54 protein-coding genes and 1 tRNA gene (2 of these 55 cut by a window edge) are annotated in these 57,671 nt (G+C 55.6%); 41 read left to right on the plus strand and 14 right to left on the minus strand.

What is annotated here, in order from left to right; genetic code table 11:
* A protein-coding gene (locus GOV85_RS13290; RefSeq protein WP_170486472.1) for a helix-turn-helix domain-containing protein crosses the window boundary here: on the minus strand, positions 1–501 show its 5' portion. It extends 453 nt beyond the left edge of the window; only the first 501 of its 954 coding nucleotides appear in the window; its start codon is at positions 499–501; its stop codon lies off the left edge, out of view.
* Positions 502–747: 246 nt separating this feature from the next.
* On the opposite strand from GOV85_RS13290, the gene GOV85_RS13295 reads away from it, so the two are divergent.
* The 5 genes from GOV85_RS13295 to GOV85_RS13315 all read left to right on the plus strand — a co-directional run bounded on the left by GOV85_RS13295 (position 748) and on the right by GOV85_RS13315 (position 9,249).
* Positions 748–3,105: an arylsulfatase gene (locus GOV85_RS13295; protein WP_170469315.1), complete on the plus strand. Its 2,358-nt coding sequence runs from the start codon at positions 748–750 to the stop codon at positions 3,103–3,105.
* A 100-nt stretch (positions 3,106–3,205) separates the two neighbouring features.
* Entirely contained in the window at positions 3,206–4,777 is a 1,572-nt protein-coding gene (locus GOV85_RS13300) for a DUF1214 domain-containing protein (RefSeq protein WP_170469318.1), read from the plus strand.
* Positions 4,778–4,889: 112 nt separating this feature from the next.
* Positions 4,890–6,815, plus strand: coding sequence for a DUF3604 domain-containing protein (locus tag GOV85_RS13305; protein WP_170469321.1), 1,926 nt, complete (start codon positions 4,890–4,892; stop codon positions 6,813–6,815).
* Positions 6,816–6,920: 105 nt separating this feature from the next.
* Positions 6,921–8,384, plus strand: coding sequence for a sulfatase-like hydrolase/transferase (locus GOV85_RS13310; RefSeq protein ID WP_170469324.1), 1,464 nt, complete (start codon positions 6,921–6,923; stop codon positions 8,382–8,384).
* Between the two features lie 58 nt (positions 8,385–8,442).
* Positions 8,443–9,249 carry a hypothetical protein gene (locus GOV85_RS13315; RefSeq protein ID WP_170469327.1) on the plus strand — a complete coding sequence of 269 codons (807 nt, stop codon included), beginning with the start codon at positions 8,443–8,445 and terminating at the stop codon, positions 9,247–9,249.
* A 235-nt stretch (positions 9,250–9,484) separates the two neighbouring features.
* Here GOV85_RS13315 and GOV85_RS13320 read toward each other — a convergent pair whose 3' ends face one another.
* A complete protein-coding gene (locus tag GOV85_RS13320) occupies positions 9,485–10,312 on the minus strand; it encodes a YihY/virulence factor BrkB family protein (RefSeq protein WP_170486473.1) in 828 nt (275 codons plus the stop codon).
* A gap of 534 nt (positions 10,313–10,846) precedes the next feature.
* Here GOV85_RS13320 and GOV85_RS13325 point away from each other — a divergent pair.
* Genes GOV85_RS13325 through GOV85_RS13335 form a run of 3 tightly spaced genes read left to right on the plus strand, consistent with a single transcriptional unit; the run spans position 10,847 to position 12,486 of the window.
* On the plus strand, positions 10,847–11,101 hold the full coding sequence (locus GOV85_RS13325) for a hypothetical protein (RefSeq protein WP_170486474.1): 255 nt from the start codon (positions 10,847–10,849) through the stop codon (positions 11,099–11,101).
* Positions 11,102–11,111: 10 nt separating this feature from the next.
* The gene (locus GOV85_RS13330; protein WP_170486475.1) at positions 11,112–11,573 is read left to right on the plus strand and encodes a phage holin family protein; all 462 of its coding nucleotides are present in this window, start codon (positions 11,112–11,114) and stop codon (positions 11,571–11,573) included.
* A gap of 16 nt (positions 11,574–11,589) precedes the next feature.
* The gene (locus tag GOV85_RS13335) at positions 11,590–12,486 is read left to right on the plus strand and encodes a YegS/Rv2252/BmrU family lipid kinase (protein WP_170486476.1); all 897 of its coding nucleotides are present in this window, start codon (positions 11,590–11,592) and stop codon (positions 12,484–12,486) included.
* Positions 12,487–12,489: 3 nt separating this feature from the next.
* On the opposite strand, the gene cls is transcribed toward GOV85_RS13335, so the two are convergent.
* Complete coding sequence (gene cls / locus GOV85_RS13340; protein WP_170486477.1) at positions 12,490–13,896, minus strand: cardiolipin synthase; 1,407 nt, start codon at positions 13,894–13,896, stop codon at positions 12,490–12,492.
* Positions 13,897–14,222: 326 nt separating this feature from the next.
* On the opposite strand from cls, the gene GOV85_RS13345 reads away from it, so the two are divergent.
* Positions 14,223–15,317, plus strand: a complete 1,095-nt coding sequence (locus tag GOV85_RS13345) for a mechanosensitive ion channel family protein (RefSeq protein ID WP_171178939.1) — start codon at positions 14,223–14,225, stop codon at positions 15,315–15,317.
* A 352-nt stretch (positions 15,318–15,669) separates the two neighbouring features.
* Here the strand turns inward: GOV85_RS13345 and GOV85_RS13350 are convergent, their stop codons facing one another.
* Positions 15,670–15,822 (minus strand): hypothetical protein, encoded by a 153-nt coding sequence (locus tag GOV85_RS13350; protein ID WP_171178941.1) that lies wholly within the window; start codon positions 15,820–15,822, stop codon positions 15,670–15,672.
* Positions 15,823–15,888: 66 nt separating this feature from the next.
* Here GOV85_RS13350 and GOV85_RS13355 point away from each other — a divergent pair.
* The 7 genes from GOV85_RS13355 (at position 15,889) to GOV85_RS13385 (ending at position 23,772) form a co-directional block, all read left to right on the plus strand.
* Positions 15,889–17,240 (plus strand): IS3 family transposase gene (locus tag GOV85_RS13355; RefSeq protein ID WP_170486480.1). Its coding sequence is split into 2 segments (ribosomal slippage): positions 15,889–16,225 and positions 16,225–17,240, totalling 1,353 coding nucleotides; the frame shifts between segments, so codons are not numbered across the junction.
* A 153-nt stretch (positions 17,241–17,393) separates the two neighbouring features.
* Entirely contained in the window at positions 17,394–18,386 is a 993-nt protein-coding gene (locus GOV85_RS13360) for a helix-turn-helix domain-containing protein (RefSeq protein WP_170623830.1), read from the plus strand.
* Between the two features lie 169 nt (positions 18,387–18,555).
* Positions 18,556–20,064 (plus strand): DUF1254 domain-containing protein, encoded by a 1,509-nt coding sequence (locus GOV85_RS13365; RefSeq protein WP_170352520.1) that lies wholly within the window; start codon positions 18,556–18,558, stop codon positions 20,062–20,064.
* Between the two features lie 581 nt (positions 20,065–20,645).
* On the plus strand, positions 20,646–21,602 hold the full coding sequence (locus GOV85_RS13370; RefSeq protein WP_171178943.1) for a hypothetical protein: 957 nt from the start codon (positions 20,646–20,648) through the stop codon (positions 21,600–21,602).
* The gene (locus GOV85_RS13375) at positions 21,577–22,869 is read left to right on the plus strand and encodes a hypothetical protein (protein ID WP_171178945.1); all 1,293 of its coding nucleotides are present in this window, start codon (positions 21,577–21,579) and stop codon (positions 22,867–22,869) included. Before GOV85_RS13370 ends, GOV85_RS13375 begins: the two co-directional genes overlap by 26 nt.
* A gap of 70 nt (positions 22,870–22,939) precedes the next feature.
* A complete protein-coding gene (locus tag GOV85_RS13380) occupies positions 22,940–23,311 on the plus strand; it encodes a cupin domain-containing protein (protein ID WP_170467182.1) in 372 nt (123 codons plus the stop codon).
* A 137-nt stretch (positions 23,312–23,448) separates the two neighbouring features.
* A complete protein-coding gene (locus tag GOV85_RS13385) occupies positions 23,449–23,772 on the plus strand; it encodes a hypothetical protein (protein WP_170467184.1) in 324 nt (107 codons plus the stop codon).
* Here GOV85_RS13385 and GOV85_RS13390 read toward each other — a convergent pair.
* The 3 genes from GOV85_RS13390 to GOV85_RS13400 all read right to left on the minus strand — a co-directional run bounded on the left by GOV85_RS13390 (position 23,751) and on the right by GOV85_RS13400 (position 26,404).
* Positions 23,751–25,022, minus strand: coding sequence for a DUF6538 domain-containing protein (locus GOV85_RS13390; RefSeq protein ID WP_170467186.1), 1,272 nt, complete (start codon positions 25,020–25,022; stop codon positions 23,751–23,753). The two genes, GOV85_RS13385 and GOV85_RS13390, sit on opposite strands and share 22 nt — an antisense overlap.
* A 140-nt stretch (positions 25,023–25,162) precedes the next feature.
* Positions 25,163–25,252 (minus strand) — tRNA-Ser (locus tag GOV85_RS13395).
* A 264-nt stretch (positions 25,253–25,516) separates the two neighbouring features.
* Positions 25,517–26,404 (minus strand): MurR/RpiR family transcriptional regulator, encoded by an 888-nt coding sequence (locus GOV85_RS13400; RefSeq protein WP_171178948.1) that lies wholly within the window; start codon positions 26,402–26,404, stop codon positions 25,517–25,519.
* Between the two features lie 292 nt (positions 26,405–26,696).
* On the opposite strand from GOV85_RS13400, the gene GOV85_RS13405 reads away from it, so the two are divergent.
* The 5 genes from GOV85_RS13405 to GOV85_RS13425 are packed head-to-tail and all read left to right on the plus strand — an operon-like array spanning position 26,697 to position 31,866.
* Positions 26,697–27,779, plus strand: a complete 1,083-nt coding sequence (locus GOV85_RS13405) for an alcohol dehydrogenase family protein (protein ID WP_245223239.1) — start codon at positions 26,697–26,699, stop codon at positions 27,777–27,779.
* Positions 27,776–28,354 carry a dimethylsulfonioproprionate lyase family protein gene (locus tag GOV85_RS13410; protein WP_171178950.1) on the plus strand — a complete coding sequence of 193 codons (579 nt, stop codon included), beginning with the start codon at positions 27,776–27,778 and terminating at the stop codon, positions 28,352–28,354. The genes GOV85_RS13405 and GOV85_RS13410 overlap by 4 nt, the downstream gene beginning before the upstream one ends.
* Positions 28,351–29,457, plus strand: coding sequence for a mandelate racemase/muconate lactonizing enzyme family protein (locus GOV85_RS13415; RefSeq protein WP_171178952.1), 1,107 nt, complete (start codon positions 28,351–28,353; stop codon positions 29,455–29,457). The genes GOV85_RS13410 and GOV85_RS13415 overlap by 4 nt, the downstream gene beginning before the upstream one ends.
* Complete coding sequence (locus tag GOV85_RS13420) at positions 29,454–30,560, plus strand: mandelate racemase/muconate lactonizing enzyme family protein (RefSeq protein WP_171178954.1); 1,107 nt, start codon at positions 29,454–29,456, stop codon at positions 30,558–30,560. The genes GOV85_RS13415 and GOV85_RS13420 overlap by 4 nt, the downstream gene beginning before the upstream one ends.
* Positions 30,561–30,594: 34 nt before the next feature.
* Positions 30,595–31,866 (plus strand): aspartate aminotransferase family protein, encoded by a 1,272-nt coding sequence (locus GOV85_RS13425; RefSeq protein ID WP_171178956.1) that lies wholly within the window; start codon positions 30,595–30,597, stop codon positions 31,864–31,866.
* A 213-nt stretch (positions 31,867–32,079) separates the two neighbouring features.
* On the opposite strand, the gene hemC is transcribed toward GOV85_RS13425, so the two are convergent.
* Positions 32,080–33,045: a hydroxymethylbilane synthase gene (gene hemC / locus GOV85_RS13430; protein WP_171178959.1), complete on the minus strand. Its 966-nt coding sequence runs from the start codon at positions 33,043–33,045 to the stop codon at positions 32,080–32,082.
* A gap of 106 nt (positions 33,046–33,151) precedes the next feature.
* Here hemC and hemE point away from each other — a divergent pair, with 106 nt between their 5' ends.
* Complete coding sequence (gene hemE / locus GOV85_RS13435) at positions 33,152–34,186, plus strand: uroporphyrinogen decarboxylase (protein ID WP_171178961.1); 1,035 nt, start codon at positions 33,152–33,154, stop codon at positions 34,184–34,186.
* A gap of 81 nt (positions 34,187–34,267) precedes the next feature.
* On the opposite strand, the gene GOV85_RS13440 is transcribed toward hemE, so the two are convergent.
* A complete protein-coding gene (locus GOV85_RS13440; protein ID WP_171178963.1) occupies positions 34,268–35,356 on the minus strand; it encodes a CaiB/BaiF CoA-transferase family protein in 1,089 nt (362 codons plus the stop codon).
* A gap of 168 nt (positions 35,357–35,524) precedes the next feature.
* On the opposite strand from GOV85_RS13440, the gene GOV85_RS13445 reads away from it, so the two are divergent.
* From GOV85_RS13445 to uvrC, 7 genes are all read left to right on the plus strand, one after another.
* On the plus strand, positions 35,525–36,454 hold the full coding sequence (locus tag GOV85_RS13445; protein WP_171178965.1) for an ABC transporter ATP-binding protein: 930 nt from the start codon (positions 35,525–35,527) through the stop codon (positions 36,452–36,454).
* On the plus strand, positions 36,451–37,212 hold the full coding sequence (locus GOV85_RS13450) for an ABC transporter permease (protein ID WP_171178967.1): 762 nt from the start codon (positions 36,451–36,453) through the stop codon (positions 37,210–37,212). Before GOV85_RS13445 ends, GOV85_RS13450 begins: the two co-directional genes overlap by 4 nt.
* 113 nt (positions 37,213–37,325) lie before the next feature.
* A complete protein-coding gene (locus tag GOV85_RS13455) occupies positions 37,326–38,123 on the plus strand; it encodes a S49 family peptidase (protein ID WP_171178969.1) in 798 nt (265 codons plus the stop codon).
* Between the two features lies 1 nt (position 38,124).
* Positions 38,125–38,295 carry a hypothetical protein gene (locus GOV85_RS13460; protein ID WP_171178971.1) on the plus strand — a complete coding sequence of 57 codons (171 nt, stop codon included), beginning with the start codon at positions 38,125–38,127 and terminating at the stop codon, positions 38,293–38,295.
* The gene (locus GOV85_RS13465; RefSeq protein ID WP_171179426.1) at positions 38,295–39,254 is read left to right on the plus strand and encodes a calcium/sodium antiporter; all 960 of its coding nucleotides are present in this window, start codon (positions 38,295–38,297) and stop codon (positions 39,252–39,254) included. Before GOV85_RS13460 ends, GOV85_RS13465 begins: the two co-directional genes overlap by 1 nt.
* A gap of 21 nt (positions 39,255–39,275) precedes the next feature.
* Positions 39,276–40,055: an SDR family oxidoreductase gene (locus GOV85_RS13470; RefSeq protein ID WP_171178973.1), complete on the plus strand. Its 780-nt coding sequence runs from the start codon at positions 39,276–39,278 to the stop codon at positions 40,053–40,055.
* Positions 40,056–40,345: 290 nt separating this feature from the next.
* Positions 40,346–42,208 carry an excinuclease ABC subunit UvrC gene (uvrC, locus tag GOV85_RS13475; RefSeq protein WP_171178975.1) on the plus strand — a complete coding sequence of 621 codons (1,863 nt, stop codon included), beginning with the start codon at positions 40,346–40,348 and terminating at the stop codon, positions 42,206–42,208.
* Here uvrC and GOV85_RS13480 read toward each other — a convergent pair.
* A complete protein-coding gene (locus GOV85_RS13480) occupies positions 42,205–43,089 on the minus strand; it encodes a DMT family transporter (protein WP_171178977.1) in 885 nt (294 codons plus the stop codon). The two genes, uvrC and GOV85_RS13480, sit on opposite strands and share 4 nt — an antisense overlap.
* A gap of 167 nt (positions 43,090–43,256) precedes the next feature.
* Between GOV85_RS13480 and pgsA the strand changes: the two genes are divergently transcribed.
* Genes pgsA through GOV85_RS13495 form a run of 3 tightly spaced genes read left to right on the plus strand, consistent with a single transcriptional unit; the run spans position 43,257 to position 44,621 of the window.
* Positions 43,257–43,925, plus strand: coding sequence for a CDP-diacylglycerol--glycerol-3-phosphate 3-phosphatidyltransferase (pgsA, locus tag GOV85_RS13485; RefSeq protein ID WP_171093855.1), 669 nt, complete (start codon positions 43,257–43,259; stop codon positions 43,923–43,925).
* Positions 43,926–43,928: 3 nt separating this feature from the next.
* Positions 43,929–44,174: a molybdopterin converting factor subunit 1 gene (moaD, locus tag GOV85_RS13490; protein ID WP_171178980.1), complete on the plus strand. Its 246-nt coding sequence runs from the start codon at positions 43,929–43,931 to the stop codon at positions 44,172–44,174.
* 3 nt (positions 44,175–44,177) lie between these two features.
* Complete coding sequence (locus GOV85_RS13495) at positions 44,178–44,621, plus strand: molybdenum cofactor biosynthesis protein MoaE (RefSeq protein WP_171178982.1); 444 nt, start codon at positions 44,178–44,180, stop codon at positions 44,619–44,621.
* A gap of 46 nt (positions 44,622–44,667) precedes the next feature.
* Here the strand turns inward: GOV85_RS13495 and GOV85_RS13500 are convergent, their stop codons facing one another.
* Positions 44,668–45,198 (minus strand): hypothetical protein, encoded by a 531-nt coding sequence (locus tag GOV85_RS13500; protein WP_171178984.1) that lies wholly within the window; start codon positions 45,196–45,198, stop codon positions 44,668–44,670.
* 362 nt (positions 45,199–45,560) lie between these two features.
* Between GOV85_RS13500 and GOV85_RS13505 the strand changes: the two genes are divergently transcribed.
* Entirely contained in the window at positions 45,561–46,769 is a 1,209-nt protein-coding gene (locus GOV85_RS13505) for a PLP-dependent aspartate aminotransferase family protein (protein WP_171178986.1), read from the plus strand.
* A gap of 21 nt (positions 46,770–46,790) precedes the next feature.
* On the opposite strand, the gene GOV85_RS13510 is transcribed toward GOV85_RS13505, so the two are convergent.
* The 3 genes from GOV85_RS13510 to ubiA all read right to left on the minus strand — a co-directional run bounded on the left by GOV85_RS13510 (position 46,791) and on the right by ubiA (position 50,065).
* On the minus strand, positions 46,791–47,111 hold the full coding sequence (locus GOV85_RS13510) for a hypothetical protein (protein ID WP_050603973.1): 321 nt from the start codon (positions 47,109–47,111) through the stop codon (positions 46,791–46,793).
* A gap of 1 nt (position 47,112) precedes the next feature.
* Positions 47,113–49,038 (minus strand): OmpA family protein, encoded by a 1,926-nt coding sequence (locus GOV85_RS13515; RefSeq protein ID WP_171178988.1) that lies wholly within the window; start codon positions 49,036–49,038, stop codon positions 47,113–47,115.
* A gap of 64 nt (positions 49,039–49,102) precedes the next feature.
* Positions 49,103–50,065, minus strand: a complete 963-nt coding sequence (gene ubiA, locus GOV85_RS13520) for a 4-hydroxybenzoate octaprenyltransferase (protein WP_171178990.1) — start codon at positions 50,063–50,065, stop codon at positions 49,103–49,105.
* Between the two features lie 12 nt (positions 50,066–50,077).
* Here ubiA and GOV85_RS13525 point away from each other — a divergent pair, with 12 nt between their 5' ends.
* The 8 genes from GOV85_RS13525 to pheT form a co-directional block, all read left to right on the plus strand.
* A complete protein-coding gene (locus tag GOV85_RS13525) occupies positions 50,078–50,803 on the plus strand; it encodes a 16S rRNA (uracil(1498)-N(3))-methyltransferase (protein WP_171178992.1) in 726 nt (241 codons plus the stop codon).
* The gene (locus tag GOV85_RS13530; protein WP_171178994.1) at positions 50,800–51,609 is read left to right on the plus strand and encodes a hypothetical protein; all 810 of its coding nucleotides are present in this window, start codon (positions 50,800–50,802) and stop codon (positions 51,607–51,609) included. Before GOV85_RS13525 ends, GOV85_RS13530 begins: the two co-directional genes overlap by 4 nt.
* Complete coding sequence (locus GOV85_RS13535) at positions 51,606–52,133, plus strand: hypothetical protein (protein WP_171178996.1); 528 nt, start codon at positions 51,606–51,608, stop codon at positions 52,131–52,133. The genes GOV85_RS13530 and GOV85_RS13535 overlap by 4 nt, the downstream gene beginning before the upstream one ends.
* 65 nt (positions 52,134–52,198) lie before the next feature.
* The gene (locus GOV85_RS13540; protein ID WP_171178998.1) at positions 52,199–53,569 is read left to right on the plus strand and encodes a glutamate--cysteine ligase; all 1,371 of its coding nucleotides are present in this window, start codon (positions 52,199–52,201) and stop codon (positions 53,567–53,569) included.
* A 71-nt stretch (positions 53,570–53,640) separates the two neighbouring features.
* On the plus strand, positions 53,641–54,714 hold the full coding sequence (gene pheS / locus GOV85_RS13545; RefSeq protein WP_171179000.1) for a phenylalanine--tRNA ligase subunit alpha: 1,074 nt from the start codon (positions 53,641–53,643) through the stop codon (positions 54,712–54,714).
* The gene (locus tag GOV85_RS13550; RefSeq protein WP_171179002.1) at positions 54,711–55,118 is read left to right on the plus strand and encodes a hypothetical protein; all 408 of its coding nucleotides are present in this window, start codon (positions 54,711–54,713) and stop codon (positions 55,116–55,118) included. Before pheS ends, GOV85_RS13550 begins: the two co-directional genes overlap by 4 nt.
* Positions 55,119–55,404: 286 nt before the next feature.
* Positions 55,405–56,211, plus strand: coding sequence for a PHB depolymerase family esterase (locus tag GOV85_RS13555; protein ID WP_171179003.1), 807 nt, complete (start codon positions 55,405–55,407; stop codon positions 56,209–56,211).
* Between the two features lie 78 nt (positions 56,212–56,289).
* A protein-coding gene (gene pheT, locus GOV85_RS13560) for a phenylalanine--tRNA ligase subunit beta (RefSeq protein ID WP_171179005.1) crosses the window boundary here: on the plus strand, positions 56,290–57,671 show its 5' portion. Its footprint extends 1,015 nt past the window's final position; only the first 1,382 of its 2,397 coding nucleotides appear in the window; it begins with the start codon at positions 56,290–56,292; its stop codon lies off the right edge, out of view.

The following is a 57,671-nucleotide window of genomic DNA, read 5'->3' on the forward strand; positions in this document are numbered from 1 at the left end:
TTTTTGCAGAAGGCTTAGGCCCCCGCGTTTGATCCTATCGGCCTTCGCCTGATTCAATACAAGGTTTCCATGGAGTCGGTGAGATAAGTCAATTCCCCCGGAAAGCGCGATCAAAATCGCCTGAACCTCTTCCATGGGGAATGATAATACTAAGCTGTCCCAAGTGTCGTCGGAAACGAGTTGAGCCTCTAGATAAGGCGACTGCATTACAACTGAGGTTTGCTCAACACTGCTGCCGAGCCAATTCACAGAGTTCGTAGACCCCAGCGGCAGTGCAAAGCCATACCCACCCGGAATGCCAACACCTCTGTACCTCATTTTGCGCCCCCACTTCTCGCGCATCACCTGAGTGGTGCCAACTTCCGTCAGTTCCATGCTCCCGAAAAACTGTCCCGGTGATAGCTGAGTGTACTCCTGGTCCCACGCCGATGCAGCCTCTTGCAGGTCCTCGAAATCGGTCGTTTCGTAGGTCGAGTGCTGCATGAAAGGCAGAGTCTTCAATGGTCTCGCTCCTTTTCTCAACTATTTCGAAACCGAAATAAATTTGCATAAGAGAATACTCGAAAGGGTGAATTTCTGAAGCCCGATTGCACTTTTGGGATAGTAAAAGCTGCTGCGTGCCCGGTTCGGTCTGTGCATCATAGGGGGATTACGGATCCGCTGATGTTCCCTGAAGGAGTCAATTTCTCCGACCCAGATAGCCTCGGCGACCAGAACCGACAGATCAAGAAATTAGGAGGCAATCTAATGAAAGCTGGGTTCATTTGTTTGTTAGCTGGGTTACTCACGTTGGGTGGTCTGCCTGCTGCTGTGCAAGCAGACGACAAAGACCATTGGGACCGTTCCGTTTTACCGATACCCATGACCGAGTTCCGTGGTCATGCCGGGTTGCGAACCAACGAGTCGACGTTGGATTTTCCAAGACAGGTTACGGCCCCCAAAGGCGCTCCGAACATTCTCCTGATCATGCCGGATGATGTGGGCTTTGGGGCCAGTGTGCCATTCGGCGGGCCGGTTCCGACGGAGGCGTATGAGCGTCTGGCACAGGATGGGCTGCTGTTCACGCAGATGCACACCACGGCACTGTGTTCCCCAACTCGTTCTGCGCTGATCACCGGTCGCAACCACCATTCCAACGCCACCGGTGTGATCATGGAACTGGGAACCGGATTCCCGGGTTACAACTCGCTGATGCCGAAGGAGAACGGCTCCGTTGCCGAAATCCTAAAAGGCAACGGCTACAATACGGCTTGGTACGGTAAGAACCATAATGTGCCGGATTGGCAATCCAGCCAGGCCGGTCCGTTCGATCTGTGGCCAACAGGGCTGGGCTTTGAACAATTCTTCGGCTTCATCGGCGGCGACACCAGCCAGTTCACGCCGGCAATCTTTGAGGGCACCAAACCGGTCGAACCACCGAACACCGAGGACTATCACCTCGACGAGGATATGGCCGACCGTGCGATCAACTATATCCGCGAACAACACGCGCTGGCGCCCGACAAACCCTTCTTTGTCTATTATGCTCCGGGAACGAGCCACGCGCCGCACCATGCGCCGAAAGCATGGATCGACAAGTTCAAAGGTCAGTTTGACATGGGCTGGGATTCCGTCCGCGAGCAGACCCATGCCAACATGCTGGAAATGGGGATCATTCCCCCAGGCACAAAACTGACTGAACGCCCAGCGGATATTCGCGCCTGGGATTCACTGACGACCCAGCAGCAAGAGCTCTACGCCCGTATGATGGAAGTCTACGCAGCCGCGCTGGCGCATATGGATCACCAGATCAACCGGATCCTGGATGCGGTCGAGGATACAGGCGAATTGGACAACACGCTGGTCATCTACCTAATGGGCGACAATGGAGCGAGCGCCGAGGGCAGCCCAGACGGTCTGTTGAACGAGATGACCATGTTCAACGCCATCGAAGTGCCTTTCGAGGACACCTATGCACGGATGGACGAGCTGGGTGGGCCGAATACCTTTGGTCACTTCCCGGTCGGATGGGCGCACGCTATGGATACGCCGTTCCAGTGGACCAAGCAGATCGCCAGCCACTTTGGCGGCACACGCAATAGCATGATCATTCGCTGGCCTGCCAAGATCGAAGGCAAAAGAGAAGTGCGTGACCAGTTCCACCACGTGATCGATATCATGCCGACCATTCTGGAGGCCGCTGGCCTGCCGGCACCGCATTCGATCAATGGTGTGGCGCAATCTCCCATCGAAGGCACCAGCATGATGTATGCATTCAACGATGCCGAAGCCCCATCGACCCGTCGCACGCAGTACTTCGAGATGTTCGGCAACCGTGCCATATACAATGATGGTTGGGTCGCGGCGACTACACCGTTCGACGTTCCTTGGGCCAGTCTGAACAGACCTAGCGATGTAATTAATGACTGGGAGTGGGAACTCTACCACGTGGCCGAGGACTTTTCCCAGTCCAACAACGTGGTGGATCAGTACCCGGAAAAGCTGAAAGAACTACAGATCCTGTTCTACGGCGAGGCGCGAAAATATGATGCCTTCCCGATTGATAGCCAACGCAAGCCGCGACTAGACGTGGCCCTTCGCCCCAGCCTGACTTTGGGTCGCGATACGTTCACGTACTACGACAACATGAAGCGTATACCTGAAGGCACCGCGCCTGATTTCAAAAACAAGTCGCACACGATCACGGCGCATGTCGAGATTGGCGAAGGGGACACTGACGGCATGCTGGTGACTCAAGGCGGTCGTTTTGGTGGATGGGCGCTCTATGTGCTCGACGGCAAGCCGGTCTACACATACAACGTTGCCAATCTCGAGCGGTACAACATCGAAGGCGATGTGCTGGCACCGGGCAAACATGTCATTCGCTACGATTTCGAATACGACGGCGGCGGGCCTGGCAAGGGTGGCACCGGCAAGTTGTTCGTAAATGACACTCTCGTTGGTGAAGGCCGGATCGACCGCACCATGGGTTTCCGCATTTCGCTGGACGAGACCTTTGATGTTGGCTCGGACGCGGGTGAGCCTGTGAGCGAAAGTTACCATGTGCCGTTCGACTTCCCGGGTGGGATCGAAAAGGTTGTGGTCAACCTTGATTTGGGCGGCTGATTGATCAGGCACCCGCCCGAAAGAAATGCATCTCTTGGGCGGGATCTTATTCCTTGGCCAGTCAAACTGGCCAGTTGCCCCTTTGTTGGAGGTTTAGATTATGAAAGCTAAAATCTTATTGCTGGTGTCGGCTCTCACGAGCTTTGCCTTTTTGGGCACACATGCAGTAGCCGAAGAGATGCGGCTGTCTGACATTCAAAGCGATGACGAGTTCTCCGCAGCGATGCCGGTCACGGGATCTGTCGAAACCTTCTTTGGTGATTTTGATCTCGAACACAGTTTTCCAACGGAAGAATCTGCTGCTCGGATTTATGAGTTGATCGACCACCAACGAGCCGCACAGCTGTATCTGTGGGCCTTGCCAATCGTAGCGCAGGAACGGCTTGCCCAGAATTACTTCAACAACTTCGACTTTGACTACGGTGATTTCGTACGGATCGAGTCGTTTAACGAGCGTCGCGGATACCTGACTGCGAACGAAACTACAAACTACGCCTTGGGTCTGCTCAACACTAAGGGTGCCGCGACTGTGCTGGATGTCCCGCCGGGGATCGTCATCGGCATGGTCATCGACATGTGGCAGGAATCTCCGACGGATATTGGCATCTTCGGACCGTTTGAAGGCAAAGGCGGCAAGCACGTCATTGTAGGCCCGAACACGCCACAACACATGCGACCCGACCAGAAAAAGCTTGGCGATGACTTCCAGGTTCACGAGATCGGAACAGACCGGGCCGTCGTTCTGGCTAGAGTGGCCGGAGCGGATGTGGATACAGTGCAGAAAACCTGGAACCAGATTCAGATGTATCGCTACGGTTCCGAACCGGCCACGACGGTTCACCCCGGCGGGGACAAGTTCCTTCCGACGATTCAGCCTCGTGGCATGGCATTCTGGAAAGTCCTGCACGCCGCTATCAACAATGAGCATCTTGCCGAACGAGACCGCCTGTTCATGTATTGGCTGCGGTCTCTTGGCATCGAGAGAGGGAAGCCGTTCGAACCGAACGAACGTCAAACAGCGGCGCTGCTGGACGGGGCCAAGGTGGGCGAGATGATGGCCAAGTCCTTCGTGTTCAGCGAACGTCTGGATGGCGTTTTGCGAGAGTTCGACTGGCGCTACGTGCTCGGCGGGGAATGGGGTGACGGAATCAAGTACGATCAAAGCACTCAGAACTTTGACATTTTTGATCCCCGGGCCCGGTATACCTACGAGGCGCAATTGACCTCACCTTCGATGACCGTACCCCGGCCCGGGAAAGCGCAGGGATATGTCGCCAAGTTCGAAGACTCGAATGGAGAGCGGCTCAAGGGCGAACAGCGATATGTTATGCTGTTTGACCGAGAACCAAAGACAGACTTGTTCTGGTCGCTAACGATCTATGATCCTGACACACGTGTTCTTTTGGACAATCGCGGGCTTGAGTCTGGAGATGATGTGACCATCGACAGTCTCGAGCACAAACCGAGAAAGAACGAGGACGGGTCCTTTGCCGTGATGTTGGGGCCGGACGCCGCTCCGAAGGGGTGGGAAACCAACTATGTCCGTACACTACCAGGCCGGGGCTGGTTCCCGTATATCCGGGCGTACGGGGCACATGCCGAGTTCTTTGACGGCACCTACCAATTGCCAAACATCCACCGGGTCGAGAATTTCGACGAATACACGAAGTGATACAAAACTGCCGCCTGCGATAAGGCATCCGCCCGTCGTGGCACCGAAACTCGCGTACTTGAGCAAGAGACGCCACAGGAGAAATGTCACTAAGAAGTCCGAGGAGAATGCTATGAACAGACTGACTTCGAGCCTAGTTTCCTTAGGCCTTGTAGCAGGTTTAGGAACCGCAACTGCCGCACAGGACCGGGAAGAAGGTCTTGGCTACGGTACACTTGATCCCGCTGACGTCGGTGTGAACACCCCAGACTATTCACCTTTTGTCGACCAGCACATGCCTAATCAGGTGTTCTGGGGAGACACCCACCTCCACACGTCGTATTCTATTGATGGCGGTTTTTTTGGAAATACTTTGGATCCAGGCGATGCCTATCGATTTGCCCGTGGTGAAGAAATGGTATCTAGCACTGGTAGCCGCGTTAGGCTTCATCGGCCTCTGGATTGGTTGGTTGTGGCTGACCATGCCGAGTATTTCGGGCTGGCGGACATGCTGGCCAAAGGCGATCCGGTCATTCAAGAAGATCCGGTAACCGCGCGCTGGTACAAGATGCGCCAAAGCGGCGATCCGGATCAGGGAATGCAAGCTTTCTATGAGGTTGTGGACTCCGCTGCCCGACTAGAAAATCTGGTCGAAAACCCTTCGATTCAGCGTACGGCTTGGGATAAATCAACAGCCTACGCTGAACAGTATTATGACCCCGGTGTGTTTACGTCGATCATTGGGTTTGAGTGGTCGTCCTCCTCTAACGGCAACAATCTGCACCGAGTGGTTATGTTCCGCGATGGTGCGGATCGCGCTGGCCAGATTATTCCCTTTGCAACCTTTGATTCGGACGATCCTGAAGACCTTTGGGATTGGATGGAAGCCTACGAGAACAACACAGGAGGGCGTACTCTTGCGGCCGCGCACAATGGCAATTGGGGCACCGGGTTGATGTTTTCTGACAACCGCAACAATGGCGAACCGCTAGATGAATCCTATGCTAGGAAGCGGATGCGCTTTGAACCGATCTACGAGATGACGCAGATCAAGGGGGATGGTGAAACTCATCCGGCCCTCTCGCCAGATGATCGCTGGGCCGATTTTGGCACTTGGGACAAAGGGGACCTTGGTGGGCGCAATCGGATCACGGAAGAGATGTTGCCGCATCAATACGCACGATCTGCCTTACGACTTGGTCTGAGACATGAGGCAACCTTAGGCACCAACCCGTTTAAGTTCGGCATGATTGGTTCGACTGATGCGCATACCTCTTTGGTCACTACCCGCGAGGACAACTTCTTTGGCAAAAACCCTCCGGCTGAACCGGATCCGGGTCGCTGGAGCCATGTCTTCATGAAGGGCGAACTGGAGGGAACCGATTACTACAACTGGGAAACTCTGGCTTCCGGCCTGACCGGTGTCTGGGCTCGCGAGAATACCCGGGAAGCGCTGTTTGACGCGATCAACCGCAAAGAAGTTTACGCCACTACAGGGTCGCGCATAACCGTGCGGGTCTTCGGTGGTTGGGACTTCAAAGTAGACGAGGTGGAACGGCCCGATTTCGCTGAGCGTGGCTATGCCGCAGGTGTGCCGATGGGGGGAGACCTGACAAATGCGCCAGCCGACGAGGCACCAACCTTCATGGTACGCGCCCTGCGTGATCCAGATAATGCGAACCTAGACCGGCTACAGATGGTCAAAGGCTGGCTTAATGCAGATGGGACAACCTCGGAAAAGGTTTACGACATGGCCTGTTCTGACGGTCGTACGATTAGCAATCATGCCTGCGACAGCGATGTTGGCAACACGGTGGATATCGCCAACGCCAGCTATACCAATACCGTTGGTGATCCGATGCTGGCTGTGGTTTGGACCGATCCGGACTTCGATCCTTCCCAGCGCGCCTTTTACTATGTTCGCGTTTTGGAGATCCCCAAGCCGACCTGGCAAGCTCATGACGCGAAGTATTATGGCATCGAAATGGCGCCAGAGGTTCCTATGATCTTGCAGGACAGGGCCTACACCTCGCCGATCTGGTACACCCCTGAAGGTTGAGCGCAAATGGAAGCGTGGGACAGGACCCGCGTTTCCGCCAGGATAGTGATGACAACTCTGTCGAGCCAGCGGCATCAACTTTTCAAACCTCAAAAGGGGAACACTATGAAACTGCGCTATGCGGCTATATTTGTCGGGATTTTCTTTGCATTTGCCTCGACTGCTGCCATCGCTCAGCAACGTCTCAATGTTGTGTTGATGCTGGCCGACAATCTCGGGTTCGGTGATCTCAGTGTTTACAACGGTGGCACCCGGGGCGGGATGCGCACCCCACATATCGACCAGCTTGCCTCCGAGGGCCTGCGACTGACGCAATTCATGGTGGAACCGGGCTGTACTCCGTCGCGGGCGGCATTGCAGACCGGGCAGTATTCCATCCGCAACGGCATGTCCCTGGTGATCGCGCCCGGGGCCGGTGGCGGGTTGCAGGAAGATGACGTCACCTTGGGTGAGTTGTTCAAATCAGTCGGCTATGACACGACCTATGTCGGCAAATGGCACTTGGGTCCGCAGGCTGTCAGCCAGCCACAGAACCAGGGTTTTGATCAATGGCTGGTGGGATTTTCCGGCACGAGCGACAGTTCCGCCTACAGCACAAATATCAAGGCGCTTGGTATGTCGGATGCCGAAGCAGAGGCATACGGTGCGAAGATCATCGAGGCCAGGGGGCCGGGCGAAACCTCCTTTGTGCGGCCCTATGATTTCGAATACCGCAAACAGATCGAAGGTGACATTGCCACTACGGCTGCCGCCTACATCACGGAGCAAGCCAAGGCGGAGGCCCCATTCTTCCTGATGATCGGGTGGACCCGGCCACACTTCCCTAATGACACAACCGACGAATTCATGGGCATGTCTGGCGCTGGCAAATACGGCGACTCGGTTATGGAATTGGACATTCGCACCGGCGAGGTTCTGGCTGCTATCGATCAGGCGGGCATCCGCGACAACACAATGGTAATCTGGATTTCGGACAATGGTGCGACGGTGACCGCAACGTCTTTGGACGAAGTGCATCAGGGCGACAACGGGCCATTCAGAGGGGAATTGGGGGACGCCTACGAAGGCTCAATCCGCACGGCGGGCATGATCCGGTGGCCGGGAGCAGTCGAACCAAGGGTCAGCAACGAGATGTTTGCCATTCACGACTTTTTCCCGACACTTGCCAACTTGATTGGCGCAGATATCCCAACCGACCGCCCCATTGACGGAGTGGACCAATCTGATTTCTTGCTTGGTAACTCGGACACATCGGCCCGCGAAAGTCTTATCACCTTCATCGGCGACCGCATCGCCGCCGTTCGCTGGAGGCAATTCCGTTTTTATCCGTTCGAAGTCGGGGTTACCGAAACCAACCCGGCTGTAGGCGGCTACATGGGTGCGATCACCGATACCGCCGGCTTCCCGCAGATTTTTAACATCGAAGCGGACCCAAAGGAACGAGTGAACTTAGCTCATGCCGGCGCAGGCTGGGCGATGGCGCCTTATCTGCAAATCATCAACACCTATCTCGCCACGCTGAAGGATCACCCCAATCCGTCGCCGCCGAATATGACGGACTTTAGGTAAATCAAACCCACAGCACTAAAACGGCGGCGTTTGTACCCTGTTGGAAAGGAATTGGTATATGACTTCTTCTAGGTATTTTTCAATTTTCAGGGTGTTGGTTCTTGCCACTCTGACTGCATTAGCTCTGCACTCGGAAGAAGCCGCTGCGCAGAACGCAGAAGCACAGGCAAACAACCCGCTGGCCGACATAACGGCGTTCAACATTCAGAACTACTACATCGACGAGTTCACCGGGCCGGGAAACCAATCGGGAAACCAGTTTGTATTGCGCTATGCCAAACCCGTGCAATGGGGGAATTCCAAATGGCTGATCCGCGCCTCGCTGCCGTACAACAGCTTCCCGGTCGGCACCGGGGGATCGACCGTCAATGGGATCGGTGATTTTGACATTTTTGCCGCCTACCAGATAGATACCGGCAACCCGGCAATCAGTTTTGCGGTAGGACCGCAGGTTGTCGCGCCAACGGCGACCGACAATCGGCTGGGATCGGATCAATGGCAGCTGGGCATCGCCAATGTCTATTTCAATGCCACATCGCCCAAGTTCCAGTACGGATACCTGCTGACCTGGCGTGGAGGGGTTGGCGATACAAAAGGCGGGCCCCGTGTCAGCTTGGGCGCCTTCCAGCCTTTTGCCTTCTACCAGTTGGGCAACGGCTGGTACACGGGCGGTGCGCCTATCTGGACATACAACTTCCGCAACAACAACTACTCTGTTCCCCTGGGCATTCGCTTGGGCAAAGTCGTCAAGCGTGACAAGACCGTCTTCAACCTGTTTGTAGAACCGCAATGGTCGGTTCGCGACAAGGGCGCTGGCCAACCAAAGATGCAGGTCTATTTCGCCCTAAACATGCAGTTTCTTTGATCCTCCAAACTTAAAAAAGAGAACTGCTTTGAACCGTCATAAGTGGTCTGTGAAAATCAGACGGCTGGCGAAATTGTATCGGACCACATTGGAAAGATACGAAATTGACGAAGCCCCGGAGTTTGACGGATCAGTTCAAAGCTAAAGTGACGATAGAAACGCTGCGTGGCGTGAAAAACGTGCTAGAGATCACTGCAAGCGTGTTGTCCAGGCGGGACTCGAATAGGTCGAAATGTCAGATGGAGCTTTCCGTTTCGGCATTCTGGGCATTAAATTCAGCGCCCAAAATGAACACGGCCGCCATAAGATACAAAAACACGATAGTCGCCATGATGCCGGAAAGCCCCGCATATGTTGCGCTGTAAGTTGATATATCACGAATGTAGATTGAGAACCCCCAGCCACAATTCCCCCACAATACGAGGGTCACAAAGACCCCAGGGAACACGCGTCTCAAAGGTCTGTGAGTTTGCGGAAGCCAAATGTGGCTAGCCGTGACTAGCAAGGTTAGAAACATAACTGCGATTGTTCCTCTGAGGATTTCGCTCGAAAACAACGCCGAATACAGTTCGGGTGCTGACTCTTCTACAAAGCTGAAAGAAGCTGGTAGTGCGACGGTCAAAAGACCCCCAAGGCTAAGAACGAAAGCTGCAAAAAGTACAAATAGGATGCAGATCAGGCGTGTGTACCACATCGGTCTGGTATCTGTTTCGTAGTATGCGCCTGAGACCGCTTTACGAATGGCGTCAATACCGTTCGAAGCAAAGAAAACGGCGAGGACAGCGCCAAAGGTAATTTTGGTCGTATCGCTTGCTTCCAGAACGGCCAAAATCTCGCGCTCAATTGGTTCCGCCAGGTCGTCAGGCCAAGCTCCAAGTACGAAATCTGCCAATTCCTGCGTGCTGATGTCGGCGTGGAGCTGCCCTGCGAGCGAAAGTGCAAAAATACAGAATGGGAACAAGGCCAGCAGCATTGACAGAGCAATATGACTGCTGTGCGCCCACCCATCGTTGCGGTCAAAGCGAACGGCTGTCGAAACCATCAGATGCAGAATGCGTTTCATGGGATCTATTCGGCCTATCCCTGTGCTGGATCACGCTGTCTCGTCGGGCACCCTTAGGTCCGTATCAACGAAAAAATTTCAGATGCTGTGTCTACGTTGATCGTCTGACCGGACAAAGCAAAGCTTTTTTCTGCGTCTTCAACAAGTTCAGAATAGTCCAGAGCAGCGCGATGGAGGAGCCCCAGACAAGGTGGTTTTTACATCTCCGTGTTGCGCCAATTTTCAGAAATTTCGACTGAACATCCTCAACAGGTTTGTGATTGGCAGACCATGGGTCTGGCTCAGGAGCTTTCCAAAGGACAATATGGACCCAGTGGACAGGATACCAACCAAGTTTTCCATTACACGAACCGAATAGCCATCTCACTTGATCCGGGACACTATTTGGCGTTGCATATTCAGCGTGTCCGCGGGGACAATTTTTGCGCAAGAAGACTTTTTTGCCTTTCTGGGTGGTTCGAACAATTTGGACCTGGCGGGTTGTGGAATGTGTCCTTAGTCAATCGTTAAGTCAGCGTTGGAGGATAAGTCATAATGGCTACTAAAGCCGAGCTTGAGATGGAACTTGCAGCATTGCGTCAGCAACTGGCTGAGCGACCAGAGTTGGTTGCGGCCCCTGAATCGGAAGCCGTGGCAACCGAAGCCAAGGAAGAAGCGGCCGAACCCCCAAACTTGGAAAAGGACATCGCCGATCTCTTGGCCGAGTTCGACGACGTTCCGCACAAAAAGACGATACTGCTTGCGCTTGGAGTGTTTGCTCTGGGTTATTTGATCGGTCGCTCAAGATAGGAGACGGGATATGAACCGAATTTCAAGAAACATCTCAATCGTCCTGCGCTCCGAGCGCCTTATTGCACAGCGTCATCTTGCGGTGCTCCGACGGCAGACCGGCTTGATGGCAGCGGCGGGCATTGCCGCCGGGGTGGGTTTGATCATGCTCAATGTTGCAGCGTTCTTTGCCTTGTCTGACATGATTTCTCGGCCAGCGGCAGCACTGATAGTCGCACTAGTTAACTTGGCGCTTGCCGTTCTTTTGGTAGCGCTTGCCAACAACTCGAAGGTTGCTGAGGAGACCGCCCCTGTGGCCGAGGTTCGCGACATGGCGCTGGAGGACATCGAAGCCGAATTGCGCGTTGCAGCAGAAGAAGCCAGGTCTGCCGCGGATGCGCTCAAGAAGATGGCGCGGGACCCACTCGGGACATTTGCTCCGGGGCTGGCGGGATCGGTTGCCAAAGCTGTGATCAAGAACCTCAAGACTTAAGCGGAGATTGGATAAAATGGTTTGTAGCTCGCTGCTCATTCTTAACCGGAAATCTGCCGCCCGCCCTGACGTCAGAGCGGCGGTCCGGCCTCTGGAAAAGGAACTCGGCATCGAGGTCACTATCCCATGGTCAGGCAAACAGTTGCGCAAGTTGATCCGCAAGCGATTGGCTAAAGGGGCGACTCACTTTGTTGCAGGAGGGGGAGACGGGACGCTCAACGCTGTGACTAGTGCCCTGCTGCGGTGTGATGCGGGGCCGGACGTAACGATGGGGCTTATCCCCCTTGGCACCGCCAACGACTTTGCCAGATCTTACGGTGATGATGGATTGGATCTCACTACATCGCTAAAGCGAGCGACAACGGGTGAGGCAAGGCCGATTGATGTCGGGCTGATCAACGGTCGCCCTTTCGTGAACGTCGCCAGTGGCGGCTTTGGGGCGATGATCACCGCGACGACCCCTAAGGAGGTCAAGAAACATCTGGGCGGTTTGGCCTATACTTTGACTGGTCTGGCGCGGCTTTCGGAACTGAAGCCCACGCAGGCCCGGATTTCTCTAGATGGGTCAGAGCCGCATTCGGCGTCCATTTCCGCCCTCGTCATAGGCAACAACCGTTACGCCGGAGGCGGGTTTGAGGTCACACCTGAAGCTGACATGTTCGACGGGTTGCTCGATCTGGGGGTTTTGACAACCGATGGGCTGCTTCCGGAAAAACTGCCTTTCGGACGCTTGCCGGACTTGACCGACCCGATTGCAGGACTTGTTCAGCGCAGTCGTTTCAAGCAGGCGGTTCTGGAAACCGAAAAGCCGTTTCATTTGAATCTTGATGGGGAACCGATGGTGGATACAACATTCGAAATCTCGGTTCTGCCTCGAAGGCTGAAATTCGCGCTACCTGACGCCTTTTACTGACCGTCAAAGCACCGGTGAGAACAACCTTGCAATCGGGGCACCGACGCGGATGTGCCGGGGTTGTTCCGCCAGTGTTTTGTTCAGAACCAACGACCTTTCAAAGTCCTTTTCCAACATGGAGGCGGTCGCATTGGCAGCACGGCTGTCGAAGAAAACGGCCATCGCCTCGAAATTCAAGCGGAAAGAGCGGTTATCCATATTCGTGGTGCCAATCGCGGCAAGGGTGTCATCCACGACCAGAGCCTTCTGATGCATGAAGCCTGATTGGTATCTCCAGACTTGCACACCAGCCTGCCGAATTTCGTCGAAATAGGCGAAGGCCGTTAGCCAAGGGATTTTGTGGTCGATGACCTCCGGAACCAGAATGCGTACATCAACCCCTTGCAGAGCGGCGTGCTTCAAGACTGTGAGCACATCGGCATCGGGTACAAAATACGGCGAGGCGATCCAGATCCGTTTCTTTGCATTTGCGATGGCCGTGAAAAAGAAAAGGGCGCCGGTTTCCATTTCGTCCCCGGGGCCGGTTGGCACGATCAAGCCGGACATGTTTTCATCCATGTGACCTGCCTCCCAGTTCATGTCCGGAATCAGGATTTCTTCGGTTGCCCAGTGCCAGTCTTCCACAAAAACAAGTTGTAACTGCGAAACGACCGGACCGCGAAGTTCCACATGCGTATCGCGCCAGTCACCGAACTTCGGGTCTCGCCCCATGTATTCGTCTCCAACATTCAACCCACCAGTAAATCCGACCGTTCCGTCCACGACCACAGTCTTGCGGTGATTGCGGAAATTGAGTTGAAACCGGTTTTTCGGCCCCCGCATCTGACTGGGATCCACCACGCGAACGCCGCCCGCACGAAGCTCGTTGAGATAGGTGTTAGGCAATTTGATGCTGCCGACCGGATCGCACATGAACAGAACCGTGACCGAGCGTTTTGCAGCGGCGATCAGGCGGTCCCGCAAAACCCGCCCCAGTTCGTCATCGTGCACGATGTAGAATTGAACCAGAATATAGTTCTGCGCAGCGTCAATGGCCTCAAAGATCGCATCGAATGTCTCGTTCCCGTCAATCAGAATGCGCATGTTGTTGCCACGCACTACAGGGAGTTCCGAAATTCTTTCCAATGCCTCGGAAGGAAACTCGGTGGGAACCTCAGGTGCATGGGCTTCGCGAAAAGTCTTGATGCCCTCGATCACCTCTTCGCTGTTTCGGCGCCCGGTCAGGTATTTACTGAACTTGTGATGACCCAGAAACAGATACAGCGGAACGCCCAGATATGGGGCGGTAACTAGGAAAACAACCCAACCTACGGCGCCTTGAGACGTTCGGGCCGATGAGATCGCCCGCCAAGCGAACCAGATGGCAGTGGCCTCCAGGAGGATCAGCAACAGGATCAGAATTGTAGACACAATTGGGCCCTCTTCAGCTTGCGCCAACTGACCGCAAGGTTTGAGGGTTGGACGTTCGGCGCGGAAAAATCAATTGAGTTTGAGTATGCAACAGTGAGGGAATTCTGCCAATTCTCGGAGCTTTTGCGAGGACATTTTTTTGGTCCGTGTACCCATTTCGGTTTTACCGAAAGTGTTAATCAGGTTCTCCGGAAAGAACTGTAGTATTCGTAAAGAGTTTTGGATGCTATTTTTGAGAACGAAACAAGCTCTGGTTTGGGCTTACTTACTGCCCAGGTCAATGAAGGAAGGTGGTTTCCCAGGTGGAAGAAAGTGATATCCCGTCAATGGACACTTTTGTCGAAGTGCGCGACCGGTTTGATCACTGGCTGGACGGCTTGGACCTGAGCGTTGTCGTTGCCTTGGTGGTCTTCCTTGTGGTTGTCGTCCTCTGTCGGAAGTCTTTGTCCCGCTGGATCATGGCGCTGATTTCGGCCTTACTAAAGCGGTTGTCCATCGATATCTCGGACAGTGTTGTGCAGGAATTGACACGAACGACATCGGTTCTCCTTGTGACCTTTGCCGTCTTTGGGGTTATGGAGGTTTTGAACTTTCCCAGAATGCCCGTCGATCTGTTCAGGCGAATTCTGGCTTCGGTGGCCGTGATTGCTGTGTTTTCCGGTTGGTACAACCTAAGTGGACCTTTTGTATCCCTGCTTCAAAGCGACCGCTTTTCGGACGTCCGAATGGAAACCGGGTGGATGGAGCGCGTTGCCCGTTTTGGCATCCTTCTGTTTGGTATCACCTCCCTTCTGGAAGTCTGGCAGGTCGACATCAGTGCCGCGTTGACCGGGGTTGGTGTGTTGGGGGCCGGGCTGGCCATTGCGACGCAGGACCTGATCCGCAACCTTGTCGCAGGTATGAACAACATGAGCGAGAAGCGCTTTGCAGTCGGGGACGCAATCCAGATCGACGGATCTTTCGTCGGCACGGTCGAGGCCATCGACCTGCGTTCCACCCTTATCCGGGGGTTCGATCAGATTCCCCGCTATGTCCCGAATTCCGAGTTGTCCAATGCGGTTGTTCTCAATTTCTCGCATCGCCACCATCGGCGGGTCATGCTTTCCATACCTTTGGTATTGAGCAGCACCGAGGCTCAGGTCGTGCAAGTTCGGAATGCGTTGCGGGAGCACCTGACGACCAGTGGAGATTTTGAGTTGTCAGAGGATGCTCCGCAACATGTCTATGTCGAAGGACTATCGGACAGCGCCGTAACGCTGATTTTCTATGCTTGGACAATCAACCCTGATTATGACAATTTCCTTCAGGTGAATGAGCGTCTGTCGCTCAAGATCCTTGAGGCAGTACAGGCGGCAAATACAGAGCTTGCCTATCCGACGCAGACGATAAACCTGCACAGCCACGACGCTCTGACAGGTTAGTTTGGAGTTTACCGAACGATCAGTTTTCGTTTTCTGATTTCTGTTCAAACTACCGCTGAACTTCTTTGGTTTCAGTTTCTAGTTCGGATCTGGATATCGTCAGCTTGGCTTTTCGAGCAGCTTCATTGTACGCCTCCGGTTACTACGGTTGCATAAGGTTCGGTAATTGGTTTTTCTTTGTAGCTGAGACAGTCCGCTTTCGTTGTGAGTCGCCTAGTTTGGGTTTGAAATGGACCAGTAAGCCAATTTTATTGTCAGGCTACGCCCCGCGCGTTGGGACAAGTATTGCTGTGCGATTTCGCTTTGCACCCGATTGGTAGCGTGATCAGAATAGAATTGGCATGACCTCGTTTCACAGGGACATGGAAATGTCGTTCTTAAGGCCATATGCGTATCTCACGTAGCCCGCGCCTTCACTGACCAATAGCACACCAGCAACGATGCCGATCAGAAAGACACTGACTTCGGGGTACAGGGCCAGCAAATTGTCTGACGTCAGCACCAATGGGACAGTTTAGGTCGATTTGATAAGAGAGGGTTTCTGGCTCATCGTAACCGCCAAGGAGTGGAGATGAGAAAGAAACCCGGAACCAAGCAGAGCCACGGTGAGAAGGTCGTAAAAGACATCCGCCGCGCGACGCGTAAGCAATATTCAGCAGAAGAGAAGATCAGGATCGTGCTGGACGGCCTGAAGGGCGAAGACAGTATTTCAGAGCTGTGCCGCCGTGAAGGCATTGCCCAGAGCCTCTACTACAGTTGGTCCAAGGAGTTCCTTGAAGCCGGCAAGAAACGTCTGGCAGGCGACACGGCCCGTGCAGCGACATCGACCGAGGTCAAAGATCTGCGCCGTGAGGCCCGCGATCTGAAAGAAGTGGTTGCCGAACAGGCTCTTGAACTGCGGTTGCTCAAAAAAAGCATGATCGCGGATGGGGGCGACGACGAATGAGGTATCCCGCATCCGAAAAACTGGAGATCATCCGCCTCGTCGAAGGTTCGCATCTCCCGACCAAGCGCACTCTGGAAAAGCTGAGCATCCCGAAGACCACCTTCTATCGCTGGTATGACCGGTATCTGTCGGGTGGTCCTGAGGCGCTTGAGGATCGTAGTCCCAAGCAATCACGGGTCTGGAACCGCATTCCGCAGCCGATGCGTGAGAAGATCAAGGACCTGGCTCTGAAGGAAAGCGATCTGTCGCCGCGCGAACTGGCCGTGCAATTCACCGACACGGAAAAGTACTTTGTGTCAGAGGCTTCGGTCTATCGCATCCTTAAGTCTTACGACCTGATCACCAGCCCGGCCTATGTGGTTCTGTCAGCAGCAGATGAGTTCCACGACAAGACGACACGGCCGAACCAGCTCTGGCAGACCGATTTCACCTATCTGAAGGTGATCGGCTGGGGATGGTTCTATCTCAGTACGATCCTGGACGATCACAGCCGTTACATCATCGCCTGGAAGCTTTGCACGACGATGAAGACCGAGGATGTGACCGACACGCTGGACCTGGCACTACAGGCGTCGGGCTGTGATCAGGCAACCGTGCTGCACAAACCGCGCCTGCTCAGCGACAACGGGTCCAGCTACATCTCTGGTGAGCTTGCCGAATGGCTGGAAGATCAGAAAATGGATCATGTTCGAGGCGCGCCATATCACCCACAGACCCAAGGCAAGATCGAGCGCTGGCACCAGACTCTCAAGAACCGCATCTTATTGGAGAACTACTATCTGCCCGGCGACCTTCAGCAGCAGATCGATGCCTTTGTCGATCACTATAACCACCGGCGCTATCACGAGAGCCTGCAAAACCTCACGCCCGCTGATGTCTACTTCGGGCGCGGCCACACCATTCTGAAACAACGAGAAAGGATCAAACGGAAGACAATCGAAACCCGGCGCTTGCTTCACCGCAAATCCGCCGCATAATCAAAACAACCAGATGCGCCAGATCCTCTCTTAGCTCAGGCAGAAATCTGTCCCAATATCCCTGACGACGGACACCTTTCGCATGAGAGCGTGTCTTTGCCGAAGGGCGTCAAAGAATAACCCTTTTGGAGTCGAAGCGACATCTGAGTAGCCTTGCGTCAGTTAGGTATCGTTGTTGGGATTCGATGGATGCAAAGCCACGATGATATAGTTGAGTCGTTCAGCCTTAAAACGCAAAGCTTTGAAGAGCTAAGCGACGCAGTCGTCAACTGGGATCAGGAGTATGACCAGTTGTCGGGCGGTCAATTCGAGGGTGGCCTCAAGCTGGCGCAGGTTAATGAGTCCCAGATCCTCAGAATTCGATGGGGACAAAAAATTCGCTACCGTGGAACAGCCCCAGCTGGGGCTTTTGCCTTTGCTTTGCCGTTCGATCAGCAAGGAGATGCAAACTGGATCGGCCAGAAAGCGGGCGTGGACACAGTTCTCATGCAAGCACCAAACAAGGCCGGCGATCTGATTTCCTCCAATTTCTACGACGCGCTGGTGCTCGGAGTTCCTGAAAACGACGTGTTCCGGATTTCATCGGCGCTATCTGGGAAAGGCGAAATCAGTGGCAACTTGCATGGGGCCTCAACCCTTTCGACGGCAGGTGCAGCTTCTTTACGCCATCAGGGACAATCGCTCATTGACCGGGCTATCTCAGATTTTTCCGACGACAGAGCCGCTCTTAAGCGTCTCTCCGATCAGTTTATCAAGTTGTTCCTTTGGGAGCTGGTGAAGTCAAATGGCGGCGGCCTAAAGGAACACCGGGTTTCCAGACCGGCCAGACTGGTGGGGGACGCAACAGATCTGGTTCTATCCGACGTGACCGGAAACATAGGATTGACCACTCTTTGCGCTCATTATGGTGTCAGCCTTAGGACACTTCACTATGCATTCAAAGATGTCACGGGCCTTTCAGCTGCGACCTGGCTGCGACGCATGAGGCTCAATAGAGTGCATCGCGAACTGCAAGGCGCGATCTCGAATGGGGCTACAATAGGCAGCGTGGCCGCGACTTACGGCTTTCACCATCAAGGGCATTTCACGAACCAATACAAGCGGCTGTTCGGCTGCCTGCCATCGGAAACACTGCATCGCAATTAGACGGAAGTTTAGTCTCAAAAACCCAGTCTCAAGAGATGTTTGCAGATTTTGGATAAGAATGATGCGTGATTTTGACAGCCAAAGAGGCCACCATTGTCGAGTAGTCTGATGGTTGCGCAGCGGCGCCTTCAGCCACAAGAATTCCGATCAAATTTTTTAGGAGAGATACATGAAACTTCTTACCAATCATTTATCGGCGGCAATTGCCCTCAGCCTCATTGCGGCGGGCGCCAGCGCCTCCAAGGCCCATGCAAATGAGGACACTGTCTCAACGGAGCTTCCGCCATTGATGCAGCAAATCAACAATGGCAACTGGCTTGAGGAGTCTGAGGCGCAGAAATTGGTAGACGAACTCTACTATCATAGAGCGATTCAGGCCTACTACGACATGTTACCGGCAATGAACACCATTGGCCTGCGCGATGGGTCTGAGGCAGTGTTTGGAGCGGGCTACAACGTCATTCCGATCTGGAAAGAAAGAATGGACTCCCGCGCATGGGTTCCGACACCTAACGCTGACGTTATTTATTCAATGGGTTACGCAGATCTCAAAGAAACCGGCCCATTGGTTGTTGCGGCTCCACCCAATACAGTGAGCATGCTCACAGATTTCTTCCAAGTAACGTTGACGGACGTAGGCGCCGCTGGTCCAGATGGCGGAAAAGGCGGACTGTATCTCCTTCTTCCACCCAACTACGATGGCCCGGTTCCGAATGGCGGGTATTACACGTTCGAGTCTCCGACATACAACGTGTTTATCTTCTTTCGCACAATCATGAAGCAGGGTGATGGTGGTCCAGATCCCTCCGAGGCGGTCGCGACGGCGGAACAAATTCGTATTTACCCACTTTGGGAAGTGGAGAAGGATATTCCGGCAATGGAGTTCCCGAACGCCTCGGGCAAGCGCCTCAACATGATGTATGAAACCGATTTCGACTTTTGGACGAAAATGAAAGAGTTCGTGGACCATGAGCCTTACTCGGCCATTCCGCCGGCTACTCGCGGTGTTTTGGCTTCCCTCGGCATCAAGAAGGGTGAGCCATTTAATCCAACTGCCAAGCAAATGGAATCCTTGAACAAGGCGATGGAAGTTGCACCAAAGATGATCTTTGCCTCCAGGCAGGTCGGTCGACCGGATGGCCGTAACTTCTATTACTATGACAGACAGTATGAACGCGTTTGGTCTGGAGCTACCGCCGAGTTTATGCAGGACGGCTACCTCGACATCGACCAAAGGGCTGCCTTTATGCAATTTGCATACAGCACGTCACCAGCAATGGTTAAACGCGTTATCAATGGTGGTGCAAAATATCCGGTTACTGCCAGAGACGCGGACGGCGAATTCTTGAATGGTAGCCACCACTACAAGCTACATCTGCCGGCGGGTATTCCGGCGAAGCTGTTCTGGGCAGTAACGCTCTACAACGTAACCGATGGGACGATGCCGGAAACTGACCAGTTCATGCCGTCTATCAATCAATTCAACGATTACGAGAAGAATGATGATGGTTCGGTTGATCTCTACTTCGGTCCGACGCTGCCAGACGGCGCTCCTGAGTCCAATTTCATCAAGACCGTTGAGGGAAGAAACTTCCTGACAGCTGTGCGACTGTTTGGAACGGGTATCGAGTTCTTCGACCAAACTTGGAAACCCGACGATGTTGCGAAAATTGACTAATTTTCAAATCGTTGGATAAAAAAGTTCTGAAAGCCCGCAGGGAACTGTGGGCTTCCTGGACAACTGTGATCGCAGCGCACCAAGGAATCTGACCTTTCACAATCGCGAAGTATCTATTGCTCTCGTGGCAACCGGCAGAAAAGCAATTCCTCGTCGAATCCACAACATTTTGTAGCTTTCTGAAGTTGACCACAAAATGACACCCCCAACGAGGCGTCGGGGGCACAACTTAAGTGAACGGCTGGGGACTTACCCCCCCTATTTCTGTTTAACGGAAATAGGGGGGGGTAAGTCAGGGTATGTCCCTCTCCCAAAACCCATTTCTTAATCTTTCGTTAACCTTTGATCCTAGAAATCCAGTTCCTTCGCTCTGAATCCGCCCGAATTTCAGCCGGTCCCAGGAAACCTCCCAGCTTTAATTCTGGCGAAACCCAGATGTCCGAGTGTGCGCGTGCCGGCAATCCCGCCGGCCAACAGCAAGAGCCGCCGGGCCGGAGAATGTGCAGTGACCAACGAAAGACCTATTTCAGCACCAATTCATTTTGATCGCTTTCCGTCCTGCGGATCCAAGAGCAGTCAATTTGAAACAGAAAACACATTCCGAAGAATACCAGCCTGCCAAATTCACAATATTGGAAGCCCGGCCAGGACGTATTCAAACAAAACGATTTCATGAAGGTGGCGTAGACAACTCGAGCCGGGCACGAAACTTCACATTTGAAGAGCGAGAAGTTTCGGATTTTGAAGACCTTCTTGCCCTAATCTCCGAACTCTCTCAATCAGTGCAAAAGGTTGCGGTGTCTGGATCTGTGAAGGAAGAGGTCCGCCATCACAAAAAAATCCGCCGTTTGGCCAAACCACGAAATGGCGCGAATCCAACTCTCGAAGACCTTGGCTGCTCCTGGCTACATTTCGACATCGATGATGTTGAACGCCCAGATCACCTGGACTGGGGAGATCCGCAGGCCCTGGCCGAATGGACCTGGCGCAATATCTGCCATGGATTGCCTGCGCTCAAGGATCTCTCGGTTGTCTGGCAAGCATCCTCGAGTGCTGCGACTGCCGGCAAAGACCATCTGGCCAAATTCCATTTCTACTGCCTTGCAGATCGCCCCCTCCTTGCACATGAGCGGCACCACCTTTTTGAACAGGTTGGCAGCGACGAAAGTCTGGCTCGGATTGCACAGCCAAACTACATCGCAGCCCCGGTATTTGACGGGGTTCCCGATCCATTGGAAGGAACGCCAAGGATTGGGATCATAAGGAAAGAGCAAGAAAGACTGGACACGAGTTCGATAGCGTTTCCAAAAGAAGTGAAGAGAAGCAAACGCCAGACAAGGAATGGAAAGCCTTCCAAATCCTTGCCTTCGAAGGCCAATTCTTCTTCAGCAAAGACAATCACTACCAAGACAGGCGAAGCGCAGCTTTCGAAATCCTGTGCCAAGCTTGCCAGAGGAACGGATCGGAACACATCCATCTATAATGAATCCCAACTCATCGGAGGGTTTGTCAGTGCTGGCGAAATCTGTGAAGGATGACACCATCGGTGAGGCCCAGCTTGGTGTCATCGGCAGTCGCCTTAATAGTAGCAAGGCCAGCCACGCAAGGCGTCTTCAGATGCTATGCGAATGCCTGCTGGCCGATATGGAAAGCGGTTTGGCCACCTCAAGTGCCGTGTTTGCTGATGTCGAAAGAGCGCGTCCGGCGCAGCATCAGGCAGGCTATACTGCGGTTCGCCTGCGCAATCTGAAAAATATCACCGGACGCCCGTTTTTGTATCTGGATGGCACAGCAAATGCTGATCTGTCTCGTCTGCTGTTCGGCTCGGATTTGGAAACGCATCACTACCCGGTGGAACGAAACGCAAAGGTCATGCAAATTTTGGGCTGCAATTTTTCCAAGCGCAGGTTGAGCCTGAAAGCACAGGAGAAACAGCGCACTTACGGAAGTATTAGAACGCAAAACGATACACTGCGTGACTTTGTAAATGGCGTGGTTGCGCGATACCCGAGTGCCGCTGTGTTCGGGACAAAAGACGTGATTGCTTCCTTGGATTTTGACCGCCCCGGACGGGCTGGCCACTTCGGCAAGCTCAGGGGTCAGAACAAGTGGGAAGCGTTTAACCAGGCTATCGTCATTGGTCGCGAACAACCTGGGCATTTGGATGTCGAACGCATTGCCAGAGCCTATGCCTCCGCAGCGGGAGAAGAATTCCAGCCGGGTGACTACGTCAAGCAACGCCGCGGCATCAGAGTGAAAAAAGGCAGCCATTCAATAGATGTATTTGCACATCGTGACCCTTGGGGAGACCGCATTCTGCAACAGATACGCGAAGCCGAGATCGAGCAGGCAATGGATCGTGTCAGACTAATCCACAATACCCAGCCAAAGGAGGTCTTCTTGATGTCACCCGTGGTGGCGAACGTAACCGTAGGTAGGATCGTAGAATGGCTGGATTTCAAGAAGGGAGGCAGCAAGGTTGACAAGGCCATTGCGAAATACGGGCTGATTTTCCAGTCACCGGCCGATTGCAACCGGTACATGCCTGAGTTCTGGCGGTCCAGACAAGTTGCCGCCACCGACAAAAACCGCGCGAAGCTTCTGTCAAAAGATCCATGTAGTATAGAACCATATGGGGGATTTGACGGTGAGAGCCTCCCTCTCCGTATCGAGTTCTGGCCAACGGTTGAGGCGGGCAAGAAGCCACCAAGCAAAGAGGCCTTGGTGTTTGCCCCGGAAAGTCAGGTGCGGGAAAAACTGGAGCGGTTCCTGAAGATCTCAGAGTTCCGCGTTCTCAACTTGTAGGACTCCAAAGAAACCGCCATCGTTGCCGAGAGGACCGTTCTCAAACGGTTAGCCTGCGGGAGAAAATAGAATGATCAAATATGTTTTAGGCGACGATGTCGGTCCTCTTGAGCACTGGCCTTTCGACAATCCCGCAAGCGGATATCAGATCAAAGAAGGCTCCCCGCAGGCATCAGGCCGCATGGATGCTGGCGGGCCAGGCCATACGACGCGCACGGGCATCTGGCGCTGCACCAAGGGCGTTTTTGAATGCACCGAGCAAGGCGATGAACTGATGACCATCCTGTCCGGTCGATGCCGGATGACCAACCTGACCAGTGGCGAGGTTCAAGAGTTGGGCCCGGGCGACAGTCTCTTTGTGCGTGATGGCAGCCGGGTGGTCTGGGACATCATCGAAGACGTGACAAAGGTGTTTTTCGGCCATAAAGCGGACGGGTTTTGACGGTGCACCGGCCACATGATTGAGTTTCGCCCGCTTTTCTAGGGCGTCCAGATTTGGAGCCAACGCACAAATTCTTTAACGTCAGATAAATCGAAAGATCTTAAAAATCGGGCAAACAAAAACAGAGGCATAGCCCGATGCATGTAGAATTTCACGAGGCAAATAGTTTCCCTGCCAGCCGCAGTTTTTCGGATCTCAAGGCAATTAATAAATACACCAACAGAGCTCGCGACGGTCAAAAGTTTGGTCCTCAAAAAAGAAAGGCAGAAAGAACGTTAGTTCGCGAAATCGCTCGTGTGACGTCCGCGCTCGAAAAGGCTGCGCTTCTTGTGATCAAGGACCCAACTTATGTTCCTATAATGGAGCGGCTTGAACATGAACTTTGTCAGATGCAGGAACAGCTTGCCAACTGCCCGGTGGAAAGGGCGTTGGCCATTGTTCAAAAGAAGGAAATTTCTTGAAGGATGCGGGCTTTGTGCTCAAGCGAAGCACCATCACCATATCGTTGTTCTTGAAGAGCATGGCCGAAGAGATCGCGTCTAATCCGGTTATCAACTTCAGCCGCGATCATTCGATCCTCAAATGCATGACGGAGTGAGTACATAACATGTCTATCGGACTCCATCAGACCATTGGATCTCAAATACTTGTTAACTGTGTTAGAAAGTGACGCTTTGCCTTTGTAGCTGGGAAAACCGTTCGGACATTCTTGGAACGCTTCAAGGCTAACGCCAACAAGAGGAATAGTTCGCTTGGAGGCATTGTTCTTCAAGTGTCGCCCGACCGGTGCGATTTCAATGTAGGGAACAGAACCCTCAAGATGGATGCGAGCCCTGTCCAGATTTGCGGCTTCGCTAGGTCGATACCCTGTATTGATCATACCCAACAAAATGCACCGCGCCTCGGTGTTTAATCCACTCAAAGCACCTTCAGACAAAATACGATTACGAATCCAATCGTCGGAGAATGATGGTCGAGATCGCCTCTCTGGTTCCTTCAAACTCAGACCAGACAGAGGCAAATCAATCTTAAGTCGCTTTTTTTCGTTAACTGTTTTTAGAATATCACCTAGGTGCGTGAAGTCCTTGTTAGCAGAGTTCTGTGTAACTTCGCCCATTTCAATTCGCTCAATCCACATCTCCCGGAAATCCAACAAATCATCCCGAGTGATCTCGGAAATTGCCACGTCTCCGGCGACCGCGATGAAATTCTTCACCGCTTTCTTCCGTGGGTTCTTCCACCTGCGAATCTGATCAGCGTCTTTACCTAGTGTCCTATCCCTGGCGAGGGACCAATACATTTCCAACGCTTGGGAAACCGAAATCTCCGGTGCAGCAACGGCGCCCAACAGAGCCTTCGCTTCGAACGTGTCTGGGCTGCCTTGCACAACTGGAATCGCCTCAACTCGTTTCAGCAATTCTTCGAGAGGAAGCTCAGCAACCTTCGGCATTTCCAAGTACCGAAACCCCCTCGATCTAGCCAAGTTTTGTGCTGCGCTAAACTGCTTTTCAGCTTCTACGGTGTCGCCGGCAAGGCGAGCTTCCCAGCTATCCAACATCTTCGCCCAAACAGATGGCGCTTTCTCCATTGCCAAACTCAGTGAATCGGTTTTCAGGCTGATCCAGACGGTTTTTCGTTCTTCGACGCTGGCGAAACGGCGTGGAACGCGCCTAACGATACAGTAAATAGAGCCTCTGAGTTTAACATTCACAGTTCAACAGCCTCCAAGCATGAAGAGATTTGTGCAGCAAAATGTGCAGCAAAAAACATCCAGCCTCAAGCGGGGAGTCAGTCAATCCAGCTGAAAATCAACTATTTACAGTGATTTAGAGGCAGGCTCTTGCTGGATAATGGCGGAGACGAAGGGATTCGAACCCTCGAGACGGTTTCCCGCCTACTCCCTTAGCAGGGGAGCGCCTTCGACCACTCGGCCACGTCTCCGCCGACGGGTATATCCTTGCAAACGCTGGAAATACAAGGCCATTTGTCGACGGTTTGACAGTTTTCTTCAAATTCCCGGAAATCCTTGAAATAGAACAGGTTCAAGGCGGTACGCGTTGAAATTGGACACGTATCACTCCCAGAATTTCAACATCTGAGAAGAACAGGCATGTCAGGATTCGCGTTTAAGGCACCGGAAGTGAGGTTTGGGCCAGGCGAAACCTGCGGGTCAAAGGTTTTGCCGAAAACGCCAGTTAGAGGGGATCAATCCGGTTCAAAGGCGTAAAGGCCAAGTTGATGCCGCCGGCGATGGAAACGTTCGACCCGTTCAACAATCTCGTCGCTGGAAACGGCGATCACAAATGACAGCAGAGTTTCAAGCAATGCTATGGTCGAAACGGAGGAAGGGAAGAATTGGGGCGTGTCTGCGGACACAACAAAACCGTGATGCGCGTTCAGTATCACAGGGCTTGCCGGGCTGTCCGAGATCCCCACAACGGTCAGTCCCTGTTGCCGCGCCAGTTTGATCGCCTCAATCACTTCCGTGCGGTAAGGATGGCAGGTGATGGCGATCAATACGTCCTGTTCATCAGCCCAAGCCAAATCGTCAACCGGTGTTGATCCCGGGCGTGGAATAGCGTGGAATTGCTTCATCCCTGTGGACGCCAGGTAGGTGAAATTGCGTGCGTTCGAATTGTTGACGCCCACCCCCAAAGTGAAAATCTGCCGGCAGTTCCAAATGTCTTCTGCCGCTTTCTTCAGGCGGTCGGCATCAATTCCGGCAAAGGTTTCTTCAATGTTGCGGATCGCTGCGCCAACCATGTCAGCATAAAGCGTGCCCAGTTCCCCAGATTTGCCGATGTCCTGCAACCAGCGGGCACGGTCAGGAAAAGAGGCTTGCCCCTTGCGAATAGCGTCGCGAAAGGGTTCCCGGAAATCGTCATACCCGTCAAAGCCGACCTGCCGCGCCATCCGCACAAATGTGTTGGGTTTAACTTTGGCGGCCTCTGCTATTTCACGGACGGTCGAAACCCCCACATCTGTTGGGTTTTCCAACACATAACGCGCGGCTTTTTGCGCCTCTGGCGTTAGGGCGTTCCATTCTTCAGTCAGGCGGTTCAGAACGGTTTGTGATATGTTTGTGTCATTCATGATTGACGATGGTACAAATGTGAAATTAGCGTGTCGAGCAGAAACGCGACTCGGAATGAGGAACGACCATGCCCGCGCACAAAACGCCACCTCCAGTGTCTGCGATGGCTGCAGCTTGTCGGTGCTTTGATCTGAACATGACGTGGGTTGAAGGCGGATACAATGGTGCTTGCGCGTTGCTCCTAGGGGAGGGCCAAGCGCGTTGTGAGGCGCGCGTTGACCGGACATTTCTGAAAGCGGGCAAGACACTGACAGTGTTGTCCTGTCCTAACGCATTGGTGGAGAACGCTAAATGAGCTTGCCTGAAACAATGAAGGCTATGGTTACGATGGGCCATGGCGGGCTGGAACAGATGGTCCTGCACGAAAATTGGCCGCGTCCTGAACCGGCGACTGGAGAAGTGTTGATCAAGGTTGGGGCCTGCGGCTTGAACAACACCGACGTTAACACGCGATCTGGCTGGTACTCCAAGACTGTGACCGATGCCACAACCGGCGGCGCGTTTGAAGAGGTTGGCGAAGAAGACCCTACTTGGGGTGGCAACCCAATAACTTTCCCACGAATTCAGGGGGCTGACATTTGCGGGCACATTGTAGCTGTTGGCGAAGGGGTCGACCCCCGGCGCGTGGGTGAGCGTGTGATTACCGACGGTTGGCTGCGTGATTCCGCTGATCCCGGCAACATGGACAAGGCCGGTTATTTTGGTTCGGAACGCGATGGTGGGTTCGCTGAATACGCGACGACCCTTGCGGTCAATGCTGTGCCGATTTCCTCGGATCTGTCGGATGCAGAGCTGGCAACGTTCTCTTGTTCCTACTCTACCGCCGAAGGAATGTTGACCCGAGCCAATGTGAACGACAAAGACACCGTGCTGGTGCCCGGAGCATCGGGCGGTGTGGGCGGCGCGTTGGTGCAATTGGCCAAGCGGCGCGGTGCGCGGGTCATCGCGATGGCATCTGAAGCGAAGCATCCCGCTGTGGCGGCGCTTGGTCCCGATAAGGTTCTACCTCGGGCGCCTGAAAACCTGCGCACGGCGTTGGGTGACGAAAAGATCACCGTGGTCGCCGATGTGGTCGGTGGTCCCTATTGGGCGCACTTGATCGATATTTTAGAACGCGGCGGACGTTACACCTGCTCAGGTGCAATTGCTGGACCGATGGTCGAGTTTGACCTGCGCACCTTTTATCTGCGCGACCTGACTTTTACGGGTTCGACCGTGATTGACCCGCAGGTGATGACGAACCTTGTGAGTTACATTGAGGCCGGTGAAATCAAACCGGCTTTGGCAGCGACATATCCGTTGGAGGAGTTGCGTGAGGCACAAGCTGCCTTCATCGCCAAAGAGCACACCGGAAACATAGTGGTGATTCCATGACACTGGACAGCGTTTTGGAGGCCGCGCGGCATGTACATCAGGCACATCCTGACCTGTCGGCCTTTGGCGCATGGCCTTCTGATCTGTCTGTTGCGATGTCAGAGCCAAGTCATGTTCCTGCGGCGGATCTGGTGCGGGACTGCGACTTTCGGGGGAGCGATCTGACTCAGCCGTTGATCGACGCAGTCAAGGCAACCACTCATCTGGCCCATTGGAAACAGACATACACAGAGGAAGAGGTCGGCGCGGATTTTCTCAGCCGGTATGGCTATTACGAGCTGTTTGGCCCAACCGGCCATTTTCATTCAACTCAGCTGCGTGGCTATATCGGGTATTGGGGGGCTGGGCTGATCTATGACTGGCACAGCCATCAAGCCGAAGAAATCTATCTGACGCTGGCTGGTGGCGCGGTGTTCAAGGTTGAGAGTGATGCGGCTTTTGTTGGTCCCAACCAGACACGTCTGCATTCCAGTTGGCAAAGCCATGCCATGGTCACAACGGATCAACCGATCCTGACCTTTGTGCTGTGGCGCGGTGAGGGCATGGGAGATCTACCCAGAATGGATGCGCAATGAAGATCACACGAATTCGGGTTTATCAGACAGGGCTGCCCTATGTCGGTGGTGCTTATGTCTGGGGCGCCGGAAACGCTATCAAAACGGCCATCGCCTCGGTCGTGGTTATGGATACTGACGCGGGTTTTCAGGGCTGTGGCGAGTTCACGCCGTGTGGCGAAAACTATATGGTCGCGCATTCCGAGGGCGTAACAGCCCTGGCGCGGCTTGTTGCCCCGAAACTGTTGGGTGAAGACCCGCGTCAGGTCGGACGGATCGAACAGTTGATGGATCAACTGGTTCAGGGCCATGGGTATGCCAAGTCTCCTTTCGATGCAGCCTGCTGGGACATTTTGGGTAAGGCGTGTGATCAGCCGCTTTGGATGTTGCTGGGCGGCAAGCTGACCGACGGTGCGCCGATGTACCGGGTGGCCCCGCAGAAAGCGGTGGATGAAACGGTAGCCGAGATGAATGTCTATCGCGATCAGGGCTACCGCCAGTTTCAGGTCAAGGTCGGGGGTGACTGGGCCACGGACATCGATCGGATACGGACGACTGTTCCGCTGTTGGAGCCGGACGAAAAAGCGATGGCCGATGCCAATCAGGGGTGGCGTGTTGACAATGCAATTCGGGTGGCGCGCGCGACGCGCGACCTGGATTTCATCCTCGAACAACCCTGTCGTACCTACGAGGAATGCCAACAGGTGCGCCGTGTGGCCGAGCAACCAATGAAACTGGATGAATGTGTAACAGGCATCCAAATGGCGCAGCGGATTGTTGCGGATCGTGGGGCCGAGATCTGTTGTCTGAAGATCTCGAATCTTGGCGGCATCAGCAAAGCGCGGCGTGTGCGGGATTATCTGATAGACAACCGCATCCCCGTTGTCAGCGAAGACACGTGGGGGGGCGAAATCACGACGTCTGTGGTGGCACATTTTGCTGCCTCAACCCCGCCCGAATATCTGCAGAACACAACTGATCTGATGAACTACAACACTCGATCAACCGGCATCGGTGGACCGACGGCCCGAGACGGGAAGCTTTATGCAACCGACACGCCGGGTTTGGGCGTGGCACCTGACTTTGAAAGCCTCGGTGCGCCGGTGGCGGAGTACACACTATGAAGATCAAGTCCATTACCGTCTATCAGGTGGACCTGCCGTTGGAGCACCCCTATTGGCTGTCTGGCGGGCGGCTGAAGTTCGAAACGCTCGATGCGACGATTGTGAAGATCGAAACCGCCTCCGGTCTGGTCGGCTGGGGCGAAGGCACCCCTTGGGGGCACACCTATGTTCCTGCCCACGGGCCAGGCATTCGCGCTGGTATCGAAACGATGGCACCTTTCATTCTGGGTCTCGATCCGCGCAAGGTGCTGGACGTGGAACGGGCGATGGATCTGGCATTGCCCGGGCATCTTTACGCCAAAAGCCCGATCGATATGGCTTGTTGGGATATTGCAGGTCAGGCCGCAGGTCTGCCCATTGCCGATCTTATGGGCGGTGGGTCGCGCACACCGCGCCCGATTGCCTCGTCGGTAGGAGCGAAGACTGTCGAAGAAACCCGCGAAGTGATGGAACGCTATCGCAGCCGGGGTTACATTGCGCATTCGGTCAAAATTGGTGGTAACGTGGAACGCGATATCGCTCGGGTCCGCGATGTGGAAAGCATCCGGCGACCGGGCGAGATTGTCCTCTATGACGTCAATCGGGGTTGGTCTCGTCAGCAAGCCCTGCGGGTGATGAGCGCTTGCGAAGATCTGAACGTGATGTTCGAACAGCCCGGCGAGACGCTGGACGATATTGCGGCAATCTCGGGGCTGCATGCCTCGCCTGTGTCCGTGGATGAAACTCTGGTGACTTTGCAGGATGCAGCCCGGATCGCCCGCGATGGTATTGCCGAAATTTTCGGGATCAAGCTGAACCGCGTTGGTGGACTGACCAAGGCGGCTCGGATGCGGGATATCGCGCTGGCCCATGGTATCGATATGTTTGTGATGGCCACCGGCGGCACGGTTCTGGCCGATACCGAGGCGCTGCATCTGGCGGCCACCATCCCGGATGACAATTTCCACGCAGTCTGGGCGTGTCAGGATATGATTGCGGTCGATATTGCGGGCGGTCGTGGCCCGCGCAATATTGATGGTCACCTGCACCTGCCCGAAACCCCGGGACTGGGTGTGCATCCGGACGAAAATGCGCTTGGCACCCCGGTCGCAGTTTATCGATAAACACTCAACACATTGAAGTTGGAGATCGGGTCACATGTTGAAGATCAAAACTCAATCCGAATGGATCGCCCGCGCAAAGTCTGTGTTACCCGCAGGCGGGTTTGGCAATTTTGATCCGGGTATCATAATCGCCCGTGGCGAAGGCAGCCGTGTCTGGGACGAGGACGGGAACGAATATGTCGATTATCTGATCGGCTCAGGCCCGATGCTGCTCGGTCATGGTCACCCCGAGGTGATGGAGGCTGTTCTGGAACAGTTGCCGCAAGGCATGACCTTCTTTGCCAATAACAGAAAGGGTATCGAACTGGCCGAAGCCATCATCGAGGCCGTTCCCTGCTGTGATCAGGTGCGGTTTGTTGCGTCAGGTGGCGAAGCTGACATGTATGCCATTCGGCTGGCACGGGCCTATACGGGTCGCAACAAGATCCTCAAGTTCGAAGGTGGCTATCACGGGATGAGCGCCGAAGCGCAGATGAGTCTGGCGCCCAGTCGTCGGGTCAATTTCCCTCAGGCCGTGCCCGACAGTGCCGGAATTCCCGAAAGCGTGGCCGAACAGATGCTGATCGCGCCGTTCAATGATCTTGAGGCTGTCGCGGCCCTGCTGGACGAGCATGACGATGTGGCGGCGATCATGGTCGAACCGTTGCAGCGGATCATTCCGCCCTTGCCCGGGTACCTGCAAGGGCTGAGGGATTTGTGCGACAAACACGATGTGCTGCTGATCTTCGATGAGATCGTCACCGGGTTCCGTCTGGCGTATGGCGGGGCGCAGGAACGTTATGGCGTGACCCCGGATATCTGCACCTTGGGCAAAATCACCGGCGGCGGGTTTCCTTTGGCGGCTTTAGGCGCCAGCGCCGAGATCATGAAGCATTTCGACAAATCGAAAGTCGGTGAAGACGGCTGGCTGATGCAATTGGGCACTTTGTCGGGCAATCCGGTGGCTTCGGTTGCGGGATTGAAAACAATGGAAATCCTGCGGCGTGATGGGGCCTATGAACACTTGCGCGGTATCGGGCGGCAGTTGCAAGACATGCAGAAGGACGCGCTGAACGAAGCCGGCATTCCGCATCGGATTTGCGGAGACGAGACTTTGTTCGATATCTATTTTACCAAAGCCGAATGCAGGGACTACCGCAGCGCCAGTCACGACGACCCTGCACGCAACGCAACGTATAATGGCGCTTTGCGGTCGCATGGGATTTTCAAAGCTCCGGGCAAGCTGTACCCGTCATTAGCGGTGACCGAGGCCGATCTGGATCAGACCAGAGAAGCCGTACGCCACGCCGTGGCTGCAATTTCCTGATCATTGTAAAAAAACGGGTCGCTGTTGATAACAACTGCGACCCGTCACCTCTGGAAGTCAGGGGCCAGCCTCGCCCCCTCGAATACTGATTAAATCACCGCAATCTGAAAACTTTTCGATACTTTCGAGACTGACCTGACTTCCTGGTTGGTATGTCACTTTAATGCCTGAAGAAATCGCCTTTTACAGTGACCCAGTTCACACTCGAAGAATTTATTTTGAATTTTTCCAATCAAATAAATCCGGTCCAGCCTGCGCAAGCAATTCGGCAGCCATCGCGCGGGCCATTTCCGGCCCGTCTGTGATTGCGCCCGTCATATCCCGACTGGCGGTTTCCGTTCCATCTGGTCGCAGAACTTCGCCACGCAACCTGAGGGCGCCATTGTTGATTTCGGCCAGACCCGCGATCGGCGTTTCACACGACCCGTCCAGAGCATCCAGCAACGTACGTTCGGCCGCCAGCCGTTGGCCTGTTTCCGCGTGGTGAATCGCCTCAAGCATTTCTGCCGCACGCATATCGTCGCTGCGCCGTTCAATGCCGATGGTGCCTTGCGCGATGGCGGGCAGCATATCGTCAGGGGAAATGGCGCTTGCCGGGACATCATCCATACCCAGACGTCGAATTCCCGCCATCGCCAGGAAGGTGCAATCTGCCACGCCATCTTCCAGCTTTTTCAGTCGCGTCTGAACGTTTCCACGAAATTCGACCACCTTCAGATCAGGACGCCGGTTCAGCAATTGAGCACGGCGACGCAGCGAGGAGGTGCCAACAACGGCACCCTCGGGCAGTTCGTGGATGGAACCCAAGCGCGGGGAGATAAACGCATCTCGCACGTCCTCACGCGGCAGGAAAGTATCCAGCACAAGGCCGTCGGGCTGTGCGACCGGCATGTCTTTGGTCGAATGCACGGCGATGTCGATTTCAGCGCGCAGCATCGCTTCTTCGATTTCTTTGGTGAACAGACCCTTGTTGCCGATCTCTTTCAGCGGTCGATCAGCATCGATCATGGCGCGATTGTCGCCCGTTGTTTTGATTACCACGATATCGAATGCATCTTCGGGCAGGTCGAAGGCATCACTCAGGCGTTGGCGTGTTTCATGGGCCTGCGCCAAAGCAAGCGGCGAGCCACGGGTGCCGATTCTGAGGGGCGATGCGGGTGTGGGCAAATTCACAGTCATGCTCACAGCTTTAGTCGCGTCACATTGCCCTGACAATGGGGGCTGCGCTTGACAAATTGCCGCCGAAGGACGACCCGTTGCGAAAACCGGATGACTGGGGGCGAATATGGCCGAGACAAAGAAACTGCTGCGGGCGCTGGCGGGTGAGGTGCAGGATGTGCCGCCGATCTGGATGATGCGTCAGGCGGGCCGGTATTTGCCCGAGTATCGCGCCACCCGCGCACAGGCCGGCGATTTCCTGTCCTTGTGCTATAACCCTGAGCTTGCGGCCGAAGTCACATTGCAACCGATCCGTCGTTACGGGTTTGATGCCGCGATCCTGTTTGCCGATATCCTGTTGGTGCCGCAGGCGCTGGGCGCTGATCTGTGGTTTGTGACCGGTGAAGGCCCGCGCCTGTCGACGATCACGCAGCAATCCGAGTTTGACGCGCTAAAACCAGTTGACGCGATTCATGAAACACTGTCGCCCGTTTATGAAACGGTACGAATTCTGTCGCGCGAATTGCCGTCGGAAACCACTCTGATCGGTTTTGCCGGCGCGCCGTGGACGGTCGCAACTTACATGATCGCAGGGCGCGGCACGCCTGATCAGGGCCCCGCGCACGCGTTGCGGGAAGGGAACACCGCGCTGTTTGAGGCCTTGTTGGAACGTATCACTGCCGCAACGATCGAATACCTGTCCGCGCAAATCGAAGCCGGGGCCGAGGTGGTCAAGATCTTTGACAGTTGGGCGGGGTCCTTGAAAGGTGAGGCGTTCCATAAATACGCGGTCGAACCGTGCCGGGTGATTACTCAGGCCATCAAGGAACGCCATCCAGGCATACCGGTCATCGGATTCCCGCGTGAGGCGGGCGAAGGGTATATCGGGTTTGCCAAAACAACAGGTGTAGATTGCGTCGCGCTGGACAACTCGGTGTCGCCGGAATGGGCGGCCGAGCATGTACAGGTTGATGGCTGTGTGCAGGGCAATCTGGCCTCGTCCCATATGGTGACGGGCGGGCAGGCGTTGGTGGATGAAACGCGGCGCATTGTTGAGGCGTTCTCGAAGGGGCCACATATCTTCAACCTGGGCCACGGGATCACGCCAGATGCGGATCCTGAGAATGTGCAGTTGATGATCGACACGGTGCGCGCACGGTAAGCTGGTGAAAGGGGGCCAGCCCCCTTCTTGGTCTGCGACCAATTCATCCCCCGAGGTATTTAGGGCCAGATGAAGCGCGGATCAGCGTGGGTCGTTGAGCTGCGCGAGGATGTCCTTTGTGTGCTCTCCGCGTGTTGGGCTGGGTCTGTGGTTCCATTGATGATTTGAAAACCGAGGCGCGGCGGCGGCTTGGAGAGTGCCGTCGATGTCTTGCCAAGTGTTGCGATGAGTGTTCATCGGGTGGTCCTGCGCCTCTTGCGGGTTGAGCACCGGGGCGACACAGGCATCTGTGCCGCGAAACACGGCGTCCCAGTGATCGCGCGGTTGGCTGGCGAAGATTTCGGCAAGGCGTTGGGTCAGATCAGGCCAGAGTGTGCGATCATATTGGTTCTGGAATTCGGCGTCACGGGCCAGGCCGAGGGTCTGCAAAAACTGAGCATAAAATTTGGGCTCGAGGCATTGGACTGTAATGAAGCCACCATCAGCGCACGTATATGTGCGGCTCCAGTGTGGGCCGTCCAAAAGGCTTTCACCGCGCGTATCGGACAGATTGCCTGTTTGGCGCATGGTCATCAGAAGGTTCATCATATGGGCTGAACCGTCATATATTGCAGCATCGACAACTGTACCTTCACCAGTGCGTTGCGCGTTAATAAGACCGGCCAGAAGACCCGCGACGAGATACATGGCTCCGCCGCCAATATCGCCCACCAGAGTTGCGGGTGTCTGCGGGGGCTGGTTGGGATGAGAGGCATACCAGAGCGCTCCGGATAGGGCGATATAGTTGAGATCATGCCCGGCTGTGTCAGCCAGCGGACTATCCTGGCCCCAGCCCGTCATGCGTCCATAGACAAGCTTCGGGTTACGGGCCAGGCAGGGTTTGGGGCCAAGGCCCAGCTTTTCCATCACACCGGGGCGGAAGCCTTCGATCAAGGCATCTGCGGTGCCGATCAGACACAGGGCGGTTTCCAGGTCATCAGGGTCTTTCAGGTCAAGCGCGATGGACCGCTTTCCGCGATCCAGAAGTGAGCGTTCTGGCATTCCGGGTGTGACAGCACCGCTTTTGCGATGAATGGTTATCACATCAGCGCCCAAATCGGCCAGTTGCATGGCGGCAAACGGGCCGGGGCCCAAACCTTCGATTTCGACGACACGAATTCCCTTTAGCATCTGCACCCTCCGTTTCGGGCAGAGTTTGCGAGCAGGCTGCGGATTGCAAGGCGGATGTTAGTGGCGCAGATCGTCGCCTGTAAGGCAGATGTGTGTCAAACGATGTTGAATTGACCTGTTATACCCAGGTTTGGCGCGATAGGGTCCACACCAGAACGGGGAACGGATATGACGACAATTTTGTCCATCAGAGATCTGCGCAAGTCTTACGCCGATGGGTTTGAGGCGCTGAAAGGTGTGTCCTTGGACATTGAAGAGGGTGAGATTCTTGCCCTGTTGGGGCCAAACGGTGCTGGCAAGACAACCTTGATCTCAACTATCTGCGGGATCACCACCCCGAGTTCCGGTGAGGTCACGGTGGGAGGGCATGATATTCAGGCCGATTACCGCGCTGCGCGTAGGATGATCGGGCTTGTGCCGCAGGAAATTGCGCTGGAACCGTTTGAGAAGGTTTGGAACACCGTACGCCTGTCGCGGGGGCTGTTCGGGCTTGGCAAAAACAATGCGCGGATCGAAGAGATTCTGCGGAAACTGTCCCTTTGGGACAAGCGCAACAATGCGATCAAGGAATTGTCTGGGGGTATGAAACGTCGGGTGCTTATCGCCAAAGCACTGGCTCATGAGCCCCGCGTTCTGTTTCTGGATGAACCCACTGCCGGTGTGGATGTCGAGCTGCGTAAAGACATGTGGGAAATCGTGGCCGAGCTTAAAAGGGACGGGGTCACAATCATTCTGACCACCCATTATATCGAAGAGGCCGAAGCCATTGCAGATCGTGTCGGGGTCATCGACAAGGGTGAGCTGCTTTTGGTGCAGGATAAGGACTCACTGATGGCACAGATGGGTAAAAAGCAGATTGAGGTCATGCTGACAGAGCCCATCGCGCAGATTCCAGACAGTCTTGCGCTGCACAACCTGACACTGAATGGTGCGGGGGATGTCTTGATTTACACCTATGACACCCACGCGGACCGCACGGGTATCACGACACTGCTGAATGACGTCTCACAAGCCGGGTTGATACTGCGGGACGTGCAAACACGGCAATCGAGTCTGGAAGAGATATTCGTCAATCTTGTATCCGGAGAAATGGCATGAACTGGACTGCAATTGCCGCCATCTACCGGTTCGAAATGACCCGGTTCTTCCGCACTCTCGCGCAAAGCTTTTTCTCACCGGTTCTGTCCACGTCGTTGTACTTCGTGGTATTTGGCACGGCTATCGGCAGCCGCATTCAGGAAGTCGAAGGCGTCTCATATGGTGCGTTCATCGTGCCGGGGTTGATCATGTTGTCGGTGGTGATGCTGTCGATTTCGAACGCGTCTTTCGGGATATATTTCCCGAAGTTTCTTGGCACTATCTATGAACTGCTGTCCGCGCCGGTCGATTTCATCGAGATCGTGATCGGATATGTTGGTGCCGCAGCCACCAAGGCGTTGTTTGTCGGTTTGGTGATATTGGCAACCGCTACTTTTTTTGTGGATATTCGGATTGAACATCCCTTTGCCATGGCTGCGTTTCTGATCCTTTCCTGCCTCAGCTTTTCGTTGCTGGGTTTTATCATTGGAATCTGGGCCAGCAATTTCGAACAGATGTCACTGGTGCCACAACTTGTGGTGACGCCGCTGATCTTTCTGGGCGGCACATTTTATTCGATCTCGATGCTGCCACCGTTGTGGCAGACGATCACGTTGTTCAATCCGGTAGTTTATCTGATTTCGGGCTTTCGCTGGTCTTTTTATGGGCTAGCGGACGTACCAATTGTCTTTAGTCTTCTGGCCATTCTCGCTTTTACTGGGGTCTGTTTGGCGGTCATCGGCTGGATTTTCAAAACGGGTTGGCGGATACGCAGCTGACTTTCGTCAGGCGTTGCATTTTTGCCCGTTGAGTGTGGGAATTTGGTTCACGTCGCGTTTAAGGCCGAATGAGTCCCTTGTTTACGGGTTGGCGGCACTCTACATCGGCACCCATGAAACTCAGCCTGCCGTTTGTCAAAAAACACCCCTGCGTGGCCGTTGTCCGCCTGTCCGGCGCCATTGGAATGGCGGGCCGTGGTGCGTTGAATGACACGACCTTGGCTCCTTTTCTGGAAAAAGCGTTTCGCAAGGGAAAACCCGCTGCCGTGGCGCTTGAGCTTAATTCCCCAGGCGGGTCCCCTGTGCAAAGTTCGCTGATCGGTGCCCGTATCCGACGTTTGTCGGAAGAGCTGGACGTGCCTGTGATTGCCTTTGTCGAGGATGTTGCTGCCTCGGGCGGGTACTGGCTGGCCGCCGCCGCGGACGAGATCTGGGCAGATGACAGTTCGGTTCTGGGCTCGATCGGAGTGATTTCGGCCGGGTTTGGCGCGCATGTCTTTCTGGCGCGTCAGGGGCTTGAGCGGCGCGTGCACACGGCTGGAGAATCGAAGTCGATGCTGGATCCGTTTGCTCCGGAAAAGAAAGAGGACGTGGCCCGTCTGCAGGGGTTGTTGGGGGACATCCACGAAAACTTCATTGATCATGTCAAAGCGCGACGTGGGGACAAGTTGGATCAAAGTGCCGATCTTTTCACGGGTGAAGTCTGGCTGGCGCGGCGTGCGCAAGAGTTGGGCCTGATTGATGGCATTGCCCACCTCAAACCCAAGATGCAGGAACGCTTCGGCGAAAAGGTCAAATTCCGCCGTTACGGCGTGCGCAAACCGATCTGGACACGCTTTGGGGCCAGCCTGGCACAGGATGCCATCGCCGGATTAGAGGAGCGTGCTGCCTTCGCGCGTTTCGGTTTGTAGCGTGATCATCAAGGCCGTCACCCTTTTCCTGATTGCCATGGGCGTATTGGCGATGTTCGGCAAGCTGCGCTTTCCCGGGCAAAAGAAATTGAGCTCTGCGAAATGCCGGCGCTGCGGGCGGTATCGTATCGGCAAAGGCCCCTGCGCCTGTGAAAAAGGAGGCCGGACTTGATTACCACTTGGCTGCTGTCCGGTCTTGGCCTGTTGATTCTATTGCTGGCGGGCGACGCCCTTGTGCGTGGTGCCGTGAACCTGAGCTTGCGCCTAGGTGTTCCGGCGTTGATCGTCAGCCTGACGATCGTGGCATTTGGCACATCCGCGCCAGAGCTTTTGATTGCGATCAGCGCTTTGCAAGAGAATGCCCCGGGCATTGCGCTGGGCAATGTTGTCGGATCCAACACGGCGAATATTTTGTTGGTTCTGGGCCTTCCCGCGCTGCTTGCGACCTTGCACACCAGCGAATGTAACAGCCGCCGGAACTATGTCTTCATGCTGGTGGCCACAGTTCTGTTCATCGGTTTGGCCTTCTGCGGAACTTTTACCTTTTTCAGCGGCCTGATCCTGCTGGCGGCTTTGGGCCTGGTCTTGTTGAACGCCTTTCGCGAGGCAAAGGCCCATCGCAAAGCTTGCGGTGAAGCCTGCGTAGATGAAGAGCTTGAGGGACTGGAAGAAGCTGATCCCGACATGCCCTATTGGAAGGTGTCGATTTACTTGATACTGGGGCTGGTTGGCTTGCCAATGGGGGCGCACCTGCTGGTGGACAACGCGACCATTATCGCACGGACTTATGGGGTCAGTGAAACGGTCATTGGTTTGACTCTGATCGCGGTCGGAACGTCTTTACCCGAGCTGGCGACGACAGTTATGGCTGCATTGCGCAGACAGGCTGATGTGGCGTTGGGTAACGTGATCGGTTCGAACATGTTCAACCTTTTGGCCATCATCGGGATTGCAACGTGGTTCGGCCGCATACCGGTTGATCCCGAGTTCCTGCGGTTCGACTTGTGGGTTATGTTGGGCGCATCGCTGCTGCTGATCCCGTTTGTGTTCCTCAAACAGGATATCTCGCGCGTATGGGGGTTGGTGTTGACTTTCCTTTATGTGCTTTATGTCACCGTATTGCTGGTGTGATCTGACAAAATGAGGTGAAGCATGACCCGAGCTTTAGTGACCGGTGCCGGTATCCGTCTGGGCCGGGCTATGGCGCTGTATCTGGCGGGTCGTGGTTACGATGTAGCGGTTCACTACGCTACATCCGAACAGCCCGCGCAGGAAACGGTCGTCAAGATACAGGCCCTTGGGCGTCATGCAGTGGCATTGCAGGCCGATCTGCTGGACGAAGCTCAGGTTCAGGCGTTGTTGCCGAACGCGGCTGAGGCGCTGGGCGGCCCGATCACATGTCTGGTGAACAACGCCTCGATCTTTGAATATGACAATATCCATACCGCAACGCGCCAAAGCTGGGACCGCCATCTCGACAGCAATCTGCGTGCGCCATTCGTACTGACACAGGCTATGGCGGAACAGGGACTGGCCGCTGGCATGGACGAAAACGAAGAGCCTTTGGCCGCGGGCTTGATCGTCAACATGGTGGACATGAGGGTGCGAAAACTGACGCCAGAGTTCATGTCTTACACCATCGCGAAAATGGGGCTGTGGGCCCTGACCCGAACGGCCGCTCAGGCCCTGTCACCTGACATTCGGGTCAACGCGATTGGTCCGGGTCCGACGGTTCAGGGGCATCGCCAAAGCGAACAGCATTTTCAGGCGCAACGATCCAACACGGTTCTGGAACGCGGATCGAACCCCTCGGATATCACCGCTGCGCTGGGGTATTTTCTGGACGCGCACGCGGTCACTGGGCAACTTCTATGCGTTGATGGGGGGCAGCATCTGGGTTGGAAAACACCCGACGTGCTCGGCGTAGAATAAGCAATTTCGCTGCAAGTTTTGCACTGCTCTCATTCGTGTTACCTGCGCGTTACAAAAATGTCTTTTTTTTCATACACTTGCTAAGTGATTGAAAAAATATCATTTAGAATCAAGGCGTTAATTTATTGCCCATTTTTTGTGCAAATCAAGGAAGAGGCAATGAAACAAGGGGATTTCCGATCCAGCAGAAACTTATCTTCACACTTATCCACAGAAGTCGTGGATTTGTTTCCTCTTGATTTGAGAGGCCTGAGATTGCAGCCAGTCCAAGAGAATCATATCAAAAGCCTATGACCACCCACAGCGACTCTTCTCCGACCGGTTATGCCTGCATTCAGCGCTATGCAAAAACGCTGGACAGTTCGCCCGGTGTGTATCGGATGCTGGATGCGGATAGTCGGGTACTGTATGTGGGTAAGGCACGCAACCTGAAGGCGCGGGTGTTGAATTACACACGCCCGGGGCATTCTGGCCGGATCGAGAAGATGATCGCTTCGACCGCCTCGATGATGTTCCTGACAACCCGGACCGAGACCGAGGCGTTGCTGCTGGAGCAGAACTTGATCAAGCAGCTCAAGCCCAAGTACAACGTGCTGCTGCGCGACGATAAGAGCTTTCCTAACATTCTGGTCGCCAAGAACCACGCCTTTCCCCAGATCAAAAAGCATCGCGGGGCGAAGAAGGAAAAGGGTGCTTACTTTGGGCCCTTCGCCAGTGCAGGGGCGGTGAACCGCACGTTGAACCAGTTGCAAAAGGCGTTCCTGCTGCGCAACTGCTCGGATTCCATGTTTGACAGTCGAACGCGGCCTTGTCTGCTCTATCAGATCAAACGCTGTTCAGGGCCGTGCGTCGGGTTGATCTCGGAAGAGGCATACCGCGAAAGCGTCAAGGACGCCGAGCGTTTCCTGTCAGGCCGATCCACCAAGGTGCAGGAGGATCTGGCCGAGCAGATGATGGCCGCGTCCGAGGCAATGGAGTTTGAACGCGCCGCCGGTCTGCGTGATCGTATCCGGGCACTTACGCAAGTTCAGACGTCCCAGGGTATCAACCCGCGCGGCGTGGCCGAGGCGGATGTGATCGGCCTGTATATGGATAGCGGCCAGGCTTGTGTGCAGGTGTTCTTCATCCGCGCCAATCAAAACTGGGGCAACAAGGATTTCTATCCGCGTGTCGGCCCCGATGTTTCGCCCGCTGAGGTGATGGAGGCGTTCCTTGGTCAGTTCTACGACAACAAGGAACCGCCCCGGCAGCTGATCCTATCGGACGGGATCGAAAACGCCGATCTGATGCAGGAGGCCCTGACCGAGAAGGCAGGCCGCAAGGTGGAGATCCTTGTTCCGCAGCGCGGTGAGAAACAGGAACTGGTGGCGGGCGCCTTGCGAAATGCGCGCGAGTCATTGGCTCGCCGCATGTCCGAAAGCGCAACGCAGGCCAAACTGTTGCGCGGGGTGGCCGAAGCGTTTGATCTGGACGCGCCACCGGAACGGATCGAGGTTTACGACAACTCGCACATTCAGGGCACCAACGCGGTCGGTGGAATGATTGTTGCGGGGCCCGAGGGCTTCATGAAGAACGCCTATCGCAAATTCAACATTCGTGGTGACGATCTGACGCCGGGCGATGATTTCGGCATGATGAAAGAGGTTCTGAACCGCCGCTTTACCCGTTTGCAAAAAGAAGACCCGGATCGGGAAAAAGGGCTCTGGCCCGATCTTTTGCTGATTGACGGCGGTGCAGGGCAGGTAAGTGCGGTGCATGAGATCATGCAGGCCCATGGGGTCGCAGACATTCCAATGGTCGGGGTTGCGAAAGGGGTCGATCGCGATCACGGCAAGGAAGAGTTTCATCGGACCGGTCAGCGCCCCTTTGCCCTGAAGCGCAACGACCCTGTGCTGTATTTTATTCAACGTTTGAGGGACGAAGCACATAGGTTTGCCATCGGTACTCACCGCGCAAAGCGTGCAAAGGCCGTAGGCGCCACGCCGTTGGACGAAATTCCCGGCGTAGGGGCGGCGCGCAAACGTGCCTTGTTAACTCATTTCGGCAGCGCCAAGGCGGTCAGTCGAGCCAATCTGGTGGACCTAAAAGCAGTCGAGGGGATCTCGGCCGGGTTGGCGCAGAAGGTCTATGATTTCTTTCACGACAAGGGTTAGGCGCGCCGTCCACGCCACAGGATGTATAGCCCCGAAGCCACGATCAACGCGCTGCCGATCCACATTACGGGATCGAGGCTTTCGCCGAACATGAGCACGCCCAAGCCGATGCCGAACAATAGTCGCGTATAGCGGAATGGGGTCACAGCGGAAACTTCGCCTGTGCGCATGGCCTTCATCAGCGAAGAATAAGCCAAAACGCCCATCAGCACCGCTCCGGTCAGATGCAGGCTGGTATGTAGATCAAGCGAAACCATCGGCACGCCTTCCCAAAACCGATAGGCGAGCCCCGCAACGATGATGCTGAGAAACCCGTAGAATCCCAAGACTTCGGTTCCCAGCGTGGCAGGTGCTGCGCGACTGGCCAAATCACGCCCCGCAAATCCCAGCATGCCTAGAACGGCCAGAATCGACAGCAATGAAAAGCTGTCGCCGGTGGGCTGCAGGATCACGACAACACCAAGCATACCCACGAAAATAGCGCTCCACCGCCGCCAACCTACCGCTTCACCAAAGAACAACGCTGCACCTGCGACCACGACAAGCGGTGTGGCCTGCAAAATCACCGTGGCCGAGGACAATGGCGTGAGCGCTATGGCCAGAACATAGAACAACCGCCCCAGAACTTCGAACAGGACCCGAACCTTCATCGGCCGAGACAGCACGTCAGGATGCATCAAGCGCGTTCCGCGCATCAATGCTACCGCAGCAAAAACAAGTGATCCACCAGCGCCAAACACAACAAGGACTTGCCAGATCGGCACCACGGCCGAGGACGCTTTGAGCAGCGCGTCCTCAAGCGCAAAACCCGCCATTGCGGCAATCATCCATAGGCTGCCAATCATGTTCGCGCGGGCATCGGTTTGAATATGGGCTGTCATCTGACACTTCCGATCTGGGCTTTCGCCGCAATCTGACGGCAAAGCCCGGAAAGGCCAAGAGATACAGGACCAAAGGCCTGCGGCGCTTTGACCAAGCTTCTGTGATCCGCGCAGTTTTTTGTCTGATTGGCTTTTCTGTCCCGCAGCGTCGATATAGGGTCCCAGCCATGAAGTGGAACTTGCCCAATATTCTGACCGTCCTGCGCCTGTTGGCGGCGCCCGGTCTGGCAGTCATGTTTTTGTATTTCACCCGGCCATATGCGGATTGGTTCGCTTTGATCCTGTTTCTGTCGGCGGCTATTACCGATTGGTTCGATGGGTATCTGGCCCGCGCTTGGAAGCAGGAAACCAAGATCGGCGCGATGCTGGACCCGATTGCCGATAAGGCGATGGTAGTGATCGCATTGATGATCCTGGTGGGCTATTCGACAGAACACTGGACGCCGTGGCTGGTGCTGCCCGCGACGGTGATCCTGTTTCGCGAGGTTTTTGTCTCGGGTCTGCGCGAGTATCTGGGTGATGTAGCGGGGACACTCAAGGTTACGAAACTGGCCAAGTGGAAGACCACTGCGCAGATGATCGCCATCGCGGTTCTGTTTTCGCAAGGTATCTTTGAACACTATGCCGTGATGGCAAGTTTCGGCATGGATGCCGATCTGGTCGAGCAGATCATTGCGGGGCAGGTTGAAGACGTAAACCACCTGCGCTGGAATATTGAAGGCATGTACTGGGCTGGCCAAATCGGGCTGTGGCTTTTGTGGATCGCCGCAACACTGACATTGATCACCGGCTATGACTACCTACGTAAAGCCATGCCGCATCTTAAGGAGAGCTAAGCGATGGATGTGCTGTACTTTGCATGGGTGCGCGAACGCATCGGTTTGCCAAAAGAAAAAGTTGAGACAAGCGCTGCAACGGTCAGCGATCTGGTCTCGGAACTGTGCGCAAGGGAAGAGCGTTATGCGGCGGCCTTTGCCGATTTATCGGCCCTGCGGGTGGCACTGGACCAAGAGTTGTCGGATTTTGATGCCTCGCTGACCGGTGTGCGTGAGGTTGCGTTTTTCCCACCGATGACAGGCGGCTAAGCGATGAAGATTGCCGTTCAGGAAGAGCCATTCGATCTGGGCGCTGAGGCCAACGCCTTTGCCGCCGGGGATGATGCCAACGGTGCCATCGTCACCTTCACCGGCGTCGTACGCGATCTTGCAAGCGGTGATCTGGATGTCATGGAGATCGAACATTATCCGGGTATGACCGAACGAGCTCTGACCAAGATTGCCCAGGAAGCAAAGGATCGTTGGTCACTGGGCGATGTGTTGGTGATCCACCGCCACGGTCGCCTGGCCCCAGGCGACCGGATCATGATGGTGGCCACGGCTGCGCCGCATCGCAAAGATGCATTCGAGGCGGCTGAATACCTGATGGATTACCTGAAATCCCGCGCCCCGTTCTGGAAGAAAGAAATCACTGGGGCCGGTGCGGAATGGGTCGCCGCCAAGGACGAAGACGAAGACGCATTAACCCGGTGGTAGGAACGTCCGGCACCCAAGTTCAGGTGCCGGAGTTGAACACAAGACTTTAGTTGCTCTGTTCGGAATTACATGTGCGAGCGGCTTCAATGGCCTTCAGCGTTCCGTCCAGGCTTACAGTGAACGCGAACTCTTTTTCGGGGAACACCGTCATTTCGTATTTTTTCATAACGTCATCAACGAATTGCGCGTTGTTCGCCAAGATATAGCCTCCGGTATATCCTTCAGCCAAATGCTTGGTTTTCTTGCGTGCTTCGGCCTCATAAACGTTTCCGTCAAGTGACAAGAAGATTTTTTCCTTCTTACCTTTCAAGCCGATGTCGTTTTGCGTGAAGACACCAAGATAGCCCATTTCCTGATCTTTAGTCAGGCCCATTTGAACGACATTGTTGTTCTCATCCACGCGCTCAATCAAGCATGATCCACGTGTTTCATCGACAAAGATAGTCCAACCAGATTCTTCGCCCCATTTTGTAAAGGTGTCGTTCTCGGACGGTATCACATCGCTTGAGGCAAAAGCGGATGTCGCGGCAAGTGCTGTTAATGTTGCGGCAGTCTTCAATATTGGCTTGAGATACATAGTTCACTCCAGTTTTGTTGGATAGCAGACTTAAGTATGTGCAGGCAAAATCGCACCAATTCATATTATTGAATTTATTAATGAAGTTGAAGTCGAACTGGGCGTGTAGGCCAAAACACGCCGATCAATTCGTCTCTCACCTATCGTTTGTTCAGAACTGCTAATTAGCCTGTTCCGCTGATCCTTCCTCCAGTGTTGTAGTCTTCATGTTGGCAGACGCACTGAACCGCTATTGATGCAAAGCATAAAATGCGGGGTGAACGTTGTGGTCGTTTTTAAACTATACTTGGCACATTTCCCCTCTAGACGTTGGCGTTTGGGCTCGCGCTTAATCCGAACATACGGATCAAGAGGGCAACCCCATGAACAACGGATTGAGAAACAAGGGCCTTGCGACGCGGGCGATTCATGTGGGCGAAGAACCGGACCCGACCAACGGTGCATCTGCACCGGCTTTGCATATGTCCTCGACTTTTGTCACCGGCCAGGTGGCTGGGTTTTCCGCCCATGATCTCGAGGAAGAGGCCCCATACCTCTATGGGCGTTGGGCCAACCCCAACGTGCGGACGCTTGAAGCCAAAATAAGCGCGTTTGAAAGCACCGAGGATTGTATCTGTCTGGCGTCAGGCATGGCGGCTGCAACTGCGATTTTCCTGACGTTCCTGTCAGCCGGAGATCACGTGATCGTCTCTGACGTATCTTATGCGGGCGTGGCCGAGCTGGCGCGGGATACGCTGCCGCGCTTGGGGATCGAGGTCAGCACGGTCAACATGTCTGATCTGGCGGCGGTATCAGCGGCAATCAGGCCAAACACACGGCTGATTCATACGGAAACACCGGTTAACCCAATCGGGCGACTGACCGATCTGGCGGCGGTTTCCTCCATTGCACAAGATGCCGGGGCATTGTTGTCCTGTGATGCCACCTTTGCCTCTCCGCTGGGTCAACCCAGCAAAGATTTGGGCGTCGATCTGATCATGCACTCCGTGACCAAGTTCATAGGCGGTCATGGTGATGCCATTGGCGGAGCGGTGGCGGGCCGCAAAGAGTTGATTGAGAAGATTCGTAACGAGTCCGCCATTCATCACGGCAGCATCATGTCACCTTTCAACGCGTGGATGATTGCCCGGGGTATGGCCACTTTGCCGCTTCGAATGCAGGCACATCAGGCGGGTGCCATGGAGGTTGCCGAATGGCTTGAAACACGTGGGGCCGTCACCAAAGTCGTGTATCCGGGTCTGAAATCACACCCGCAATACGAATTGGCGCAACGGCAGATGCGAAACACATCCGGCATGATCACCTTTCAGGTGGGCGACAACGCGACCGGAGAAGCACTGGCCCAGCAGATGATCGATAAACTGAAAATCATTCACTATGCCGTGTCGCTGGGCCACCATCGCAGTCTGATTTTCTGGATGGGCACGGACGCGTTGATGCAGACCTCTTTCCGTCTGGAAGGGGCGCAGCTGGAAAGCTATCGGGACTATGCAGGGGACGGCGTGTTCAGGTTGTCGGTTGGCCTTGAAGACCCAGAGGACCTGATCGCCGATCTTGCGCAGGTTTTGTAATCCGCCCACGTGAGAGGCGCGTCAGTCGGCGTTGTTAATCCGCCCGCGTAATTCTTCGGCCTCTTGCCGCGCGGCACGCAGGCCGTCCATCGCGGCGGCCAGCTCAGCTTCGGTCTGCGTCAGTTGGTTGGTCAACTCGGCTTCGCGCTGTTGCAGATAAGTGATGGCCTGATCACGGGTTTCTTCGGCCTCGTGCAACTCCTGGCTCATCCGGTCCAGATCAGCAACGTCGCTTTGGCGTACGCGGGACAGGCGGTGAGCCAACCAGTTGGCAAACCATCCCATGCAGAAGGCCGCAAACAGAATGATGGCCGTGGCGATGATGAATTCGGTTCTGTTCAACTTACTGGTCCTCCGCATCCGCATCTGATGCGGTTGTGTCAGTCTGGTCTGTCTCGGGCGTGTCGGATTCTGTCTCAGTCTCAAGCGCTTCGAGACCTGTTTCGCCGGTTTCAACAGGTTCGGGACGGATCAGACGAAATTCAATTCGGCGGTTTTCTTCCCGACCTTCCTCGGTGTCGTTATCAGCGATGGGCTGCGTTTCGCCATATCCCACGGCGGTGTAGCTGCTGGTGGGAATGCGCCGTCCGCGCAACTCGTTCAGAATCGACTGCGCGCGTGCCTGGCTGAGCTGCTGGTTCATCTCTTCGCGGCCCTGGCTGTCGGTGTGGCCCTGAATCTCAAGGCGGATCGGTCCGCAGTCCCGCAAGATATCGGCAATCTGGTTCACCGTGTCGCGCGAATCTGAAGCAATCGTGGTTGATCCGGGTTCGAACGCGATTTTGCGAGAAGCCTGAACTTCAGCAATCTGTTGTTCGCAGACTTCCGGGTCGGGCAGGGCATCTTCAGGCTCTGGTGGAGGCTGATAAGTGATCATCAGGGTGAATTCCTGCCCCTCACCCAGCTTGTCCGACAACTGCCTTGCGATGCGGGCCTTGGCGTCTTCTTCGTGGCTGATCCCGCTCAGTTCGACCATTTCAGGTGTCACGGTCAATGCCCCGTTATGCAGCTGCGCCAACGCTTCGAGCCCGGCCAGAACACGCACAGGCCAATCTGCGGGAAGATCGGACACAATGCGTGTGGCGGTATAAACTTGATTAGAGCCAAATGCGGCACGGGCATAGCTGTCGACCATGTCCCGCAGGGTCTCATCGCCCAGGCGTCCCCGCAGTTGTACCAAGCCCTCAGGGCTGCGGGTTGCGGAAAACTCAACCGGGCCTGAAGCATCCGTAGTCTCGGGTTCCGGCAACACGGCGTGCAGTGCAAAGACCGGCGGCAAGGCAGTTTCAAGCTCACCCACCACCCGATCAAAAAGGGCAGGGTTTGTGCCTTGCGCCGCGACCAGCGTGATGTCCGCGTCAGACAGCGTCACGGTGCCCTTGCCGATTTCGGACAGAGCCTGAATGCTCTGTTCGGCGGCTTCGGGCCAGCGGGGTGAGGGTTCTCCCAGACCGATGGTGCAAGAATAGGTGCCTTGCAAGCCCGCCTCGCGCGCGGCGGCCACGATGCGGTCGCGCGCCTTTTCATCCTGGGCGGAACAGGCGTCAAACTGCCCGCCTTCATCATTTATCAGGTAGCGCAGTGTGAAGGGTGTGATGACGGGGCGAGGGGCCGAGATTGCCAAGCCGATGCGCAAACTGGGCGGCGCGGCGCGCGTCAGATCCTGTTCAAGCCGTTGTTTTTCCTCTTGGCTGTCCGCAATCGCGGTGATCTTGACCAAGCCAGAGCTGGCGGAAACTTTTGCACGAGGCAACCGCGCCAATGCTTCGATGGCGTAAGATATTGCGGCATCCCAGCCATCGGGCTTGGGATAATCTGCCGTTTCCATCAGATCCGACACTGCAACGCTCCGATCCAGGTTGCGCAGCCGGTCAATCAGGCTCGCCCTGTCCTCACTGGCGGGGATCAGACCGATGATCGAGATGCCGCCGTCATTGCGCAGGATTTCCGTCGAGAAGCGGGGTGGGGCCAGCGCCGAGGTGGCCTCGACCTCCATTTCGTCGATCACGCGGGATGTGTCGACTTCGGTCCCGGCCACAGTCAACGCGTTGAACCGTGTGGCCTCATCTGGTGCGGTGCCGGTCAGGATAACGCGCAAACCGTCGGATTCAACCTCGGCCCAGTTATGACCTTTGAGGTCCAGTGACCGCCTTACGGCGAATTCAGATGTCTCTTCGATTTTTGTGACGGCATAGCTGGCCGCCAACAGAGACAGCCCGGCTGAGACCAGAAAGATCAGTGAAACAGCGATAAAATACGGCAGACGCATGCTTGGGTTTGGCACTCCTCAGGCGTTTGGGCCGATCTTTACAGCCCTCATTCGACAGGTGCAATCAGAGCAGCAAGGCGACGCAAAGGAAGATCAGCGGAATCAAGCCGGTGTCGCGGTTGACCCGGAACAATTGCAGCAGCTTGGCGTTATCTTCCAGATCCAGACCGCGCAGCTGCCACATCATATGCCAGCCCATTGCCCAGGGACCGCAAAGCGCAACAACCAGCGCCAGAATCGAAGCATCCGGCACGCCTGCATCGATGATGGCCAATCCCATAAATGAAACGGTTGCCACCAGAAAGTACTTCAGCCACTTCGCCGTGTCTTCGCCAAACAGGCGTGCTGTGGATTTGATCCCCACCAACTCGTCATCCTCGGCGTCTTGATGGGCGTAGATCGTATCATAGAACAGAGTCCACGCGATCCCCGCCAGATATAGCGAAATTGCAGGCCACCCGACTGAGCCGCTATGCGCCGCCCAGGCCAGAAGCGCGCCCCAGTTGAAGGCCAGGCCCAGAAACACTTGCGGCCACCATGTGAACCGTTTGGCGTAAGGGTAAATTGTCACCGGCAGCAAGGACAGTACGCCCATCGCTATGGCCGCTTGATTGAAGCTGAGCAGAATGCCAAGTGCCAGCAGGCATTGCAGGATCATCCAGGCCGCTGCCTGTCGGACGCTGACCTGACCCGAGGGAATCGGGCGTGAACGTGTGCGTTCAACCTGCCCGTCGAAGTCCCGGTCTGTGATGTCGTTCCAGGTGCACCCCGCCCCCCGCATCAGAAAAGCGCCAAATGCGCAGCCAATGGCGATCCACAGATCTTCCCATCGGGGCTGGCCGTCATGCAGGATGGCCAAGGCCAAGCCCCACCAGCATGGAATCAGCAACAGCCATGTTCCAATGGGCCGGTCCGCGCGGCTGAGGCGCAGATAAGGGCGGGTGAAGGCTGGCGCATAGGTATCGACCCAGTTGCCGGTGACAGCATCGGTGACTTGACCGTCTGGTGTTGGGGCATTGCCTTGCATATGTAAGGTCTCATGAGTGCGAAGATCAGACTGTATGTAGAGCAGCCCTTGGGTCAGGGGCAATCGGTTCCTTTGACGCGCGACCAGGCGCATTATCTGTTTGGTGTGATGCGACTGACGGTTGGTGGGGCCGTAGCCTTGTTCAATGGCAAGGATGGCGAATGGCTGGCTGAAGTGGTCGAAGCCGGGAAACGTGGCGGCGTACTGAGCTGCACCACGCAGACCAAACCTTTGCAATTGCCGCCCGATTTGTGGTTTCTGTTTGCACCTATCAAAAAAGCCCGCACCGATTTTATCGTTGAAAAAGCTGCCGAAATGGGCGCGGCTCGCATCCTGCCGGTACAGACCGAGTTTACCAATTCCGAACGCATCCGTCAGGATCGCTTGCAGGCCCATGCGGTCGAGGCCGCGGAACAATGCGGCGGCACCTTCGTGCCCGAAGTTACCGATCTGCAGCGGCTGGATCGTGTCTTGGACAGTTGGCCCAAAGACCGTCAGCTGATGTTCTGCAACGAGGCCGAGGTCGGCTCAGCCCTGCGATTGGCCGCCAATGAAAAAGGACGGCCATGGGCGATTCTCGTCGGCCCCGAAGGTGGCTTTTCTGAGAAAGAACGCGCCCGACTGTCAGCTCTGCCATATGCGCATGTGGTCAGCCTTGGCCCGCGCATCCTGCGGGCGGATACGGCGGCTGTGGCGGCGTTGACGATGTGGCAGCAGGCACTGGGGGATTGGGCGTGACACCACCGCCCCGGCTGCACGTTTTAACGGCTTTGGGGTCAGATCAAGCAATTGTTTTGCGTCGAGGTCCGACCGACCAAGTTGCTGTATTGATGTGGGACCGCAGCGTCGGCACTGTAAGGCTTGGGCAATGGCTTGGGGCCCGAATCCACGAACACAGATGCGATCTTTCCCCGTCAGGCCGACATCTGGTCTATTTCGCGTGCAAAGGTGGTCGCTGCTGGACGGCCGTTTCCAAAGCGCCCTGGCTTACGGCGATCGCGTACTGGCCCCAATCCGACAGCTGGTTCGGCGGTGGCGCTTTCACTGCGGACGGCAGGCTTTGGCTGAACGGCGCAACGCCTCCTGAAGACCTGCCCGACGGCCTGAGAGCAGCCGAGGCCGACAGCTTCCCAAATTCGACCGACGGTTTTCACATGGGAGATCTCGTCTCATCTCGCCTGCAGCAAAGGGGTTGGGTCCGTGCGGGCGGCGAAAAGTATGAAATAGAACTGAGGCTGGACCTGGTCGAAAACTGGAGTCTGAGGCAAACATTCACGATTGGAGAAAATAACCGCGCACATATTTCCAGTCAGTATGCCTTGTTGCCACCTCACGACGGGCCGGCAATATGTTGCTCAGGATGGGAATGGGCGGACCGTTTTGGCGACTTGTTGCAATGGGCGGAAAACGGAAAGTTGTGGCAGACGCAGTTGGCCGATGCGGGTGGGATTGAAAATCGTCAACTGGTGCACGATTTCACGTCCATGCAGTTTGAAGCAATACAGGCACCGTATTCGGGCGTTTCTGTTGGAGAGTACAGATGAGTTTCATCCGACCCGAGGCAAAACTGGCGCTGTGGCGCTGGCGCGAAGTTTTGGTTGCTTTCTTTGTCCTAATCCTCGGCCTCAGCTGGGTCAGCGGGCCGGGTGGGTTGTTGGCATGGTTGGGCTGGTTCCTGATCTTGGTGTCTGTGGCATTGGCGGTCATTGGCATACAACGCGCCCGATTCAGAACCGGCGCAGGTGGGCAGGGTGTGGTGACCGTGGATGAAGGTCAGATCACCTATCTGGGTCCTTTGGATGGCGGCATCGTGGCGACTCGCGAGATTGAACGGCTTGCGCTCGACCCGACCTCAAGCCCGGCGCATTGGGTTTTGGATCAGTCGGGACAACCGGCGCTTCACATTCCTGTGAATGCAGAAGGGGCAGAGGCTTTGTTTGATGTGTTCTCTAGCCTGCCTGGGCTGAAAACCGAACAGATGCTGTCGGAACTCAACGGTAAATCACGACATCCCGTCGTCATCTGGGAACGCACCCCATCGCGCCCGGCACATTTGCGGTTGCATTGACACTGGCGCCATTTACGACCACGACTGACCTTCAAAACAGACACATCAGGATCGGAGCACGGTTCATGTCCATCCCTCAGTCCGGCGGCGGTCCGATCGAACGCCATGAGCAACTGGCCGAATATCTGGAATCAGGCTGCAAACCCAAAGAAGACTGGCGCATCGGCACCGAGCACGAAAAGTTCGGCTATTGCAAAGATACGCTGAAGCCGCTGCCGTTTGAAGGCAAACGCTCGATTGTGGCCGTGCTGGAAGGTCTGCGGGATCGCCATGGCTGGGGCGAAGTGCGCGAAGGCGACAAGCTGATCGGTCTTGAAAAAGACGGTGCAAATGTCAGCCTGGAACCCGGTGGCGCGCTGGAGCTTTCCGGTGCCCCGCTTGAGACGATCCACGAGACCTGCGATGAGGTAAACACCCACCTGCGTGAGGTGAAGGACATCGCCGACGAGATCGGCGTTGGTTTCATTGGTCTGGGCGCGGCCCCGATATGGACCCACGAGGAAATGCCGTTGATGCCGAAAGGGCGTTATCGGTTGATGAACGACTATATGGAAAAGGTCGGCACCATGGGCCGCGCCATGATGCGGCGCACTTGCACGGTTCAGGTCAATATCGACTTCGGGTCCGAGGCCGACATGGTGCAGAAACTGCGCGTTGCACTTGCGCTGCAACCTGTGGCGACCGCCTTGTTTGCCAATTCGCCTTTCTTTGAAGGCAAGCCCAATGGCCAGAAAAGCTGGCGCAGCCATATCTGGCGGCATCTGGACGACGCCCGGACGGGTATGCTGCCTTTTGTGTTCGAAGACGGCTTTGGGTTCGAACGGTACGTACAATATGCGCTGGATGTACCGATGTATTTTGTCTATCGCGACGGCCAGTATATCAACGCGCTAGGTATGTCGTTCCGCGACTTCCTCAAAGGGGAATTGCCTGCTCTGCCGGGTGAAACACCGACCCTCAGCGATTGGGCCGATCACCTGACCACGGCCTTCCCCGAAGCACGGATCAAGAAATACATGGAGATGCGCGGGGCGGATGGTGGCCCGTGGCGTCGCTTGTGTGCGCTGCCCGCCTTCTGGGTTGGTTTGACTTACGATCAGGGCGCGCTGGACGCGGCGTGGGATTTGGTCAAGGGCTGGGATGCGGAAACGCGCGAGGAACTGCGCGTGCAAGCTGCAGTCAATGGCCTTCAGGCGCAGGTCGGTGACATCAAAATGCACGATCTGGCGCGCGAGGTTGTTGCGATCTCTGAGGCCGGGTTGAAGGCCCGCGCGCGCGCCGGTGCTGGGGGGCTGGTCCCGGATGAGACACATTTCCTGAACGCGCTCAAGGAAAGCATCGACACTGGTAAGGTTCCGGCAGATGAGTTGCTGGATCACTACAATGGCGACTGGAATGGCGACCTGACCCGGATTTTCCCGGAATACAGCTATTGATCCGCACCGTCCCGCTTGCATTCGCGGGGCGGGGCCGATAGCAGGTTCTCGACAAAATTCAGAGGGCCGTCATGGACGATCTTAAGGCAAAATATCTGGGCCAAATCGCCGAAGCAGGCGACGAAAACGCGCTTGAGGCGATCCGCGTCGCGGCTGTCGGTAAAAAAGGCGAGGTCGCGTTGAAGATGCGCGAGCTGGGCAAGATGACGCCCGAGGAACGTCAGGTTGCAGGCCCCGCGCTGAACGCCCTGAAGGATGAGATCAACTCGGCGCTCTCTGCAAAAAAGGCCGCGTTGGCCGATGCCGCGCTGGATGAACGTCTGCGCACCGAATGGCTGGACGTCACCCTGCCGACCCGCGCGCGCCGTCAGGGCTCGATCCACCCGATCAGCCAGGCGACCGAGGAACTGACCGCGATCTTTGCCGAACTGGGCTTCTCGGTGGCCGAAGGGCCGCGGATCGAAACCGACTGGTACAATTTCGACGCCCTGAACATTCCCGGCCATCACCCCGCGCGGGCCGAGATGGATACGTTCTACATGCACCGCGCCGAGGGCGACAATCGCCCGCCGCATGTGCTGCGCACCCATACGTCTCCGGTGCAGATCCGGTCGATGGAGAAACAGGGCGCGCCGATCCGCGTGATCTGTCCGGGCGGCGTCTACCGCGCCGACTATGACCAGACCCACACGCCGATGTTCCATCAGGTCGAGGGGTTGGCGATTGATAAAGACATCTCGATGGCGAACCTGAAATGGGTTCTGGAAGAGTTCGTGAAAGCGTTTTTCGAGGTCGACGACGTCGAGCTGCGCTTCCGCGCCTCGCACTTCCCCTTCACCGAGCCGTCGGCCGAGGTCGATATCCGCTGTTCCTGGGATAACGGTCAGCTGAAGATCGGCGAGGGCGACGACTGGATGGAGATCCTCGGCTCCGGCATGGTCCACCCCAAGGTGATCGCCGCCGGTGGGATTGATCCTGAGGTCTATCAAGGCTTTGCCTTTGGTATCGGGATCGACCGCCTGGCGATGCTGAAATACGGTATTCCGGACCTGCGGGCGTTCTTTGATTCCGACCTGCGTTGGCTGCGGCACTATGGGTTTGCGGCGTTGGATATGCCGAACCTGCATGGTGGTTTGTCGCGGTGAGCAAAGACCGACGTGTTCGGAAGGCGATACTACAGCGATTTGAACAATCGCCAAACCAGTGGCTCCGACTAAAGCGAGCTTGGTCAGATGAGCATGGAAACCCCTTTGAGGATTCTCCTGACTGGTCTCGCGATGAGCTTTTTCAGATTTCGTTCTTAATGGACGAAGGTCTCTTCGAAGAAAAATATGAATCGAGTGCGACGTCGTCTTATCTCACTCCGGATGAGCCTGATGAATTTCGCTTGCGTTTGAATAGTAAGGGTTTTGATGAGCTTGAGAGACTGTCTCAGCCATTGTGGAAAAAATGGTTCGGTAACATTTTGTGCAACATCCCCACGGTTCTTGTTTCCGTTGTTACAGCGGTGTTGGTTGCGTGGGTGCTTAAAATTCTTGAACTTAGCTAAGTAGTTGAGGTTCTGCCTCGCGCGGAGCAAAGGCCGATAGGCCGCCGCGCTATCGGTCGTTCATTGCTGCGCCATTGGTTCAAGCCCAATGGGCGACACCGCCCGCACGGGCTGGCGATTTGTCTCCGCCAGCGCGACGTTCGAACAGCGCGCGGATTTGGCCTCCATAAACTACCCACCACCAATCAAGGATCGCCATCCCGCGGTCTGGCGACACCACTGCTTGTTACAGGTTCCCACGGGGTTGTGACGTGACTTGGCGCTCTGGCTGGCTAGGGTCAGGCGCATGATTTATCGACTGCTTTGCCTTCTGTTGCTGACCGCCTCACCCGCCTTCGCCATGGGACCATGGAACACCGACTGCCACGGCGATACGGCCTGTGAGGTCGGCGACCGCTCGTACCATGTGCTGGAACCCGAAGGATGGGACGGCGAAACGCCTCTGCCTGTGTTGCTGCATTTCCACGGCTGGGCGCGGCAGGGGACCGTGGTCGTGAACCATGAGCGCATTGCCGGAGCGACCAAGCTGCGGGGCGTGCTGCTGGTGGCCCCGAACGGGCTGGGCAAAAGCTGGAATTTCTGGACCTCGGACACTGGCGATGTGCCTTTTGCCGACCGGGTGCTGGAGGACGTGGCCAAGCGCTATCCGATTGAACCCGACCGCATCTATGTCTCGGGCTATTCCTTCGGCGGCGCGATGGCGTGGCGCTATGTGTGCCAGTCAGGCAACGACATCGCCGCTTTGCTGGCCGTTGCGGGCAGCATTCGCCAGACAGAAAACTGCCCCGAAGGCCCGCGTGAGGCGCGGCATGTGCATGGCCTCAGCGATACGGTGATGGATTTTCCTTATGGCGCGAATGGCGACACGACCTATCCGGTCTCGCTGTGGCGTGAAAAGTACAATTGCAACGGAGCAACCCCGCGCGGTGATTGGAGCGTAGTGCCGATCCTGACGCTCAGCCGCGTGGAATGGACCGATTGCGCACAGGGGCAGGTGGTGCTGGACACCCATCCGGGCGGGCATTTCATCCCGCATGGCTGGATCGGGCGTCAATTGGACGAGCTTTTGGGCCGCACCCCAACCTATCCATGACGCACAGCGCTTGCACCTTGGTCCATTCTTTGCCATTGCCTGTGCCGACTGGATATCTGCCAAAAAAGGCCCCGTGCAATGAAATTCACTCTGTCCTGGCTGAAAGACCACCTCGACACTGACGCTTCGGTTGATGAGATCGCCGAGGCGCTGACCGACCTTGGCCTCGAGGTCGAAGAGATCGTGAACCCGGCGGACCGGTTGGCAGGCTTTACGCTGGGCCATGTCAAACATGCCGAGAAACACCCGGACGCTGACAAGCTGCGGGTCTGCACGGTTGAAACAGATGAGGGTGATCTGCAAATCATCTGCGGGGCCCCGAACGCGCGTGAAGGCATCACCGTCGTGGTTTGCAAGCCGGGCATGTACATCCCCGGTCTGGATATCACCATCAGCGTCGGCAAGATCCGGGGCGTCGAAAGCTTTGGCATGATGGCCTCGGAACGTGAGCTGGAGCTGTCGGAGGAGCATGACGGCATCATTGAGCTACCCTCGGGTGAAGTTGGCGACAAATTTGTCGACTGGCTGGCCGAGAACGATCCGTCGAAGGTCGACCCGATGATCGAGATTGCGATTACGCCGAACCGGCCCGATGCGCTGGGCGTTGAGGGGATCGCGCGTGATCTGGCCGCGCGCGGTATCGGTACGCTGAAACAGCGTGACTATGCGCCGGTTCCCGGGGATTTCGAGTGCCCGATCAAGGTGAGCATTGACGAAGACACTTTGGACGGCGCACCGCATTTCACCGGGCGTTTGATCCGCGGTGTCAAGAACGGCCCCAGCCCACAGTGGCTGCAGGATCAGTTGAAAGCCATCGGTCTGCGCCCAATCTCGGCCTTGGTGGACATCACCAACTATATGACCTTCGACCACAACCGCCCGCTGCACGTGTTTGATGCGGATAAAGTGCAAGGCAACCTGCGGGTGCATCGCGCCAAAGGTGGCGAGACACTGGTGGCGCTGGATGAGAAAGAATACACCCTACAGCCAGGCATGATGGTGATTTCGGACGACAAAGGCCCGGAATCGATTGCCGGGATCATGGGGGGCGAGGAAACAGGCTGCACCGAAGAGACGGTTAACGTCTTCCTCGAAAGCGCGTTTTGGGATCATGTGCAGATTGCCCTTACGGGTCGCGCGCTCAAGATCAATTCGGACGCGCGGTACCGGTTCGAGCGCGGTGTTGATCCAGATTACACCCGTGAAGGGTTGGAACACGCAACCCAGATGATCCTGGATATCTGCGGCGGCGAAGCCTCCAACGTGGTCGAAGCGGGCAAGGCCCCGAACCACGGGCGGGCTTACAAGTTGGACGCGGCACGGGTGCAGTCTCTGGTCGGTATGGATATTCCGGAAAGCGAACAGCGTCAGACCCTGACCCGCCTTGGTTTCCGCCTTGAGGGTGAGATGGCTCATGTGCCAAGCTGGCGACCAGACGTTCTGGGCGAGGCCGATCTGGT

The organism is Ruegeria sp. HKCCA4633 (genome assembly GCF_013034605.1).
Lineage (GTDB): Bacteria > Pseudomonadota > Alphaproteobacteria > Rhodobacterales > Rhodobacteraceae > Ruegeria.

Bases quoted from the DNA above. Each gene is read 5' to 3' on its own strand.
- hemC (WP_171178959.1), bottom strand. From the start codon at position 33,045: ATGACTGTGAATTTGCCCACACCCGCATCGCCCCTCAGAATCGGCACC.
- GOV85_RS13480 (WP_171178977.1), bottom strand. From the start codon at position 43,089: ATGACAGCCCATATTCAAACCGATGCCCGCGCGAACATGATTGGCAGC.
- GOV85_RS13380 (WP_170467182.1), top strand. From the start codon at position 22,940: ATGATCAAATATGTTTTAGGCGACGATGTCGGTCCTCTTGAGCACTGG.
- GOV85_RS13440 (WP_171178963.1), bottom strand. From the start codon at position 35,356: ATGCTAAAGGGAATTCGTGTCGTCGAAATCGAAGGTTTGGGCCCCGGC.
- moaD (WP_171178980.1), top strand. From the start codon at position 43,929: ATGGATGTGCTGTACTTTGCATGGGTGCGCGAACGCATCGGTTTGCCA.
- GOV85_RS13535 (WP_171178996.1), top strand. From the start codon at position 51,606: ATGAGTTTCATCCGACCCGAGGCAAAACTGGCGCTGTGGCGCTGGCGC.
- GOV85_RS13455 (WP_171178969.1), top strand. From the start codon at position 37,326: ATGAAACTCAGCCTGCCGTTTGTCAAAAAACACCCCTGCGTGGCCGTT.
- GOV85_RS13445 (WP_171178965.1), top strand. From the start codon at position 35,525: ATGACGACAATTTTGTCCATCAGAGATCTGCGCAAGTCTTACGCCGAT.
- GOV85_RS13315 (WP_170469327.1), top strand. From the start codon at position 8,443: ATGACTTCTTCTAGGTATTTTTCAATTTTCAGGGTGTTGGTTCTTGCC.
- GOV85_RS13540 (WP_171178998.1), top strand. From the start codon at position 52,199: ATGTCCATCCCTCAGTCCGGCGGCGGTCCGATCGAACGCCATGAGCAA.
- GOV85_RS13450 (WP_171178967.1), top strand. From the start codon at position 36,451: ATGAACTGGACTGCAATTGCCGCCATCTACCGGTTCGAAATGACCCGG.
- GOV85_RS13330 (WP_170486475.1), top strand. From the start codon at position 11,112: ATGAACCGAATTTCAAGAAACATCTCAATCGTCCTGCGCTCCGAGCGC.
- pgsA (WP_171093855.1), top strand. From the start codon at position 43,257: ATGAAGTGGAACTTGCCCAATATTCTGACCGTCCTGCGCCTGTTGGCG.
- GOV85_RS13365 (WP_170352520.1), top strand. From the start codon at position 18,556: ATGAAACTTCTTACCAATCATTTATCGGCGGCAATTGCCCTCAGCCTC.
- hemE (WP_171178961.1), top strand. From the start codon at position 33,152: ATGGCCGAGACAAAGAAACTGCTGCGGGCGCTGGCGGGTGAGGTGCAG.
- GOV85_RS13305 (WP_170469321.1), top strand. From the start codon at position 4,890: ATGAACAGACTGACTTCGAGCCTAGTTTCCTTAGGCCTTGTAGCAGGT.
- GOV85_RS13405 (WP_245223239.1), top strand. From the start codon at position 26,697: ATGAGCTTGCCTGAAACAATGAAGGCTATGGTTACGATGGGCCATGGC.
- GOV85_RS13410 (WP_171178950.1), top strand. From the start codon at position 27,776: ATGACACTGGACAGCGTTTTGGAGGCCGCGCGGCATGTACATCAGGCA.
- GOV85_RS13385 (WP_170467184.1), top strand. From the start codon at position 23,449: ATGCATGTAGAATTTCACGAGGCAAATAGTTTCCCTGCCAGCCGCAGT.
- GOV85_RS13310 (WP_170469324.1), top strand. From the start codon at position 6,921: ATGAAACTGCGCTATGCGGCTATATTTGTCGGGATTTTCTTTGCATTT.
- GOV85_RS13495 (WP_171178982.1), top strand. From the start codon at position 44,178: ATGAAGATTGCCGTTCAGGAAGAGCCATTCGATCTGGGCGCTGAGGCC.
- GOV85_RS13300 (WP_170469318.1), top strand. From the start codon at position 3,206: ATGAAAGCTAAAATCTTATTGCTGGTGTCGGCTCTCACGAGCTTTGCC.
- GOV85_RS13345 (WP_171178939.1), top strand. From the start codon at position 14,223: ATGGACACTTTTGTCGAAGTGCGCGACCGGTTTGATCACTGGCTGGAC.
- GOV85_RS13555 (WP_171179003.1), top strand. From the start codon at position 55,405: ATGATTTATCGACTGCTTTGCCTTCTGTTGCTGACCGCCTCACCCGCC.
- GOV85_RS13525 (WP_171178992.1), top strand. From the start codon at position 50,078: ATGAGTGCGAAGATCAGACTGTATGTAGAGCAGCCCTTGGGTCAGGGG.
- GOV85_RS13400 (WP_171178948.1), bottom strand. From the start codon at position 26,404: ATGAATGACACAAACATATCACAAACCGTTCTGAACCGCCTGACTGAA.
- GOV85_RS13325 (WP_170486474.1), top strand. From the start codon at position 10,847: ATGGCTACTAAAGCCGAGCTTGAGATGGAACTTGCAGCATTGCGTCAG.
- GOV85_RS13425 (WP_171178956.1), top strand. From the start codon at position 30,595: ATGTTGAAGATCAAAACTCAATCCGAATGGATCGCCCGCGCAAAGTCT.
- uvrC (WP_171178975.1), top strand. From the start codon at position 40,346: ATGACCACCCACAGCGACTCTTCTCCGACCGGTTATGCCTGCATTCAG.
- GOV85_RS13320 (WP_170486473.1), bottom strand. From the start codon at position 10,312: ATGAAACGCATTCTGCATCTGATGGTTTCGACAGCCGTTCGCTTTGAC.
- GOV85_RS13505 (WP_171178986.1), top strand. From the start codon at position 45,561: ATGAACAACGGATTGAGAAACAAGGGCCTTGCGACGCGGGCGATTCAT.
- GOV85_RS13335 (WP_170486476.1), top strand. From the start codon at position 11,590: ATGGTTTGTAGCTCGCTGCTCATTCTTAACCGGAAATCTGCCGCCCGC.
- GOV85_RS13500 (WP_171178984.1), bottom strand. From the start codon at position 45,198: ATGTATCTCAAGCCAATATTGAAGACTGCCGCAACATTAACAGCACTT.
- pheS (WP_171179000.1), top strand. From the start codon at position 53,641: ATGGACGATCTTAAGGCAAAATATCTGGGCCAAATCGCCGAAGCAGGC.
- GOV85_RS13415 (WP_171178952.1), top strand. From the start codon at position 28,351: ATGAAGATCACACGAATTCGGGTTTATCAGACAGGGCTGCCCTATGTC.
- GOV85_RS13295 (WP_170469315.1), top strand. From the start codon at position 748: ATGAAAGCTGGGTTCATTTGTTTGTTAGCTGGGTTACTCACGTTGGGT.
- GOV85_RS13515 (WP_171178988.1), bottom strand. From the start codon at position 49,038: ATGCGTCTGCCGTATTTTATCGCTGTTTCACTGATCTTTCTGGTCTCA.
- GOV85_RS13470 (WP_171178973.1), top strand. From the start codon at position 39,276: ATGACCCGAGCTTTAGTGACCGGTGCCGGTATCCGTCTGGGCCGGGCT.
- GOV85_RS13420 (WP_171178954.1), top strand. From the start codon at position 29,454: ATGAAGATCAAGTCCATTACCGTCTATCAGGTGGACCTGCCGTTGGAG.
- ubiA (WP_171178990.1), bottom strand. From the start codon at position 50,065: ATGCAAGGCAATGCCCCAACACCAGACGGTCAAGTCACCGATGCTGTC.